Origin of the sequence: Nocardioides szechwanensis (assembly GCF_900103935.1) — a bacterium.
GTDB classification, from domain to species: domain Bacteria; phylum Actinomycetota; class Actinomycetes; order Propionibacteriales; family Nocardioidaceae; genus Nocardioides; species Nocardioides szechwanensis.
In genome coordinates this window covers 561,575-616,781 of sequence record NZ_FNIC01000002.1, presented here as the reverse complement: position 1 = coordinate 616,781, position 55,207 = coordinate 561,575, and the positions used below count along the sequence as shown (strand labels likewise).

Annotated in this window: 57 protein-coding genes (2 of these 57 cut by a window edge); 24 read left to right on the top strand and 33 right to left on the bottom strand. The window is 71.5% G+C overall.

Translation table 11 applies throughout. From position 1 onward, the window contains the following. A protein-coding gene (locus BLR90_RS08195) for a hypothetical protein (RefSeq protein ID WP_245715210.1) crosses the window boundary here: on the top strand, nt 1-1,096 show its 3' portion. Its footprint begins 242 nt before the window's first position; only the last 1,096 of its 1,338 coding nucleotides appear in the window; its start codon lies beyond the left edge, outside the window; the stop codon is at nt 1,094-1,096. On the opposite strand, the gene BLR90_RS08190 is transcribed toward BLR90_RS08195, so the two are convergent. After that, the gene (locus tag BLR90_RS08190; protein WP_091024332.1) at nt 1,059-2,309 is read right to left on the bottom strand and encodes a CpaE/TadZ family protein; all 1,251 of its coding nucleotides are present in this window, start codon (nt 2,307-2,309) and stop codon (nt 1,059-1,061) included. The genes BLR90_RS08195 and BLR90_RS08190 overlap by 38 nt on opposite strands. Beyond that, entirely contained in the window at nt 2,309-2,986 is a 678-nt protein-coding gene (locus BLR90_RS08185; protein WP_143016153.1) for a hypothetical protein, read from the bottom strand. Before BLR90_RS08185 ends, BLR90_RS08190 begins: the two co-directional genes overlap by 1 nt. Nucleotides 2,987-3,086: 100 nt before the next feature. On the opposite strand from BLR90_RS08185, the gene BLR90_RS08180 reads away from it, so the two are divergent. Beyond that, a complete protein-coding gene (locus BLR90_RS08180) occupies nt 3,087-3,323 on the top strand; it encodes a helix-turn-helix domain-containing protein (RefSeq protein ID WP_091024328.1) in 237 nt (78 codons plus the stop codon). A 3-nt stretch (nt 3,324-3,326) separates the two neighbouring features. Here BLR90_RS08180 and BLR90_RS08175 read toward each other — a convergent pair whose 3' ends face one another. From BLR90_RS08175 to sigE, 3 genes are all read right to left on the bottom strand, one after another. After that, nucleotides 3,327-4,481, bottom strand: coding sequence for a S1C family serine protease (locus BLR90_RS08175; protein ID WP_170254336.1), 1,155 nt, complete (start codon nt 4,479-4,481; stop codon nt 3,327-3,329). Between the two features lie 165 nt (nt 4,482-4,646). Then, complete coding sequence (locus BLR90_RS08170) at nt 4,647-5,093, bottom strand: anti-sigma factor (RefSeq protein ID WP_091024324.1); 447 nt, start codon at nt 5,091-5,093, stop codon at nt 4,647-4,649. Further along, nucleotides 5,090-5,707 carry an RNA polymerase sigma factor SigE gene (gene sigE / locus BLR90_RS08165; RefSeq protein ID WP_091024322.1) on the bottom strand — a complete coding sequence of 206 codons (618 nt, stop codon included), beginning with the start codon at nt 5,705-5,707 and terminating at the stop codon, nt 5,090-5,092. Before sigE ends, BLR90_RS08170 begins: the two co-directional genes overlap by 4 nt. 184 nt (nt 5,708-5,891) lie before the next feature. On the opposite strand from sigE, the gene BLR90_RS08160 reads away from it, so the two are divergent. Beyond that, entirely contained in the window at nt 5,892-6,569 is a 678-nt protein-coding gene (locus BLR90_RS08160) for an O-methyltransferase (protein ID WP_091024320.1), read from the top strand. An 83-nt stretch (nt 6,570-6,652) separates the two neighbouring features. Here BLR90_RS08160 and BLR90_RS08155 read toward each other — a convergent pair whose 3' ends face one another. From BLR90_RS08155 to BLR90_RS08145, 3 genes are read right to left on the bottom strand one after another with little or no spacing between them, the layout of a single operon-like run. Continuing rightward, complete coding sequence (locus BLR90_RS08155) at nt 6,653-6,991, bottom strand: hypothetical protein (protein WP_091024318.1); 339 nt, start codon at nt 6,989-6,991, stop codon at nt 6,653-6,655. After that, the gene (locus BLR90_RS08150) at nt 6,988-8,568 is read right to left on the bottom strand and encodes a leucyl aminopeptidase family protein (RefSeq protein WP_091024316.1); all 1,581 of its coding nucleotides are present in this window, start codon (nt 8,566-8,568) and stop codon (nt 6,988-6,990) included. The genes BLR90_RS08155 and BLR90_RS08150 overlap by 4 nt, the downstream gene beginning before the upstream one ends. After that, nucleotides 8,565-8,732, bottom strand: a complete 168-nt coding sequence (locus BLR90_RS08145; protein ID WP_091024313.1) for a DUF3117 domain-containing protein — start codon at nt 8,730-8,732, stop codon at nt 8,565-8,567. The genes BLR90_RS08150 and BLR90_RS08145 overlap by 4 nt, the downstream gene beginning before the upstream one ends. A gap of 144 nt (nt 8,733-8,876) precedes the next feature. Between BLR90_RS08145 and BLR90_RS08140 the strand changes: the two genes are divergently transcribed. Continuing rightward, entirely contained in the window at nt 8,877-9,653 is a 777-nt protein-coding gene (locus tag BLR90_RS08140; RefSeq protein ID WP_091024311.1) for a PaaX family transcriptional regulator, read from the top strand. A gap of 13 nt (nt 9,654-9,666) precedes the next feature. Then, entirely contained in the window at nt 9,667-10,473 is an 807-nt protein-coding gene (locus BLR90_RS08135; protein ID WP_091024309.1) for an enoyl-CoA hydratase/isomerase family protein, read from the top strand. 6 nt (nt 10,474-10,479) lie between these two features. On the opposite strand, the gene BLR90_RS08130 is transcribed toward BLR90_RS08135, so the two are convergent. From BLR90_RS08130 to dapE, 5 genes are read right to left on the bottom strand one after another with little or no spacing between them, the layout of a single operon-like run. After that, on the bottom strand, nt 10,480-11,283 hold the full coding sequence (locus tag BLR90_RS08130; protein ID WP_091024308.1) for a M14 family zinc carboxypeptidase: 804 nt from the start codon (nt 11,281-11,283) through the stop codon (nt 10,480-10,482). A gap of 1 nt (nt 11,284) precedes the next feature. Beyond that, on the bottom strand, nt 11,285-11,707 hold the full coding sequence (locus BLR90_RS08125; RefSeq protein ID WP_091024307.1) for a hypothetical protein: 423 nt from the start codon (nt 11,705-11,707) through the stop codon (nt 11,285-11,287). 15 nt (nt 11,708-11,722) lie between these two features. Continuing rightward, complete coding sequence (locus BLR90_RS08120; RefSeq protein ID WP_245715209.1) at nt 11,723-12,031, bottom strand: DivIVA domain-containing protein; 309 nt, start codon at nt 12,029-12,031, stop codon at nt 11,723-11,725. Then, nucleotides 12,028-12,753 carry an LOG family protein gene (locus BLR90_RS08115; RefSeq protein WP_091024305.1) on the bottom strand — a complete coding sequence of 242 codons (726 nt, stop codon included), beginning with the start codon at nt 12,751-12,753 and terminating at the stop codon, nt 12,028-12,030. The genes BLR90_RS08120 and BLR90_RS08115 overlap by 4 nt, the downstream gene beginning before the upstream one ends. Then, on the bottom strand, nt 12,750-13,829 hold the full coding sequence (gene dapE / locus BLR90_RS08110; RefSeq protein WP_091024303.1) for a succinyl-diaminopimelate desuccinylase: 1,080 nt from the start codon (nt 13,827-13,829) through the stop codon (nt 12,750-12,752). The genes BLR90_RS08115 and dapE overlap by 4 nt, the downstream gene beginning before the upstream one ends. 153 nt (nt 13,830-13,982) lie before the next feature. On the opposite strand from dapE, the gene BLR90_RS08105 reads away from it, so the two are divergent. Beyond that, nucleotides 13,983-14,828, top strand: coding sequence for an LLM class F420-dependent oxidoreductase (locus tag BLR90_RS08105; RefSeq protein WP_091024301.1), 846 nt, complete (start codon nt 13,983-13,985; stop codon nt 14,826-14,828). A 126-nt stretch (nt 14,829-14,954) separates the two neighbouring features. After that, nucleotides 14,955-15,530 (top strand): hypothetical protein, encoded by a 576-nt coding sequence (locus BLR90_RS08100; protein WP_091024299.1) that lies wholly within the window; start codon nt 14,955-14,957, stop codon nt 15,528-15,530. 61 nt (nt 15,531-15,591) lie between these two features. Here the strand turns inward: BLR90_RS08100 and ileS are convergent, their stop codons facing one another. Continuing rightward, nucleotides 15,592-18,813, bottom strand: coding sequence for an isoleucine--tRNA ligase (gene ileS / locus BLR90_RS08095; protein WP_091024297.1), 3,222 nt, complete (start codon nt 18,811-18,813; stop codon nt 15,592-15,594). A gap of 234 nt (nt 18,814-19,047) precedes the next feature. After that, a complete protein-coding gene (locus BLR90_RS08090; RefSeq protein WP_218029422.1) occupies nt 19,048-19,392 on the bottom strand; it encodes a DNA polymerase ligase N-terminal domain-containing protein in 345 nt (114 codons plus the stop codon). A gap of 39 nt (nt 19,393-19,431) precedes the next feature. Between BLR90_RS08090 and dapD the strand changes: the two genes are divergently transcribed. The 3 genes from dapD to BLR90_RS08075 all read left to right on the top strand — a co-directional run bounded on the left by dapD (nt 19,432) and on the right by BLR90_RS08075 (nt 23,600). After that, complete coding sequence (gene dapD / locus BLR90_RS08085) at nt 19,432-20,379, top strand: 2,3,4,5-tetrahydropyridine-2,6-dicarboxylate N-succinyltransferase (RefSeq protein WP_091024293.1); 948 nt, start codon at nt 19,432-19,434, stop codon at nt 20,377-20,379. A gap of 26 nt (nt 20,380-20,405) precedes the next feature. Then, entirely contained in the window at nt 20,406-21,365 is a 960-nt protein-coding gene (locus tag BLR90_RS08080) for a VldE C-terminal domain-containing protein (protein ID WP_091024291.1), read from the top strand. 126 nt (nt 21,366-21,491) lie between these two features. Then, complete coding sequence (locus BLR90_RS08075) at nt 21,492-23,600, top strand: GAF domain-containing SpoIIE family protein phosphatase (protein WP_091024290.1); 2,109 nt, start codon at nt 21,492-21,494, stop codon at nt 23,598-23,600. 168 nt (nt 23,601-23,768) lie between these two features. On the opposite strand, the gene BLR90_RS08070 is transcribed toward BLR90_RS08075, so the two are convergent. Further along, nucleotides 23,769-25,838, bottom strand: a complete 2,070-nt coding sequence (locus BLR90_RS08070) for a hypothetical protein (protein ID WP_091024288.1) — start codon at nt 25,836-25,838, stop codon at nt 23,769-23,771. A gap of 76 nt (nt 25,839-25,914) precedes the next feature. On the opposite strand from BLR90_RS08070, the gene BLR90_RS08065 reads away from it, so the two are divergent. Beyond that, the gene (locus BLR90_RS08065) at nt 25,915-26,310 is read left to right on the top strand and encodes a cupin domain-containing protein (protein ID WP_091024286.1); all 396 of its coding nucleotides are present in this window, start codon (nt 25,915-25,917) and stop codon (nt 26,308-26,310) included. A gap of 47 nt (nt 26,311-26,357) precedes the next feature. Here BLR90_RS08065 and dapC read toward each other — a convergent pair whose 3' ends face one another. Next, the gene (gene dapC / locus BLR90_RS08060; protein ID WP_091024284.1) at nt 26,358-27,467 is read right to left on the bottom strand and encodes a succinyldiaminopimelate transaminase; all 1,110 of its coding nucleotides are present in this window, start codon (nt 27,465-27,467) and stop codon (nt 26,358-26,360) included. Then, a complete protein-coding gene (gene fdxA / locus BLR90_RS08055) occupies nt 27,464-27,790 on the bottom strand; it encodes a ferredoxin (RefSeq protein WP_091024281.1) in 327 nt (108 codons plus the stop codon). The genes dapC and fdxA overlap by 4 nt, the downstream gene beginning before the upstream one ends. 63 nt (nt 27,791-27,853) lie before the next feature. Here fdxA and BLR90_RS21240 point away from each other — a divergent pair, with 63 nt between their 5' ends. Further along, nucleotides 27,854-28,801 carry a GNAT family N-acetyltransferase gene (locus BLR90_RS21240; protein WP_218029423.1) on the top strand — a complete coding sequence of 316 codons (948 nt, stop codon included), beginning with the start codon at nt 27,854-27,856 and terminating at the stop codon, nt 28,799-28,801. A 12-nt stretch (nt 28,802-28,813) separates the two neighbouring features. On the opposite strand, the gene BLR90_RS08045 is transcribed toward BLR90_RS21240, so the two are convergent. Next, on the bottom strand, nt 28,814-29,497 hold the full coding sequence (locus tag BLR90_RS08045) for a hypothetical protein (protein WP_091024279.1): 684 nt from the start codon (nt 29,495-29,497) through the stop codon (nt 28,814-28,816). A gap of 162 nt (nt 29,498-29,659) precedes the next feature. On the opposite strand from BLR90_RS08045, the gene BLR90_RS08040 reads away from it, so the two are divergent. Together BLR90_RS08040 and BLR90_RS08035 are read left to right on the top strand one after the other, a co-directional pair. Beyond that, entirely contained in the window at nt 29,660-30,790 is a 1,131-nt protein-coding gene (locus tag BLR90_RS08040; protein WP_091024278.1) for a sensor histidine kinase, read from the top strand. Then, entirely contained in the window at nt 30,787-31,443 is a 657-nt protein-coding gene (locus tag BLR90_RS08035) for a response regulator (protein ID WP_091024276.1), read from the top strand. The genes BLR90_RS08040 and BLR90_RS08035 overlap by 4 nt, the downstream gene beginning before the upstream one ends. A gap of 24 nt (nt 31,444-31,467) precedes the next feature. Here BLR90_RS08035 and BLR90_RS08030 read toward each other — a convergent pair whose 3' ends face one another. The 4 genes from BLR90_RS08030 to BLR90_RS08015 are packed head-to-tail and all read right to left on the bottom strand — an operon-like array spanning nt 31,468 to nt 35,193. Then, nucleotides 31,468-33,222 (bottom strand): VanW family protein, encoded by a 1,755-nt coding sequence (locus BLR90_RS08030; protein WP_091024274.1) that lies wholly within the window; start codon nt 33,220-33,222, stop codon nt 31,468-31,470. A 9-nt stretch (nt 33,223-33,231) separates the two neighbouring features. Further along, a complete protein-coding gene (locus tag BLR90_RS08025) occupies nt 33,232-33,585 on the bottom strand; it encodes a DUF6113 family protein (RefSeq protein WP_091024272.1) in 354 nt (117 codons plus the stop codon). A 4-nt stretch (nt 33,586-33,589) separates the two neighbouring features. Continuing rightward, a complete protein-coding gene (gene mshB / locus BLR90_RS08020) occupies nt 33,590-34,504 on the bottom strand; it encodes an N-acetyl-1-D-myo-inositol-2-amino-2-deoxy-alpha-D-glucopyranoside deacetylase (RefSeq protein ID WP_091024270.1) in 915 nt (304 codons plus the stop codon). Next, nucleotides 34,501-35,193 (bottom strand): (deoxy)nucleoside triphosphate pyrophosphohydrolase, encoded by a 693-nt coding sequence (locus BLR90_RS08015; protein ID WP_091024268.1) that lies wholly within the window; start codon nt 35,191-35,193, stop codon nt 34,501-34,503. Before BLR90_RS08015 ends, mshB begins: the two co-directional genes overlap by 4 nt. A 366-nt stretch (nt 35,194-35,559) precedes the next feature. Between BLR90_RS08015 and BLR90_RS08010 the strand changes: the two genes are divergently transcribed. Both BLR90_RS08010 and BLR90_RS08005 read left to right on the top strand, forming a co-directional pair. Next, nucleotides 35,560-36,825 (top strand): ATP-binding protein, encoded by a 1,266-nt coding sequence (locus BLR90_RS08010; protein ID WP_245715208.1) that lies wholly within the window; start codon nt 35,560-35,562, stop codon nt 36,823-36,825. A gap of 151 nt (nt 36,826-36,976) precedes the next feature. Beyond that, complete coding sequence (locus tag BLR90_RS08005; protein WP_091024266.1) at nt 36,977-38,056, top strand: hypothetical protein; 1,080 nt, start codon at nt 36,977-36,979, stop codon at nt 38,054-38,056. Between the two features lie 207 nt (nt 38,057-38,263). On the opposite strand, the gene BLR90_RS08000 is transcribed toward BLR90_RS08005, so the two are convergent. Next, the gene (locus BLR90_RS08000) at nt 38,264-41,440 is read right to left on the bottom strand and encodes a beta strand repeat-containing protein (protein WP_143016152.1); all 3,177 of its coding nucleotides are present in this window, start codon (nt 41,438-41,440) and stop codon (nt 38,264-38,266) included. 224 nt (nt 41,441-41,664) lie between these two features. Here BLR90_RS08000 and BLR90_RS07995 point away from each other — a divergent pair, with 224 nt between their 5' ends. Then, complete coding sequence (locus tag BLR90_RS07995; RefSeq protein ID WP_091024264.1) at nt 41,665-43,275, top strand: hypothetical protein; 1,611 nt, start codon at nt 41,665-41,667, stop codon at nt 43,273-43,275. Here BLR90_RS07995 and BLR90_RS07990 read toward each other — a convergent pair. After that, entirely contained in the window at nt 43,272-44,090 is an 819-nt protein-coding gene (locus BLR90_RS07990) for a thioesterase family protein (RefSeq protein WP_091024261.1), read from the bottom strand. The two genes, BLR90_RS07995 and BLR90_RS07990, sit on opposite strands and share 4 nt — an antisense overlap. Nucleotides 44,091-44,133: 43 nt before the next feature. Here BLR90_RS07990 and BLR90_RS07985 point away from each other — a divergent pair, with 43 nt between their 5' ends. Further along, nucleotides 44,134-44,472, top strand: a complete 339-nt coding sequence (locus BLR90_RS07985; RefSeq protein WP_091024259.1) for a YidH family protein — start codon at nt 44,134-44,136, stop codon at nt 44,470-44,472. Nucleotides 44,473-44,600: 128 nt separating this feature from the next. On the opposite strand, the gene BLR90_RS07980 is transcribed toward BLR90_RS07985, so the two are convergent. After that, entirely contained in the window at nt 44,601-45,467 is an 867-nt protein-coding gene (locus BLR90_RS07980; protein ID WP_091024258.1) for a PASTA domain-containing protein, read from the bottom strand. Then, nucleotides 45,449-45,967 carry a SigE family RNA polymerase sigma factor gene (locus tag BLR90_RS07975; protein WP_245715207.1) on the bottom strand — a complete coding sequence of 173 codons (519 nt, stop codon included), beginning with the start codon at nt 45,965-45,967 and terminating at the stop codon, nt 45,449-45,451. Before BLR90_RS07975 ends, BLR90_RS07980 begins: the two co-directional genes overlap by 19 nt. A gap of 79 nt (nt 45,968-46,046) precedes the next feature. Here BLR90_RS07975 and BLR90_RS07970 point away from each other — a divergent pair, with 79 nt between their 5' ends. Continuing rightward, nucleotides 46,047-46,985 (top strand): sterol desaturase family protein, encoded by a 939-nt coding sequence (locus BLR90_RS07970; RefSeq protein ID WP_091024254.1) that lies wholly within the window; start codon nt 46,047-46,049, stop codon nt 46,983-46,985. Between the two features lie 9 nt (nt 46,986-46,994). Here the strand turns inward: BLR90_RS07970 and BLR90_RS07965 are convergent, their stop codons facing one another. Then, the gene (locus BLR90_RS07965; RefSeq protein WP_091024252.1) at nt 46,995-47,198 is read right to left on the bottom strand and encodes a hypothetical protein; all 204 of its coding nucleotides are present in this window, start codon (nt 47,196-47,198) and stop codon (nt 46,995-46,997) included. A 144-nt stretch (nt 47,199-47,342) separates the two neighbouring features. Between BLR90_RS07965 and BLR90_RS07960 the strand changes: the two genes are divergently transcribed. Both BLR90_RS07960 and BLR90_RS07955 read left to right on the top strand, forming a co-directional pair. Then, nucleotides 47,343-48,377, top strand: coding sequence for a tocopherol cyclase family protein (locus tag BLR90_RS07960; protein ID WP_218029424.1), 1,035 nt, complete (start codon nt 47,343-47,345; stop codon nt 48,375-48,377). 74 nt (nt 48,378-48,451) lie between these two features. Beyond that, complete coding sequence (locus BLR90_RS07955; RefSeq protein ID WP_091024250.1) at nt 48,452-49,189, top strand: sulfite exporter TauE/SafE family protein; 738 nt, start codon at nt 48,452-48,454, stop codon at nt 49,187-49,189. A 25-nt stretch (nt 49,190-49,214) separates the two neighbouring features. Here BLR90_RS07955 and BLR90_RS07950 read toward each other — a convergent pair whose 3' ends face one another. From BLR90_RS07950 to BLR90_RS07930, 5 genes are all read right to left on the bottom strand, one after another. Then, nucleotides 49,215-49,658, bottom strand: a complete 444-nt coding sequence (locus BLR90_RS07950; RefSeq protein WP_091024247.1) for a GreA/GreB family elongation factor — start codon at nt 49,656-49,658, stop codon at nt 49,215-49,217. Between the two features lie 288 nt (nt 49,659-49,946). Next, the gene (locus BLR90_RS07945; RefSeq protein WP_091024245.1) at nt 49,947-50,378 is read right to left on the bottom strand and encodes a type II toxin-antitoxin system VapC family toxin; all 432 of its coding nucleotides are present in this window, start codon (nt 50,376-50,378) and stop codon (nt 49,947-49,949) included. Further along, a complete protein-coding gene (locus BLR90_RS07940; RefSeq protein WP_091024242.1) occupies nt 50,375-50,596 on the bottom strand; it encodes a hypothetical protein in 222 nt (73 codons plus the stop codon). Before BLR90_RS07940 ends, BLR90_RS07945 begins: the two co-directional genes overlap by 4 nt. Nucleotides 50,597-50,704: 108 nt before the next feature. Continuing rightward, nucleotides 50,705-51,781, bottom strand: coding sequence for a redox-regulated ATPase YchF (ychF, locus tag BLR90_RS07935; protein WP_091024240.1), 1,077 nt, complete (start codon nt 51,779-51,781; stop codon nt 50,705-50,707). Between the two features lie 41 nt (nt 51,782-51,822). Further along, on the bottom strand, nt 51,823-52,662 hold the full coding sequence (locus BLR90_RS07930) for an oxygenase MpaB family protein (RefSeq protein WP_218029425.1): 840 nt from the start codon (nt 52,660-52,662) through the stop codon (nt 51,823-51,825). Between the two features lie 56 nt (nt 52,663-52,718). On the opposite strand from BLR90_RS07930, the gene BLR90_RS07925 reads away from it, so the two are divergent. The 3 genes in view from BLR90_RS07925 to BLR90_RS07915 are tightly spaced (at most 43 nt apart) and all read left to right on the top strand, a layout consistent with a single transcriptional unit that may run on beyond the window. Beyond that, a complete protein-coding gene (locus BLR90_RS07925) occupies nt 52,719-53,315 on the top strand; it encodes a TetR/AcrR family transcriptional regulator (protein ID WP_091024238.1) in 597 nt (198 codons plus the stop codon). Between the two features lie 4 nt (nt 53,316-53,319). Further along, nucleotides 53,320-54,096: an exodeoxyribonuclease III gene (locus BLR90_RS07920; protein ID WP_091024236.1), complete on the top strand. Its 777-nt coding sequence runs from the start codon at nt 53,320-53,322 to the stop codon at nt 54,094-54,096. Nucleotides 54,097-54,139: 43 nt separating this feature from the next. Next, nucleotides 54,140-55,207, top strand: the 5' portion of a protein-coding gene (locus BLR90_RS07915) for a DNA recombination protein RmuC (RefSeq protein WP_091024234.1). Its footprint extends 18 nt past the window's final position; 1,068 of the gene's 1,086 nt are visible here — the first part of the coding sequence; the start codon lies at nt 54,140-54,142; its stop codon lies off the right edge, out of view.

The window sequence follows — 55,207 nt, the reverse complement described above, 5'->3', positions numbered from 1 at the left end:
GGGCTTCGTGGTGTTCGCCTACACCGTCATGGTCGCCGTGCTCGGCGAGGACCTGCGCACCAACCCGTTCTTCGGCATCGTCTTCGTCTGGTGGTGGGTGGGGCTGGTCCCGCTCTCGCTGCTGTTCGGCCCGGTCTGGAAGATGATCAGCCCGGTCCGCACGATCAACCTGGCCTTCGCCAAGCTGTCGGGCAGCGACCCCGAGGTCGGCGTCTTCACCTACCCGCAGCGCTTGGGCCACTGGCCGGCCGCGATCGGGCTGTTCGCGTTCGTGTGGCTCGAGCTGGTCTACCCGTTCATGACCGAGCTCGGGCCGGTCCGGCTGTGGTGCGCGGTCTACGTCGCCGCGATGCTGATCGGCGGCGCGCTCTTCGGCAACACCTTCTACGAGCACGCCGACCCGTTCGAGGTCTACTCCACCCTCGTCGGCAAGCTGTCGGTGTGGGGCACCCGCGAGGGGCGCCTGCTGGTCCGCAGCCCCCTGGCCAACCTCGACTCCGTCGTGGTGCGGCCCGGGCTGGTGGCGGTCCTGGCCGTGCTGTTCGGCAGCACCGCCTTCGACTCGTTCCGCGACTCCTCGGAGTGGGTCTCGTTCATCCAGTCGACGACCGTGTCGTCCTACCTGCTCAACAACCTGGCCCTGTTGTCGTTCTGCATCGGGGTGGGACTGGTCTTCGCGCTGGGCTGCATGCTCACGGGGGTCGGCCCGGAGACCAGCCGTCGCTCGCTGCCCGACCGGTACGCGCACTCGATCGTCCCGATCGTCGTGGGCTACGTCGTGGCCCACTACCTGACCTACCTCGTGGAGTTCGGGCAGCGGACCCTGATCCTGGCCAGCGACCCCTTCGGCGACGGCTCCAACATCCTCGGCACCGGTGACTGGACGATCAACTACTGGCTGTCCTACCACCCCACGCTGCTGGCCAACACGAAAGTGATCGCGGTCGTCGTCGGCCACGTGCTCGGCGTCATCGCCGCGCACGACCGGGCAGTCCGGCTCCTCCCCGCGCGCCACCAGCTCACGGGACAGCTGCCGCTGTTGTTCGCGATGGTGGCCTTCACCGCGGGCGGGTTGTACCTGCTGTTCGCGGCCTGACCGCAGTCGGCGCCACACTCGGCGGCGGGCCGGGCGCCAGCGCGTCCACCAGCGACGAGAGCGCCCGGGTGAGCGGGGAGTCACCGGACTCGACGAGCGTGCGGCCGGTGACCAGCGCGCGGTCGACGGCGGCCCGGTCGTCGGGCAGGAAGTGCAGCCCCGAGAGCCTCGTGAAGCCGCCGACCATGCCCGCGATGTCCTTCTCGGTCCAGCCCAGGGTGGGTCGCATCCGGTTGACCACCACCCGCACCGGCGCCCCGGCGGTCACCTCGCGCAGCTCGACCAGCCCCCGCGCGAGCCGGGACAGACCGACCGGGTCGGCCGCACCCACCACGAGGACCTCGTCGGCCGCCTCCAACGCACCGAGGGTCAGCTGGTTGCGGGCCGGGCGGGCGCCATAGTCACGCCCCGGGTCGTCCTCGAGGCTGAAGCCGGTGTCGACGACGACCTGGCCGTGCTCACGCGCCACCTCCAGGAGGTGCTCCACAGAGCCCGGTCGCAGCTCGACCCAGCGGTCGGCGCGGGGCAGGCCGGTGACCACCGACAGGTGCGCGTCGACAGCCCGTTGGACGGTGGCGAAGCGCTCGGCCAGCAGCCCGCCGGAGGCCAGCCGGGCGGCGGCCAGGAGGCCCGAGACCTCGTCGAGGATCCCGAGCTGCTGGGCGAGCGTGCCGCCGTAGGGGTCCGCGTCGACCAGGATCGTCCGGCAGCGACGCCGGGCCAGCTCGGCGGCGACGCCCGCGGCGACCGTGCTGCGGCCGGGGGCACCCCCGGGCCCCCAGACCACCACCACCCGGCCGGCCACGGGCGGCGATCCAGTCACCAGCGGGTCCGCGAGCAGCGCCTCTGGTGCCACCGGCGTCGCCTCGGACGCCAGGACCGCGGCCAGGAGCCCGTCCAGGTCGTCGTCGGCGACCAGCGAGGCGATGCCGATGCGGGAGGCACGCAGCCGCCCGGAGTCCAGGGCGTCGGCCCCGACCACGGCGACCGGGCGGACGGCGTAGCGCCGCAGGTGGTCGACGGCCGCGGCGTCGAGACCGGGCGCGTCGAGGCCGAGGACCGCGACGTCGGCCTGGCCGGCGGTCGCCGAGGCGAGCAGGTCGTCGACGTCGACGCAGCGCTTGAGCACGACGATGTCGCGGTGGCTGCCGAGGAGGGTCAGCGCCGGGGACTCCCACGTCGCCCCCGAGGCCACCACCAGGACGACGATCATCAGCCCCGCCGGAGCACCGTGAGCACGGGGTTGTCGTAGGAGTTGAGCAGCTCGAAGAACGCCTGCGCGGCAGCCTCGGGCACGGCGAGGTCGAGCTGTCGCTGGCCCGACGTACCAAAGGTGTCGTCGATGCTCGGCGCGGCCACCACGGTGACCGCCTGGAGCGCGGGCTCGCCCAGCCCGCCGGGGACGCCCTGCTCTGGGTCGGTCGGTCGGGCGACGATGTAGACGTCGACGACCGAGCCGGCGTCGACGCCGACCGGCACCCGCCCGGACTCGACCGAGATCGGGACCTCGAGCGTGTCGGTGTCGGCGGCCGAGCCCACGGCGGCGCGCGGGAGCAGCTCGCCCGCGCCCACCCCGCGGAGCAGCTCGAGGTCACCGGGAAGCCCCTCGTCGACGGTGAAGTAGCGGTCGCTGCCGGACTCGTCGGCGAACCGGACCCGCTGGACCACCAGGTCGTCCTCGCTGACCAGGTCGCCGGCGCCCATGTCGGAGGCGACGCCCCACACGGCGATGGTGTCGTCGGCGGACGCGAGCAGACGGGCCCCGCCGACCACGGACACGGCGACGATCGCGACGCCGACCCACAGCCGCGGGTCGCGCCAACCGGGCGTGGACGCACGGACCGCCGGTGGGGGCACCACCGTGTCCGGCCTCCCGAGATTCCTGGCCACGAGGACATCATGCATTCTGCGGCGCCTCCGGTCACCCGGTCCTCCACAGGGGACCCGGGAGGGTGTCACGGATGTGGCGGGAGGTGCGACGATGGGGCCCATGGCCGCAACGCCCCGCTTCCTAACGCTCGCCGACGTGGCCGAGGTGCTCAACACCTCCAGCGCCCAGGTCTACGCGCTCGTACGCCGCGGCGACCTGCCGGCGATCAAGATCGGCGGGCGCGGCCAGTGGCGCGTCGAGGCGAGCATGCTCGAGGACTACATCGCCCGGATGTACAAGCAGGCCGAGGACTTCGTGGCCCAACACCCGTTCGTCGACGCCGAGGCGCCGGAGTAGCGATCAGCCGGTCTCGGCGTCGAGGGTGATCTCGGTGGTCCGCTCGGCGTCGCCGCGCCGGTAGGTGAACTCGATCGTCTCGCCCGGCTGGTGGGTCCGGATCGACACGATGAGCGCGATGCCGTCGGTGATCCGCTCCCCCTCGACCGCGATCACGACGTCGCCCTTCTCGAGCCCCGCGTCCTCGGCCGGGCTGTCGTCGAGCACCTCGTCGATCTCGGCGCCGGTGCCGTCGCGCACCCCGGTCTGCACCTTGGCGCCGATGACGGGATAGCTGGACTTGCCGGTCTTGAGGATCTGGTCGGCGGTGATGATGACCTGCTCGACCGGGATCGCGAAGCCGACCCCGATGTTGCCGGCCTCACCGCTGAACGTGCCCCCGCCGGTGGTGGCGATGGCGGAGTTGACGCCCACCACCTGACCGCGGAGGTTGACCAGCGGACCGCCGGAGTTGCCGGGGTTGATCGCGGCATCGGTCTGCACCGCGTTGATGTACGACGAGTCGTCGGCCGACTCCCCCGTCGTCACCGGCCGGTTGAGCGAGCTGACGATGCCGGCGGTGACCGTGGAGCTCAGGCCGAGCGGGGAGCCGATCGCCACGACACCCTCACCCACGCGGAGCCCCTGCGAGCGGCCGAGCGCGGCGGGCTCGAGGCCGGTGGCGTCCTCGGCGTAGAGGATGGCGAGGTCGTAGACCGGGCTGCGCCCGACGACGGTGGCGTCGTAGCGGTTGCCGTCCTGGTCGACGATCTCGATCGGACCGTCGTCCTCGGCTGCGGACTCCACGACGTGGTTGTTGGTGACGATGTGGCCCTGCCGGTCGAGGACGAACCCGGAGCCGGTGGCACCGCCGTCCTCGCCGTCGTACTGGGCCGAGATCTGCACGGTGCTGGGCAGCAGCTTCTCTGCGACCGCGGCGACCGAGCCCTCCTCGTCGGCGGACAGCGGGGGCAGGGAGACCGTCTCGACGTCGGCCAGACCACCCGAGACCGTGCCCGGGGTGTCGGAGGCGTCGTCACGCAGCTCGTCGTAGGCGATGCTGCCGGCGACGCCGCCGAGCAGGCCGACGACCAGGGCCACCGACGCGAACACCGGCCACACCCAGCCGCTGACGCGGGCGCGCCCGGAGTGGCTCGGGGGCCGGGCGGGCGGCAGCACGGGCAGGGGCTGCGTGGACGAAGAGGGGAAACCGCCCCAAGAGGCGTGCTCGGGGGCACCGGGCGGCGGGGACGGGGGGAGCCAGGACGGAGAGGTCTCGTCCGAGTTCGAGGGCTGGTCCGGCTCATTCACCGTCACATCATCCCCCGGAGGGTGAAACGACCGTCACGGAGTACGTCGTACCGGCCCGCCCAGCGGGCTCGGCGAGGGCGTGTTGATCTGGGTGACCGGGGCGCGGCGCTCGATGGTGGGGGCGTCGGCCGGGGCCGCGCCGAGTGCGAGCACGCCCATCACGGCGGCGCCGACGGCGCCGCCGCCGATCGCGGCCATGCTGAGCGCGCGGCGCGTGCGGTGGGGGTCGTCCTGGGCGATCGACAGGTAGAGCTCGCCGGGAGTGACGCCGAGCAGCGAGCCCTTGAGGTGCTCGGGCGCGGTGCCGACGCCGCCGAAGGAGAGGCCGGCGAGGCGGGTCTTGACCCAGCCCTCGCGCTCGACGTGGTCGCGACAGGTGTGGCAGGTGTGCACGTGGGCCCAGGCCCGCTCGGTCTCGTCGTGCGAGAGCTGCCCGTCGAGCAGCGCGCTCACGCGGGCGCCGAGGTGCCCGCCGATCATGAGGCGCTCCACGCGGCGGCGGGGTCGCCGGCCGGGCCGGAGTAGCGGGCGCGGCCGGCGCTCGGGGCGCGGTGCGCGAGGGCGGTGCGCAGCATGGCCCGGCCGCGGTGGATGCGGGAGCGGACGGTGCCGAGCTTGGCGTCGAGGATCTCGGCGATCTCCTCATAGGTGAGGCCCTCCACGTCGCAGAGGACCACGGCGGCACGGAAGTCGGGCGGCAGCGTGGCGAGCGCGCGCTCGACGTCGTCGTCGAACGTCTGGTCGGCGTAGGCCGCCTCCGGGGCGGGCGAGGCGCTCGTCAGCCGGTCGGCGCGCTCGTCGGACAGGGCGTCGAAGCGGATCCGCTGCTTGCGGCGGGCCTGGTCGAGGAAGAGGTTGGTCGTGATCCGGTGCAGCCAGCCCTCGAAGGTGCCGGGGGTGTAGGTCGACAGGGAGCGGAACACGCGCACGAACACCTCCTGCGTGAGGTCCTCCGCGTCCTGACGGTTGCCGGTGAGCCGGTAGGCGAGGCGGTAGACGCGGTCGGAGTGCTGCTCGACGATCTCGTCCCAGGTGGGGACGCCCTCGGTGGGCTGGTCCGGACCCTGGCCCGCCGCACTACCCGGCGTTGACATCGTCGCTCCTCGCGTTGGCACTCGTGTTCTGAACTGCACGGTAGAGGTCCTGTCTGAACGTTCCCTGTGAAGAGCCTTCGACCGTGCCAACGGTTCGCGCGGGTCCGGTGTTCCCGGCCGATCGGATCGGCCCGCGTGTGTCCCGGTCGCACGGGCGCCGGTGGCGATACGGTGGTGGGGCTCCATGAGCCCTACCCAGGAGGCCGTCATCACAACCCCGATCAAGCCCGCGAGTTGGTCCTACGCCGAGGCGTTCGTCCCCGAGGACGACGTGCTCGCAGCCGCGCGGTCGCGGGCGGACGAGGTCGGCGTGACGCCCATCAGCCCAGGCGGCGGAGCCGCGCTGCGGTTCCTGGCCTCGGCGATCGATGCCCGCGCCGTCGTCGAGATCGGCACCGGCACCGGCGTCTCCGGGGTGTGGTTGATGCGCGGCATGCGCTCCGACGGCATCCTCACCAGCGTCGACATCGAGGCCGAGCACCAGCGGCTGGCCCGCGAGACCTTCGCCGAGGCCGGGCTCCCCAGCCAGCGGGTCCGCACCATCGCGGGTGCCGCGCTCGACGTACTCCCCCGGCTGACCGACGGCCACTACGACCTGGTCTTCGCCGACGGCGACAAGGCCGAGTACGCCGCCTACCTCACCGAGGCGCTGCGGCTGCTGCGCCCGGGCGGCATCGTGGCCTTCGACAACGCGCTGTGGCACGACCGCGTCGCCGACCCCGCCCAGCGCGACGAGGAGACCGTCACCATCCGTGACCTCGGCAAGGCCATCGCCGAGCACGAAGGCCTGGTCTCCGCCCTGCTCCCCGTCGGCGACGGTCTGCTGGTCGCCAAGAAGGAATGGATCGCCGAAGCCGACTGACGCGTCACGAACTGCACAAATCACGTTGACCCGCCCGAAACTTTCGGGCGGGTCAACGTGATTTTGTGTCAGTTTCGGGCGGATCAACCGCGGGGAGTGGCCTGGAAGCCGTCCCAGCCCTCGGCGACGGCCACGATGTGGCACTCCTCGATGAGGACCGGGGAGCTGCCGATGATCTTGGAGCCGGGCGCCTCCGCGGCTCCGGCGGTGAAGGTCTCCTGGAAGGCGCGGCGCGCCTCGTCGCTCACGAAGACGTAGCAGCCCTCGAACCACTCACCCTCGACCATCCGCCAGGTCTTGAAGCGGAGTCCGGACATCCCGGTGAACTTGGCGTGCGACGTCTCCGCGACGTAGGTGCGCAGCTCGTCGGCCACGCCCGCAGCGGCGTCGGCGAGGGACCAGCGGACGGTGAGGCCGTTCATCGGACACCTTCCAGAGGGTTGGGGCGGGCCAGCCAGGCCAGCAGGGCGCGGGCGCCGAAGCCGGTCGGGCCCTTGGACCACTCGTAGTTGTCCTCGGGTGCGTCACCGGTCGAGGCGATGTCGAGGTGGGCCCACGGGGTGCTGCCCACGAAGTGCTGGAGGAACAGGGCTGCGGTGATCGCGCCGGCCCCACCCGCGGCGTTGTCGGCGTCGGCCACCTTGGAGGCGAGGCGGTCCTCATAGCCGGCGTAGAGCGGGAAGCGCCACAGCGGCTCCCCGGCCTCCTCGGCCGAGTCGAACAGGGTGGCGGCGAGGGCGTCGTCGTTGGCGAAGAAGCCACCCACCTGCTGGCCGAGCGCGACCTTCATCGCACCGGTCAGGGTCGCGACGTCGACGACCACGTCGGGCTCGATCTCGGCGATGGCATAGGCCAGCGCGTCGGCGAGGACCAGACGGCCCTCCGCGTCGGTGTTGGTGACCTCGCTGGTGCGGCCGCCGTAGTGGCGTACGACGTCGCCGGGACGCATGGAGTTGCCGGAGATGGCGTTCTCCGCGGCGGGGACCAGTCCGACCACGCGGACCGGGCAGCCCACCTCGGCGAGGGCGGCCATGGTCGCGAGCACGACGGCGCCGCCGGTCATGTCGCGCTTCATGTTGACCATGGTCTCGCCGGACTTGATCGAGAGACCGCCGGTGTCGAAGGTGATGCCCTTGCCGACCAGCACCACCGTCGGCGTCTTGCGGGCCGACGTGCCGGCCGCGGCGCGGGCGGACTTGGAGGGCGTGTAGTCGAGGCGGATCAGCCGCGGCGGCGTCGCCGAGGCCTTGCCGACGGCCACGATGCCACCGAAGCCACCGGCCTCGAGCTCGCCTTCGTCCCAGATCCGCAGGTCGAGGCCGGCCTCGCCGGCCAGTTCGCGGGCCTGGTCGGCCAGCCAGGCGGGGTTCTTGAGGTTGGAAGGCACCGAGGCGAGCATCCGGGAGCGCCAGCCGGCGCCACCGACCGCGATCGCGCGGCGCAGCTCGAGGGCCTGCTCGGCGGTGCCGGCCAGGTCGGCGAGGACCACGCGCGGCACGGGCACCGACTCGGGGGCGGTCGAGCGCCAGTGGAAGCCGAAGGACCCCAGCATCACGCCCACGACGAACGCAGACAGTGCGGTGGGGTCGAGGGCCGGGATGGTGGTCGCGACGGCCTGGCGGTCGTGGACCGCCCGGGCCAGGGCCGCACCCGCACGCCGGAAGTCGACGGGACGCTGGGCCCCGACGCCGACCAGCAGCACCAGCCGCAGGCCGGCGTTGTCGGGGGCGCCGAGGGGTACGGCGACCGAGACGACCTCGCCGACCGCGCCGGTGGCCCGGCTGACCTCGAGGGCGCCGAGCAGGTCGACGTCGAGCGCGTCACCGAGCTCGGCGGCACCCGGGCCGAGGAGGACGGAGCCGTCCTCGGCCTCGGCCGGAAGCACCGGCAGGGCGACCACGTCGACCCCGAGGATCACGTGAGGCCGGAGCCCGCTGATCGCGAACTCCGGGGGTGAGACCTGACTGGGGAAGGAGAGAAGCGTGGACGTGCGCGTCACCCGACGACGTTCTTGAGGGCATCACCCAGTGCGCCGGCCTCTTCGGCGTTGAGCTCGACGACGAGCCGGCCTCCACCTTCGAGGGGGACGCGCATGACGATGCCGCGTCCTTCCTTGGTGACCTCTAGCGGACCGTCGCCCGTCCGCGGCTTCATTGCCGCCATGCGGCACCTCTTCCTGTTCCCGATTCGAATAGCAGCCGGGGGGACCTGCCGCTCACGCCTGGAGCTGACTCCTGTTGATGGCGTGAGCACCATTATCCCCCATGGCAGGAGTGATCGGGACCACAGCCCTGGCAGACTCACCGCATGCATGCCCGGTCGGCCCTCTTCGACCTGTACGGCGACCACCTGCGCGGCCGTGACGGACAGGCCAAAGTAGCCGCGCTCGTGCGCCTCCTGGCCCCGGTCGGCATCGCCGCTCCGGCCGTCCGCACCGCCATCTCGCGAATGATGACGCAGGGCTGGCTGGAGCAGGTCACCATCGACGGCGCCCGCGGCTACCGGGCGACCGCGCAGGCGACCCGGCGGCTCGACGAGGCGGCGGGGCGCATCTACCCGAGCACCAAGCACGCCTGGGACGGCACCTGGCACCTCGCCCTGGTCGCGCCGCCGACACACCGCGCGGGACGCACCCGGCTGCGCGCCGACCTGGGCTACCTCGGCTACGCCGAGCTCGGCGACAACGTGTGGGTCAGCCCCTTCGAGCGGCGCGAACTGGCCTCCGTGCTCACCCGCGACGCCGCCACCGCGCACACGGCGCGCGCCGTCGAGGTCGACCCGTTGCCCACCTCGGCCTGGGACCTGGACGCCCTCCGCACGGCGTACGACGCGTGGCAGCGCAGCGCGCCCGACCTGCTGCGTCACCACCTGGGAGCCCACGCCGACCCGGACGAGGCGGCGTTCGCGGCCCGCTTCCACCTGGTCCACGAGTGGCGCAAGTTCCTGTTCGCCGACCCGGGGCTGCCCGACGAGTTGCTGCCCCCGGACTGGCCGGGACGGCGGGCGGCGGAGGTGTTCGCGGCCGAGGCCGAGCGGCTGCGACAGGAGGCCGACCGCTTCGTGCAGCGCTGTCTGACGTCCTGACAGACTGGCCCGCATGACCTCTTCCACGTCAGCCGCGCCCGTGCAGCTGGAGACGACCGACGGCGTCGCCACCATCACCCTCAACCGCCCCGACGCGATGAACAGCCTCGACGTGGCGACCAAGGTGCTGCTTCTCGAGATCGTGCGGACCGTCGCCGACGACCCCGCCGTGCGCTGCGTGGTGCTCACCGGCACCGGCCGCGCGTTCTGCACTGGCCAGGACCTCAAGGAGCACATCCAGCTGCTCCACAACGGCGGCAGCGACCAGCTCTTCGCCACGGTTGACGACCACTACAACCCGATCGTCACCGCCCTGGCCGGCATGGCCAAGCCGGTCATCGCCGCGGTCAACGGCGTGGCGGCGGGCGCCGGGGCCAGCCTGGCGTTCGCGTGCGACCTGCGGATCGTGGCCGACACGGCCGGCTTCAACCTGGCCTTCGCCAACGTGGCGCTCTCCTGCGACACGGGAGCCAGCTACCACCTGCCGATGCTTGTCGGCCGGGCCAAGGCCATGGAGCTGCTCTACTTCCCGCGCACGGTGAAGGCCGACGAGGCGCTCGAGCTGGGACTGGCCACCCAGGTGGTGCCGGCCGACGAGCTGACCACCGTCGCCTCCGACCTGGCCTCGCGCCTCGCCGCCGGCCCGACCGTGGCGTTCGGCGCGATCCGCCAGTCGGTGGCCTACGCCGCCGGCCACTCCTTCGAAGAGGCGGTCGAGCTCGAGAGCGCGATGATGCAGAAGACCGGCGCCACCGCCGACCACGCCGCCGCGGTCGCGGCGTTCGTGGCCAAGGAGAAGCCGGTCTTCGAGGGACGCTAGAGCGGCCTAGAGCGGTTCGAGGCTGCGCGGGCCGCGGTAGGCGTCGAAGACCGACAGCACCTGGCCCGGCGCCACGCGGGTCATCCGCCGGCGCGAGGGGTGGTAGCCGTACTCGACGGTGAGCGCCGCGCCCTTGAAGTTGTGGTTGAACCAGCCGGTCATGGTGCCGTGGCAGACCCCGCCGCAGGTGAGTGAGCGGCGCGGCAGGTCGAGCTTGCGGGCCACGCGGCGAGCGAAGGCCGGGCGCTTGGTGTCGGTGTCGACGCCGAGCAGCGGCTGGTGGAAGCTCAGGATCCGGTCCGGGCGCACCTCGCCCAGGAAGCGCATCATCGCGCGGGTCTCCGGCTCCGACGCCGGCTTCGGGCCGGACTCGTAGCTGCCGTCGAGGTCGGCCCAGGCGTAGGGGTAGTTGCGGTTGAGGTCGATGCCTCGCGCGTTCTTGCGGGTGCCGCGGGCCAGCCCGTCGGGGTTGTACGTCGGCACGACCCACAGGTCGATCTCGTGCACCGGTGCGCCGTCGCGCAGCGTCTCGAGGATCCGGCGGGTGGCCGGCTCGTCGCCGTGCATGGTGGAGATCAGTACGACGGTCGCGACGTCGGGGGCGGCCGGCTCACCGAGGTGCCAGGCCACGATCGGGCGGCCGCGCACCGACTTGCCGATGACCCGCTTCTCGATGACCGCGGGCCGGTCGGGGGCGGCGGCCTTTGCCGTCTGCTGGGCCGGGGCCGCGCCCGACACGGGCGGGGTGAGCAGGGTGGCGATGAGGCCGGCGGTGAGGACGCTGGCGAGGAGGGTTCCGAGACTGCGCATGTCAGATGGTCAGGTAGGCCCACGTGAAGACGCAAACCCCGACCAGCATGCCGACGTGGGCGAGCACCGACAGGCCTGGCCCCTCGGACCAGGTGTCCTCGCGGCCGTCGGCGGCATGGCGGCCGCGGCTCGGCAGCCAGCGCACCAGGATCAGCAGCCCGGCGACGACCACGACCCACCACAGGGCCAGGGCGAGGATGCCGACGATCGCCTCGGTGTTCTCGCTGAACGAGCCGCCGGCCAGCAGGAAGACCAGCCAGGTCACGAGCGCGAGGACCCCGGAGACGGTGTGGACGTTGAGCAGGACCAGCGGGACGTGGACCCGTCCGGCGCCGCCGTCGTCGTTGCCCAGGCGCAGCCTGGTCAGGACGATGACCAGTGCTGCGAGCCCGGTCAGGACGTAGACGATGACCTCGGTCGACACGGGGGGCAGTGTGCCCTACGCGGCGGGGTCGCCGCCACGAGCCTCGCGGCCGAAGGGCTGGCCGGGCCCCTGAGGGTCGGGTCGCGCGTCGAGTTCACGGGCCAGCCGGTCGAGCAGCGCGTCGACCTCCGACATCCGGTAGCCGCGGAAACCCAGCGAGAAGCGCACCCGGCGCAGGTCGCGTCCGGTGAGCGGCCCGTCGGTGGGCACCAGGGCGTCGGGCCGGTCGTCGTACGCCTCCGCGAGGGGGGCTCCCTTGCCGGCCGCGACCATCGCGACCCCGCCCATGGCGAGCACGATCAGGATCGCGAAGAACCACATCATCGGGTGCTCCTGGAGGCCGTCATGACCGCGACCGCCTCGTCGACGTCGTCGGTGAGGATCAGCCGGTCGAGGTCGCTCTCGGCGATCTTGCCGTCGGCCAGCGCGGTGTCGCGCAACCACGCGAGCAGCCCGCTCCAGTAGGCGGTGCCAATGAGGACCACCGGGAACGCCGTCACCTTCTGGGTCTGGGCGAGCGTGAGCGCCTCGAACATCTCGTCGAGGGTGCCGAGTCCGCCGGGCAGGACGATGAAGCCCTGGGAGTACTTGACGAACATCGTCTTGCGGACGAAGAAGTAGCGGAAGTTGATGCCGACGTCGACCCACTCGTTGAGGCCCGACTCGAAGGGCAGCTCGATGCCGAGGCCCACGCTCAGGCCGCCGGCCTGGCTGGCCCCGCGGTTGGCCGCCTCCATCACGCCCGGGCCGCCGCCGGTCATCACGGCGAAGCCCTCCTCCACCAGCCGTCGGCCGACCTGCTCCGCCACGGCGTACGACGGGTGGTCGGCGGGGGTGCGCGCGGAGCCGAAGACCGCGATCGTCGGGCCGAGCTCGGCCAGGGCGCCGAAGCCCTCGACGAACTCCGCCTGGATCCGCAGCACCCGCCATGGGTCGGAGTGGACCCAGTCGGTCGGGCCGCGCGAGTCGAGCAGCCGCTGGTCGGTGGTGGTGGCGTCGACCTGGTCGCGGCGCTGCAGGATCGGGCCCTTGGCCTTGGACTTCATCGGGTCTCCCCCAGCCAGTCGGTGAGGGCGCGCTCGCAGCTGCGGATCTGGTCGACGGGCACGAACTCCTCCTGCTTGTGAGCCAGCATCGGGTCGCCGGGGCCGAAGTTGACCGCCGGCACGCCGAGGACGGTGAAGCGGGCGACGTCGGTCCAGCCGAACTTCGGGTTGACCACCGCGTCGGGGCCGCCGACCGCCTCGATGAACGCCTTGGCGGCGGGGCGGTCGAGCCCCGGCAGCGCGCCCGGCGCTGTGTCGGTCAGCGTGACCTCGAAGCCGTCGAAGAAGTCGCGGACGAACTGCTCGGCCGCGGCCTCGGAGCGGTCGGGGGCGAAGCGGTAGTTGACCTCGACCACGCACTCGTCGGGTACGACGTTGCCGGCGACGCCGCCGCGGACGAAGACCGCGTTGAGCCCCTCGTGGTACTCCAGCCCGTCGATCACGGGCTTGCGCGCCTCGTAGGAGTTGAGCCGGGCCAGGACGTCGGCCGCCTTGTGGATGGCGTTGACCCCCTTCCAGCTGCGCGCGGAGTGGGCCCGCTCGCCCGTCGTACGGACGTCCACGCGGAGCGTGCCCTGGCAGCCGGCCTCGACGACACCGTTGGAGGGCTCCATCAGGATCGCGAAGTCGGCGGTGAGCAGCTCGGGGTGGCTCTGGCTGAGCAGGTTGAGGCCGTTGAACTCGGAGTCGATCTCCTCGCACTCGTAGAGGACAAAGGTCAGGTCGCGGTTGGGCTCGGGCAGCGTGGCGGCCAGGCGCAGGATGACGGCGTCGCCGCCCTTCATGTCGCAGGTGCCCAGGCCGTGCAGGAGGCCGGTCTCCTCGTCGAGGCGGCTCGGCAGGTTGTCGTTGAGCGGCACGGTGTCGAGGTGGCCGGCGATCACCACCCGCTCGGAGCGGCCGAGGTCGGTGCGGGCGACGACGGTGTTGCCGTGGCGGGTGACGGTGAGGTGCGCGAGCGGTGTCAGTGCCGCCTCCACCACGTCGGCGATCGCCTGCTCGCCCTTGCTCACCGACTCGATGTCGACGAGCTGCTGGGTGAGGGTCACGACGTCGGCGGTCAGGTCGAGCTGCATGGCGCCAGTCAACCAGCCCGGCCGTGGCGGATTCCCCGGCCGGCCGGGGATCCCATCACTTGTCGGGCGTTGCAACCCCCACTAAGTGACCGAAACGCGCGCGAAGCACTAGCCCCGCTTCCCGAAAACTGAAACACGTTCTAGTGTTCGGGCATGCGCAACGGACTCGTCCTCTTCACCTCCGACCGCGGCATCCGGCCGGCCACCCTCGGCGCGGCCGCGGAGGAGCGGGGCTTCGACACGTTCTACGTGCCCGAGCACACCCACATCCCGGTCAAGCGCCAGGCGGCCCACCCCGGCACCGGCGACGAGACGCTGCCCGACGACCGCTACCTGCGCACCCTCGACCCCTGGGTCTCCCTGGCGACCGTCGCCCAGGCGACGTCGCGGATCAAGCTGTCGACCGCGGTCGCGCTGCCGGTCGAGTCCGACCCGATCACGCTGGCCAAGCAGATCGCCACGCTCGACCACCTCTCGGGTGGCCGCGTCGAGATAGGCGCCGGCTTCGGCTGGAACACCGACGAGCTGGCCGACCACCACGTCCCCGCCGGCAAGCGGCGCACCGTGCTGCGTGAGTACGTCGAGGCGATGCGCGCCCTGTGGACGCAGGAGGAGGCGTCGTACGACGGCGAGTTCGTGTCGTTCGGGCCGTCGTGGGCCTTCCCCAAGCCGGCCGCGCACATCCCGCTGATCATCGGTGCCGGCGGCGGCCCGAAGACGTTCGCCTGGATCGCCGCCAACGCCGACGGCTGGATGACCACCCCGACCCAGCAGGACATCTCCGGGCAGATCACCGCCCTGAAGCAGGCGTGGGCCGACGCCGGTCGCGACGGCGCCCCTGAGATCCGGATCCTGATCGCCTTCAGGCCCAACCCCGAGGACCTGATGGCGTGGGCCGAGCAGGGTGCCACCGAGCTGATCTGGGGTGTCCCGGACAAGGCTCCCGACGAGGTGCTCGGCTCGCTCGACCGGCTCGCCGGACGCCTCGGGCTGGTCTGACCCGCACCCTGGGTAGCCCCCAGGACCCCCAGTTGAGGGATCTTCCCTCATGCCCGGGGGGTGCCCCGGCGACGAGTCTTCCTTCACCGGCCGCAACGAGGCGGCCACCGAACCGAAGGAAAGACCATGTTCCGCAGCACCCGCGCCCTCCCCGCCGCCATCCTCGCCGCCGTCGTACTGCTCGTCGCCATGGCCGGTGGCGCGACTGCCGCCAAGCTGATCACCGGCAAGCAGATCAAGAACGGCACCATCACGACGCTCGACGTCAAGAACGGCAGCGTCCGCTTCGGCGACCTGCACGCGTCGGCCCGGACCACGCTGAAGTCCGACGCCGACACCAACCTGTTCCTCGAGGTGCCGACGTGTGCCGACACCACGCTGGACGACTGCACCAACCTGCTGACCGTCGGCATCGTGCCCGGTTCGCAGCTGGTGACGGCCAGCGGCACCATCGACAACTTCGCCGCCGGCGTGCCCGCGATCTCCAACCGCTGCGCGCTGGTGCAGGGCGGCGTGGTCCTCAACGAGGCGCGCTTCGCCCTGGCCGCCAACGGCGCCCCGGGTGAGGTCGCCAGCTTCACGCTCCAGCAGGTCATCACGGTCCCGGACGCGTCGCTGCCCGTGCACCTGCGCTGCACCGAGATGGGCGGCGAGAACCTCCGCCTCGCCGAGCCCCGCCTGACCTCGATCAAGGTCGGTTGACCCGCCCGAAACTCACCGAACACCACGTTGACCCGCCCGAAAGTTTCGGGCGGGTCAACGTTCAGGCCTTGGTGACGGTGACGACCGGGTCGCCGTCGGGGCCGTCGACCACGTCGTACGACGTCGCGAGGGTCTCGGTGGTGACCATCTGCTCGTGGGTGCGGGCCGCCGCCTGCACCTCGGCCGAGCCGGCCACGGTGAGGGCGATCCGGTCGGAGACGTCGAGACCGGCGTCGCGGCGGGCCTGCTGGACCGCGCGGACCAGGTCGCGGGCGAGGCCCTCGGCCGCCAGCTCGGGGGTGACCGCGGTGTCGAGCACCACGAAGCCGCCACCGGGCAGCACGCCGGTGGCGGTGTCGGCGTCAGCGGACCCGGCCACCGTGTCGAGGGTGTACTCGCCCTCGGCCAGCGCCAGCCCGCCCGACGTGACGGTGCCGTCGTCGGCCACCGACCAGTCCCCCGACTTGGAGCCCTTGATCGCGAGCTGGACGTCCTTGCCGAGGCGCGGACCGGCGGCACGGGCGTTGACGGTGAGCCGACGCTCGACGCCGTACGACGCCGCCTCGGCCGAGTCGGCCGCGAGCAGCCGCACCTGCTTGACGTTGACCTCGTCGGCGACGATGCCCTCGAAACCGGCCAGCGCGGCCGGGTCGTCTACGACCACGGTCAGCGTCGCCAGCGGCAGCCGGTTGCGCAGGCTGCCGGCCTTGCGCAGCGCCGACGTGGCCGAGCACACCTCACGCACCTGGTCCATGGCGGCGACGAGCGCGTCGTCCGCGGGGAGCTCGGAGGCGTCGGGCCAGTCGGCGAGGTGCACCGAGCGCTCGCCGGTGAGCCCGCGCCACACCTCCTCGGCCGTCAGCGGCAGCAGCGGCGCGGTGACCCGGCAGACGACCTCGAGCACGGTGTAGAGCGTGTCGAAGGCCTCGGTGCTGTCGCCCCAGAAGCGGTCGCGCGAGCGTCGGATGTACCAGTTGGTGAGCACGTCGAGGAACGTCCGCGTCGAGTCGCACGCGTCGGCGACGGCGTAGGCGTCCATCTGCTGCGTCATGGTCTCGACGTACTGCCGGCACTTGGCCAGCAGGTAGCGGTCGAGCGGGTCCATGGACGCCGTCGACCACTGCGCGTCGTGGCCCTGCCCGCCGCCTGCGGCGTTGGCGTACATCTGGAAGAAGTACCAGCTGTTCCAGAGCGGGATCATCACCTGGCGCACCGAGTCGCGGATGCCCTGCTCGGTGACGACCAGGTTGCCGCCGCGCAGGATCGGGCTCGACATCAGGAACCAGCGCATCGCGTCGGCGCCGTCGCGGTCGAAGACCTCACTGACGTCGGGGTAGTTGCGCAGCGACTTGGACATCTTGTTGCCGTCGGAGCCGAGCACGATGCCGTGGCTGATGCACGAGCTGAACGCCGGCCGGTCGAAGATCGCGGTCGCCAGCACGTGCATCGTGTAGAACCAGCCCCGCGTCTGGCCGATGTACTCGACGATGAAGTCGCCCGGGAAGTGGTGGTCGAACCACTCGGCGTTGTCGAACGGGTAGTGCACCTGTGCGAAGCTCATCGACCCCGAGTCGAACCACACGTCGAGGACGTCGGGGACCCGGCGCATCATCGACTGGCCGGTCGGGTCGTCGGGGTTGGGGCGCACCAGGTCGTCGACGTACGGCCGGTGCAGGTCGGGTACGCCGTCGCCCTTGCCGGGCAGCCGGCCGAAGTCCCGCTCGATCTCCTCGAAGCTGCCGTAGACGTCGATGCGGGGGTACGTCGGGTCGTCGCTCTTCCAGACCGGGACCGGCGAGCCCCAGAAGCGGTTGCGGGTGATCGACCAGTCGCGGGCGTTCTCCAGCCACTTGCCGAACTGGCCGTCCTTGATGTGCTCAGGGACCCAGCGGATCTGCTGGTTGAGCTCGAGCATCCGCTGCTTGACCGCGGTCACCTCGACGAACCACGACGAGACGCCCTTGTAGATCAGGGGCTCGCGGCAGCGCCAGCAGTGCGGGTAGGAGTGGTCGTAGGTCTCGCGGCGCAGCAGCACGGTGCCCGGCGACACGGAGCCGGTCTCCCCCGAGCCCGACGTCGCGGCCTTGAGGTGGTCGATGATCTGGAGGTTGGCGTCGAAGACCAGCAGGCCCTCGTAGTCGACGACGGGGAAGGTGAACTTCCCGTCCTTGCCGACCGGCATGACCGCCTCGATGCCCTCGCGGTCGGTGACGACCTTGTCGTCCTCACCGAAGGCGCCGGCGGTGTGCACGAGCCCGGAGCCGTCGGTGGTCGTGACGAACTCGGCCGGCACCAGCCGGAACGCGTTGGCGTGGCCGGCGTAGTAGCTGAACGGTGGGGTGTAAGTGAGCCCGACCAGCTCGGAGCCCTTGCCGCGCCAGGTGACCTGCGGCTCGCTCTGCCCATCCTTCGGGGCGAGCTCTCGGGCGTACGACGCCACGCGGGCCTCGGCGAGCAGGTAGCGCGTCCCATCGACGTCGACGACGACGTAGTCGATGTCCTCGCCGACCATGACCGCGAGGTTGGACGGCAGCGTCCACGGTGTCGTCGTCCAGACGAGCACCTTGACTCCCTGGAACTCCCCAGGAGTGGTGACGTCGACGCCGACCGTGACCGCCGGGTCCTGACGCATCTGGTAGACGTCGTCGTCCATCCGCAGCTCGTGGTTGGACAGCGGTGTCTCGTCGTTCCAGCAGTAGGGCAGCACCCGGAAGCCCTCGTATACGAGGCCCTTCTCGTGCAGCTGCTTGAACGCCCACATGACCGACTCCATGTAGTCGGGGTTCATGGTGCGGTAGTCGTTGTCGAAGTCGACCCAGCGGGCCTGGCGGGTGACGTACTCGCGCCACTCGCCGGTGTACTTCATCACCGACTCGCGGCAGGCCTCGTTGAACTTGTCGATGCCCATCTCGACGATCTCGTCGGTGGTCTTGATGCCGTTGAGGCGCATCGCCTCGAGCTCGGCGGGCAGGCCGTGGGTGTCCCAGCCGAAGCGCCGCTCGACCTTGCGTCCGCGCATGGTCTGGTAGCGCGGGATCAGGTCCTTGACGTAGCCGGTGAGCAGGTGGCCGTAGTGCGGCAGCCCGTTGGCGAACGGCGGTCCGTCGTAGAAGACGAACTCGTTGGCGCCGTCCTCGCCCGCGTCGCGCTGGTCGATGCTGGCCTGGAACGTGCCGTCGGCGTCCCAGTAGGCGAGCACCCGCTCCTCGATCTCGGGGAACTTCGGGCTCGACGGCACACTGCCGGCGCCGGCGGTCGAGGTGGAGACCTTCGGGTACGTCATCGGTGAGCTCCTGCGGTACGTCGTCAACTCCGGACGAGGACGACGTCTGCCGCGGTACCACCTCGATTGCCCCTGACGGGACCACTCTTGTCGAAGGCTCTGACGGGCCCACCCGTCCGGTTCTACTGACGAAGTAGTTCGGCACTTCGTGTTCTTCCGGAGGCTCGCCGCTGATGACGGCTCGAACGCCTGTGGGTCAAGTCTACGGCGCTCCGGTAGCCCTCGACCAATCGGTCACGGCTGGTCCTTCACCAGGTGCAGCAGCCAGTCGCTGCCGGTGTCGATCAGTGCGAAACGCCGTACGCCGGTGGTGCCGTGCAGGTCGAACACGAACCGGCGCTCGTTGCGGTCGACCAGCTCCCACCAGCCGTGGTCGGCGATCGACTTGTGCTCGTCGGCGTAGGTCGCGTGGTCCAGGTCGTGGTCGCCCACCGCGACGGCGAGCCGGTCGTGGCGGCTGTCGGTCGGCAGCCCCTTGGGCACCGCCCACGACCGGAGCGTCCCGCCCTCCTCCAGGCGCAGGTCGAAGTGGTGACGCGGCTGCTCGTGCTCGTGGAGCACCCACACCGGCCTGGACACACTGACATTGTGCCCGGCGCCGGACCCTAGGGTGGAGCCGTGACTGACGCACCCACGACAGCCCACGGCCACGGCCTCGCCACCCTCGACGCGGAGGGCACCGTCCTCGACGTGTGGTTCCCCTCCCCGGCGCTCGGCGCCGCCGACGGCGGCGACGCCCCGGCGTCCCTGACCGCGCTCGAGGGCGACGACGAGACCCGCGGCGTACGGCGTGAGGTGCGGTTGGTCGAGATCGCCGACCTGTCCGCTCCCCCGGCCTCGACCGAGGACGTGTGGCTGCGCCTGCATCTGCTCTCGACCCGGCTGGTCGTGCCCCACTCCATCTCGATGGAGGGAGTGTTCGGGCTGCTCACCAACGTGGTGTGGACCTCCGCCGGTCCGTGCCCCGTCGCCGGCTTCGAGACCACCCGCGCCCGGCTGCGGGCCACCGGCCAGCACGTGACCGTCTTCGGGGTCGACAAGTTCCCGCGGCTGGTCGACTACGTCATCCCGTCCGGCGTCCGTATCGCCGACGCCGACCGCGTCCGGCTCGGTGCGCACCTCGCCGAAGGCACCACGGTCATGCACGAGGGCTTCGTGAACTTCAACGCCGGCACGCTCGGCGCCTCGATGGTCGAGGGACGGATCTCCGCCGGGGTGCTCGTCGGTGACGGCTCCGACGTGGGCGGTGGCGCGTCGATCATGGGCACCCTGTCGGGCGGCGGCAAGACGGTGATCTCGATCGGCGAGCGGTGCCTGTTGGGCGCCAACGCCGGCATCGGCATCTCCCTCGGCGACGACTGCGTGGTCGAGGCCGGCTGCTACGTCACCGCCGGCACCAAGGTCACCATCCGCGACATCGACGGCAAGCCGCAGGTGGTCAAGGCACTCGAGCTCTCCGGCGCCAGCAACGTGCTCTTCCGCCGCAACTCGGTCACCGGCGCCATCGAGGCGGTCCCGTGGCAGGGCGACGGAATCACCCTCAACGCGGCGCTGCACAGCAACTAGTTGGCCCCACCCGGGACACTCGACGCATGGGACGAGGTGTGAGCACGGCGGTCATCGGCCTCGCGGCGGTGGGTGTCGTGGCCGCGGTGGGGTACGGCGTACTCACCGGCGACGGCCCGCTCGGGACCGTCGCCGACACCTGCACGGCCACCGTCGACGGCCACACGGTCGAGCTCGAGGTGGAGCAGGCCGAGAACGCCGCGCTGATCACGGCGATCTCCGTCCGGCGCGGGCTGCCCGCGCGCGCCGCGTCGATCGCGCTGGCCACGGCGTACCAGGAGTCGGACCTCTACAACCTCGACTACGGCGACCGCGACTCGGTCGGCCTCTTCCAGCAGCGGCCGTCGATGGGCTGGGGCTCGGTCGACGAGATCCTGGACCCCGCCTACGCCACCAACGCGTTCTACGACGGCCTGGTCGAGGTCGACGGCTACGAGGCGCTGGAGATCACCGAGGCCGCGCAGGAGGTGCAGCGCTCCGGCTTCCCCGGCGCCTACGCCGACCACGAGGCCGACGCCCGGGTCCTCGCGTCGGCCCTCACGGGCAACTCCCGCGGCGCCTTCGTCTGCGACATCGACGACGACAGCGTCCCGACCGACCCCGAGCTGGTCGCGAGCGGCCTGACCGCACGCGCCGAGACGGTCCGCCAGGAGGCCGAGGGCGTCTTCGGCGACCTGTCACTGGGCGGCTTCGCCCCCGGAGGCGTGAGCGACGGCCACATGGAGGGCTCGGCCCACTACGACGGCCGCGCGGTCGACATCTTCGTGCGCCCGGTCAGCCCGGCCAACAAGACCAGGGGCTGGGCGATCGCCCACTACCTGGTCGCCCAGGCCGAGCGGCTCGGCGTCCAGACCGTCATCTTCGACGACCGGATCTGGAAGGCTGGCGACGACGAGGGGTGGCGCGACTACGACCCGCCGTCACGCAACGGCGACCGCCAGATCCTCGAGCACCGCGACCACGTGCACGTCGACGTCTTCGACTGACCCGTACACCGGGTCCACGGTTCCGGCACGTGACGGGACTTCGGCGATTAGCCTGGCTCTGCCGCGACCAACCCGCCGCGCGGCTCGGGGACGCGGGCGGAACCAGCGCGGACGAGGAGAACGAGCGTGACGTCAGGACGGTGGACCGCACGCACGGACGTCGCCCTGATGGTCGGCGTCGCCACGCTTGCCGTCCTCGTCGGTGTGGACCTCGCCACCGGGGTCGCCCTCGGTGGCACGTACGCAGGCGCCACGGTCCTGGCGTCCGCGACCGGGCCTACCCGCTCCGCCGCGGCCGTGGCCGTCCTCGGGACCGCGCTGGCTGCGGTGTCCGGCACCTGGCACGACGGGTTCGGCACGGACTGGGCCGTCCGACTCGCCGCCTGCGCGGCGATCTCTACCGGGGCCGTGGCGGCCCTCGTGATCAGCGACCGGCGCCGTCGCCAGGTCCAGCAGACGAGCGGGCTCGCCCAGGCGATGCTCGACGCGCTCGCGTCGGAGCTCACCGGTGCCCGCACCGTCAAGGACGTCGCCGAGGGTTTCGTCGGCAAGGCAGCGGTGGCGGTGGGGGCGACCTCGGCCCTCGTCTACGTCCTTGACGCCGACGACGTACTGCGCTCCATCGCGTGGATGGGCCGCGGGGGCGCGCAAGCCGACCAGTATCACGAGCTGCCGCTGACCGCCGACGTCCCCGGCGCCGTCGCGGCCCGCGACGGCAAGGTCCGCCACTACCGGTCGCTGGCCGAGATCGAGGCAGACTTCCCGGCCCTGCGCGGCTACTACGGCGAGGAGCGCAGCCTCCACCTGCTGCCACTGCATCACGAGGGGACGATCCTGGGGTTGCTTGCCCTCACCTTCCCCCGGGGCGTGGTTCCGACCGCGGGACACGAGTCCCTCCTGGTGTCCATGTCCGGCGCCCTCACCCAGGCCGTGGTGCGGGCGCGCGAACTGGAGGAGAGCGACTCGGCGACGCAGCGGACCGCCCTGCTGGCCGAGGCATCCCTCACGCTGGGGCGGAGCCTCGACCTGCAGACCACCCTGGCCGAGACCTGCCGGCTCCTGGTTCCGCGTTTCGCGGACTGGTGCTCGGTGCAGCTCCTGCGCGACGGGCAGCTCGAGACGGCGGCCGTCCAGCACCGCGATCCGGAGACCACCGCGTGGGCGCTGAGCATGCAAGGCGCTTTTCCCACCGACATGGACGCCCCGACGGGTGCGGCCAACGTCATCCGCACCGGGCTCAGCGAGCACTTCCCGTTCATCCCCCAGGAGCTGGTGGAGGCCGGCGCCCAGAGTGAGGAGCACCTCCAGATCCTGCGTCGCCTCGGCCTGACCAGCGCGATCGTCGCGCCGCTCACCGGGCGCCAAGGGGTCTTCGGCGTCGTCACCCTGATCCACGCCGAGTCGGGTCGCCGGTACGGCGCGCAGGACCTGGGCTTCCTCGAGGCGGTCGCCGACCGCGTGGCGATGGCTCTCGACACGGCCGCCTCGTTCGCGAGGCAGGGCGAGCGGCTTGCCGGCGTCACCCTGGTCGCCGAGGCCGCCCAGCGCGCGATCCTGGCGCCGCCCCCGGAGAGGGTCGGGCCGGTCGCGCTCTCTGCCCGCTACGTCAGCGCAGCCGTGGAGGCCCAGGTCGGGGGTGACCTCTACGAGGTCGTGGCGGCCCCGGGGTCGGTGCGGCTGCTCGTCGGGGACGTCCGCGGCAAGGGTCTCGCGGCAGTGCGCACCGCCACCGTGGTGCTCGGCGAGTTCCGTGCCGCCGCGGCCGGGACCAGCGACCTCGCCCACGTCGCGCGCGAGATCGACGAGCGGATGCGCGCGCACCTCCTCACCGACGAGGACTTCGTCACGGGCGTCCTGGTCGAGATCACCGACGACGGTCGCTTCACCGTCGTCTCCTGCGGGCATCCGGCACCAGTCGTGCTGCGCGCGAGCGGTGCGGTCGACATGGTCGAGCTCGACCACGCGCCGCCACTGGGGCTCGGCGTCGACCCGGTGCCGGCGTCGGGTCGGCTGGAGCCCGGGGACCGAGCGCTGCTCTTCACCGACGGTCTGGTCGAGGCGCGCACGCGAGACGGCGCGTTCGTGGACCCGGCCCCGCTGTTCCGCACGGCCGGCACCGCGCCGTTCGACCTGGCCCTGTCCCAGGTCCTGGAGGAGCTTCTCCAGACGACCGGACACAGCCTCGACGACGACCTGGCCCTGCTCCTCGCGCGCTACGAGCCCGACGCGGACTGAGACCCTCGCCGGACGACCGGACGTACCCCGCCGGCGATGAAGACCTCGGGAGTCATCGCAGTCCTGCTCGCGTGCCGATCCTGGCCGTCCCTGCTGCCGCGGATAGGCCCGGGGCCCTGCGTGGGGCCGGGGCGGGCGCGCCCGCTTCGCCTCGATCGAGCGGCGGCGCTAACCGCCTAGCTCCCACACCACGGGCGTGAGCGGGTCCGGCTCGTAGCTGCAGTAGGTGCCGGTGCGCACCGTCCGGTCGAGGTGGGCACCGAGGTCGGCGTGCTCCTCGCCGAGCCGGCGCAGGGCGTAGCGCAGCGACCGCGCGACGCTCGTGCGCGCCCGCTCCGAGGTGCCGCCGACGGTGCGTGCCCGGCCTCCCAGACCCACGGCCCGCGTCAGCTCCGCCACCAGGTAGTCCCGGTCGCGCTGGGCCAGGGTCAGTCGAGCCAGGTCGTCGTGCTCCTCCGCCTCCGCGATGTCCTCCTCCACCTCGCCGAGCCGCCTGCGGTACGCCGCCCGCGCCTCGTCGTCGAGCACCGGCAGCCCGACAGCGGGGACGCCGACCCCGTCGAGACCGGCGTCCGCGCGAGCTGAGCGCAGCGTGCCCTGCTCCACCGCAACCAGATCGAGGACGTGGAACTCCCGGCCCGGCGCCGCCAGCAACCGCTCGAGGTAGCGGAAGCCCTTGAGGTCGGGGACCAGCACCTCGTGACCTCGGAAGCACACCGATCGGCCCCGGCCGGCCCGCCGGAACGTCGCCGAGATCGAGCCGCCGGACGTGGGGACCGGTGGCGGCCCCACCGCGCGTCCGTCGAGCAGTTCGCGCACCTGGTCTGCCCGGCCCGGGGCGCCGAACCCCGCGAAACCCGCGAGCGCCGCCTCCCACTCCATGCGCGCCCTCCCGGCACTCCCGGCGACCTCGTGGGCATGACCCAGCACCACCCGGGCGCCGGCCGTCTCGTAGGGCGCCCCCAGGTCGGCCCAGGCCGCGACCGCGCCCGACGAGGCATCGATGGCGGCGTCGGTGTCGCCGGCGAGCAGCGCCTCACGTGCGGTCGCCAGGGCCGCCGAGGCAGCCAGGCCGGGGCTCGGGTGGCGCTCGGCGACGTCCCGCAGGGCAGAAGCCGCCGTTGAGAGCGTCCCCGCGTCGCCGGCCACCGCGGCGATCTCAGCCTGGGCGTCGTACAACGGTGCCAGTCGTAGGTCACCGAAGGGCGGGCGCTCCTTCCAGGGCACCTCGATCGGGTGTTCGATGGCGTCGGCCACCAGGGCGGCGGCCGTGGTCACGTCGCCCTGCGCGAGCCGCAGCAGGGCCAGACCGGGGTGGGGTGACCAGGCGTGCTCGTGCGCCGCCAGGAAGGCCTCCTCGGCGCCCTCAAGGTCGCCCTTGCGGAGACGGATGTTGCCCAGCTCGACGAGCGGCCAGCCGAACTCACGGCGCATCCAGGGTCGCAGCTCCTCGCACGCACCCAGGGCTTCGGCCTCCGCGAGATCGCACGGCCCGGTCACCCGCAGGATCTCGGCCCGGTGCACCCGGCAGCGGCCGTGGACGCCGCCGTAGGCGGAGCCATGACGCCATCGCTCCATGACCTCGGTCCACTCCCGGGCCCGGTCGTGCAGCGCCAGGCCCTGGGCGGCACAGATGAGCTCGCAGTACATCATCCCGGTCGTCAGCGGGTCGACCTCGCCGGACATCAGCTGCACGGCCACCTCGTCGAGGAGGTCGAGCCCGTCGGCGACGCGGCCCTCGGCGATGAGTACCCGTCCCGTCGCCGTCCGGCCGATGGTGACCGCGGCCGGCACTTCGAGCCGCTCGCCCAGCTCGATGGCCAGCGCCGCGGCGGCCAGGGCACCCACGGGGTCGCCGCACATGACCCGCTCGTAGGCCCGGGTCATGGCCACGACGGCGTGCGCCGGCGCGTCGGCATCCTCGCCGACCAGCCGCTCCGCGCGACGCAGCCAGCCCCGCACCGGCGCCATGAGGCCGGTATCGATCATCAGGAACATCGCGACCATGCCGGCTGCCCAGGCGGCCTCACGCTCGGCGCCGTCGCCGAGGTGACGTGAGTAGAGGTCCTCCCACGACGCGATGGAGAGCTCGAGCTCCCCGACGCCGTACGCCGCCTGGGCGCGCACCTTCAGCAGCTCCGGGTGGTCGTCGGTCGAGCGCTCGCGGCCGACTGCGTCGAGGGCAGTCGGCCAGTCCCCGACCGCCAGCGCCGCTCGGGCGCGGTCCAGGCCGGTCACTGTCGCATTGTGACATCGATTGTCACGCCTTGGTGATGACGGACACGGCGTCCGTCATCGACGAGAGGAAACGACCATGCACCTCCCCAAGGAGCAGATCCCGACCCGCATCGACGTACCAGGAGCCGTCGCCCGCCAGCTGAAGGGCTTCGGGGCGACCACGGCCGACGAGACCATGGGGGCGGAGTACTTCTCGCTCGCGGCGGGCACCGACATCGCCCCGTTGCTCGCGGGGCTCGAGGGCGACCAATGCCAGGCGCCGCACTGGGGCTACCTCATCACCGGCGAGGTCGCGGTCAGCTACGGCGACGGCAGTGCCGAGCAGGTCAGCGGCGGCGATGTCTTCTTCTGGCCCGGTGGCCACAGCGTCGCGGTGCACGAGGACGCCGAGGTCGTCCTCTTCTCCCCGCAGGTCGCCCACGGACGCGTCATCGACCACCTGCACGCCCAACTGGTGCCCGCCGGCTCCTGACCCGACCCGCCTGTGCCATCGAACAGGAGACCCGCCGCCGCGGTGAGTCAGGCGAGGCGAGCCGCGGCGGCGGCGACCCGCTCGTCGGTCGCGGTGAAGGCGACCCGCACATGGCGGTTGCCCTTGCGGCCGTAGAAGGAGCCGGGCGCGACCAGGATGCCGCGCTCGGCGAGCCAGGAGACGGTGTCCCAGCAGTCCTCGTCACGCGTCGCCCAGAGGTAGAGCGAGGCCTCGGAGTGGTCGATGCGGAAACCGGCGCCCTCGAGGGCGGTGCGCAGCACGACGCGGCGGGCGGCGTACGTCGCGTGCTGGACGGCGACGTGCTCGTCGTCGTCGAGCGCGGCGACCATGGCCCGCTGCTGGGGGCCGGGCATCTGGAGCCCGAGGTTCTTGCGTACGGCGAGCAACTCGCCGACCAGCGCAGCGTCACCGGCGACGAAGGCGCACCGGTAGCCGGCCAGGTTGGAGCGCTTGGACAGCGAGTGGACGCTGAGGATGCCGTCGGCCGAGCCGCCACAGACGTCGGGGTGCAGCACGGAGACCGGCTCGGCCTCCCACGCGCACTCGAGGTAGCACTCGTCGGAGACCAGGATCACGCCGCGCTCGCGGCACCAGTCGACGACCTTCTTGAGGTGGTCGACCGGCAGCACCCGCCCCGTGGGGTTGGACGGCGAGTTGAGCCATAGCAGTGCCGGCGTCTCAGGGCCGAGCGACGTGAGCGAGTCGGTCGCGACCGCGCGGGCGCCGGCGAGCGCCGCGCCGACCTCGTAGGTCGGGTAGGCCAGCTCGGGGTAGACGATCAGGTCACCGGCGCCGAGGCCGAGGTGTACGGGCAGCGACCCGATCAGCTCCTTGGAGCCGATGACGGGCAGTACCTGGTCGAGACCCAGGCCGGTCACCCCGTGCCGGCGCGAGAGCCAGTCGAGGCAGGCCTGCCGGGTCTCGGGCAGGCCGACCGTGAGCGGGTAGCCGGGCGAGTCGGCCGCGTCGCGCAGCGCCTGCTGGACGACCTCGGGCGTGTGGTCGACCGGGGTGCCGACCGACAGGTCGACGATGCCGTCAGCGTGCGAGCGCGCCCGGGCGGCGTACTCGGTGAGGTGGTCCCAGGGAAAGTCCGGGAGCCGGGCGGAGACCTTGGGCCGGAGGCCGAAGGTCACTCGTCGTGCTCTTGCGGCGGCAGCGCGGAGACGATGGGGTGGTCCTTGTCGATCTCACCCATCTTGGCGGCGCCACCGGGCGAGCCGAGGTCGTCGAAGAAGCCGACGTTGGCGGTGTAGTAGTCCTTCCACTGCTCCGGCACGTCGTCCTCGTAGAAGATCGCCTCGACCGGGCAGACCGGCTCACACGCGCCGCAGTCGACGCACTCGTCCGGGTGGATGTAGAGCATCCGCTTGCCCTCGTAGATGCAGTCGACCGGGCACTCGTCGACACAGGCACGGTCCTTGAGGTCGACACATGGCTGGGAGATGACGTAGGTCACCGGTTCCTCCTGAGGACGGTCGATCCGGGGCGTTCGAGAGCAGGGCCAGCCTAGTATCCCGACGTGGCCGACACGCAGGAACCCCAGCATGTGGGCCAGCACGTGGGCCAACATGTGGGCGCGCACGGGCTCGGCCCACACATCGTCGGCCAACGGATCGTCGTACGCCGTGTGCTGCCTGGCGAGACCGGCCCGTCCGGCGGCCCGCGCCAGACCGACCTGCTCGGGGTCTGTACGGCGTGGGGTGACGGCGTGTGCGTCGTCCAGCCCGCGGCCGGTCCCCCGGTGACCATCGCGCTCGCAGAGATCGTGTCCGGCAAGCCGGTGCCGCCACGGCCCTCGGTACGGCAGCGGGTGCCGGCCCGCGAGGCGCAGGAGCGCGGCTTCGCGCTGTTCGCCGACCTCGAGACCCACCCGGTCGGCGACTGGGTGCTGCGCCGTTCCCCCGCCGCGACCGCCCGCCGGGCCAACTCGGTGCTCGCCTTCGGCCCGTCCGGCGTGCCCGACGACTACGCCCAGGTCGTGGAGTTCTACGCCGCCTCGACCGGCCGCCCGATCGCGGCCGTGCTCCCGGACTCCGCCGAGGACGACCTCTTCCGCGGCCACGGCTGGGCGCTGGAGAGCCACGACGCCGACACCGTCTTCCAGCTCGCCGCGGTCAGCCAGGCGATGCGGTCGCTGCGTCATGCCGACGTGGCGGGCGTCCAGGTGGACGTAGACGGACACCAGGCCACGGCCCGCCTGCTGCTCGACACCGGCGAGCAGGTCGGCGGCGGGGTGGCGGCGTACGACCGCGACTGGGTGGGCTTCCGCAGCCTCGAGGTCGCGCCTGAGCACCGTCGGCGCGGGCTGGCGCTCGCGGTCATGGCCGCACTGCTCGACTGGGGCGCCGAGCAGGGCGCCACCACGGCCTACCTTCAGGTGCTGGGCGACAACGAGCCCGCCCTGGCGCTCTACGAGCGGCTCGGCTTCCGCGAGCACCACCGCTACCGCTACCTCGCCCCGACCTGAGCGCCCGCTCCGTCATCCGACCGGGTGCCCGGCCACGGCCTCGTAGACCGCGGTCGCGGCCGCCAGCACGTCCTCGACCGAGAGCAGCGGGTCCTGCGCGAAGGCGAAGACCTCGTGCATCACGGCACCGTCGACGAAGACCACCTCGGTGCCCGTGAACGCCAGACCGCCCTCCTTGCCGGTCATCTGGATCGCCTGGCCGCCCGGGATACCGGCCAGCTCCAGCGGAGTGACCACCGTGCCGGGGTCGGGCTCGGAGTTGGCGGCGAACAGTCGCGCGGCCTCGGCCTCCGCCTGCTCCGGGGAGGCGTAGGAGGCTGCGATGGACATGGCGAAGCCCTCACCGCCGCTGGGCTGGAAGGAGAGCGAGGCGGCCTCGAGCATGCCGCTGTCCTTCAGCTCCTGCACCGTCTTCTCGTGCTCACGGGCGAACGCCTTGAGGTCGGTCAGGGTGGCCACACCGTCTGCCGTGAAACCCGGGAGCGCGTCCACGACGTGGTCGGTGAGCGGGACCGGCTCGGGCGCGGCCGGCGTGCTCTCGGACGGCGTGGTCTCCGAGGGCGTGGCCTCCGAGGGTGCGGGCGTTGCGTCGACCGCGTTGGACGCAGGGGTGTCGTCGCCGCAGCCGGCGACCAGCAGCGTGGTCGTCGTGATGACGGCGGCGAAAGCGAGCCGGGTGCGCGGGATGCTCTTCATGGTCTGGGCCTCTCGGAGGGGTCGGATGAACGACTTCGACGTTAGGTACGGCGAACGGTCCGTCGGCACCGCCGTACGTCCCCGCCGGCCCGTCCGCGAGGACTGCGCGATCCCCTTCCGCAGGAGGGGGTGCTGAGGCGCCCGAGTGGCTAGCGTGAGCCCATGCGAGACGGCGAGCGGGCGGACCCGCGCTGGACCGGTTGGTGGGACCTGGCTCTGGCCGCGGCCCTCCTGGCGGCGACCGTGGTCGAGACGGCCCTCGCGACCGACGACGACGTCCTGCTCCGGATCCTGCTGGCCTCCCTGGCCCCGCTCGGGCTGTTCTGGCGCCGCACCCAGCCCGCCCTCTCGGTGGCCCTGGTCAGCCTCGCGCTCGCGTCGGAGTCGGTGGTCACCGAGTCACCCGACCAGGTCGCGCTGCTGCTCGGGATCCTGGTGAGTGCCTTCTCCGTGGCCGCCTACGCCGAGCGCCGCGAGGCCCTGCTGGGGCTGGGGCTGCTCGCTGCGGCGATCTCCCTCTCGATCAGCGTCGACCCGTCCGACTCCGTCTCCAACATCCCGCCCACCCTCGCGCTCTTCCTCGCGCTGCCCGCAGGGCTCGGCTTCGCGTTCCGCCGCCGCGGCCGCGATCTCGCGACGCTCGCCGGGAGCAACGAGGCACTGCGCCGCGAGGCGGAGACCGCGGTCGAGGACGAGCGACGACGCATCGCCCGCGAGCTGCACGACGTGGTCTCCCACGCGGTGACCCTGATCGCCGTACAGGCCGAAGCCGGTCAGGCCCTGCTGGACACGGAACCGGAGGGCGCCCGTCGGGCCCTGGCCGCGATCGGCGCCACCAGCCGCGACGCCCTCGCCGAGCTGCACGCGATGCTGTCCCTCCTGCGCGAGCCCGCCGGCTCCGACGCTCCCGCTGGGCTGTCCCGGCTCACGGCGCTCGTGGAAGGGGCCAGAGCGGCCGGGGTGGGCGTCTCGCTCACGGAGGAGGGCAGCCCGGGCGGGCTCACCCCGGCCGTGGACCAGGCGGCGTTCCGGTTCGTGCAGGAGGGCTTGACCAACGCCATGCGACACACGCTGTCCCCTCGCGTCGACATCGTCCTGCGCCACGACACCGAGGCGCTCCACCTGCGCGTCGACAGCACCGGCCCGACCCACCAGTCGTCGTACGGCGGGACCGGCTCGGGCCTGGCCGGACTCCGCGCACGGGTGCTCGCCCTCGGCGGCACCTTCGAGGCGGGCCCGGGCGCCACCTCCGGCTACTCCGTGGTCGCCACGCTCCCGCGGACCGCCTCGTGATCCGCGTCGTCGTCGTCGACGACGAGGAGCTGGTGCGTGAGGGTCTCGTCGTCATCGCCGGCGCCGGCCCCGGGATCGAGGTGGTCGGCCAAGCGGCCGACGGTGTGGACGCGGTCTCCGTAGTCGCCAGGACGGCCCCGGACGTCGTGCTGATGGACATCCGGATGCCCCGGCTCGACGGCATCGAGGCCACGTCGCGCATCGTCGAGAGCCATCCGGCGTGCCGCGTCCTCGTGCTCACCACGGTTGAGACCGACGAGGTGGTCCACGCGGCGCTGCGGGCAGGAGCGAGCGGCTTCCTGCTGAAGAGCTCGCCGCGCGACCAGCTGTGGCACGGCATCGCCGCCGTGGCGTCGGGGGACGCCTTGCTCGCGCCCAGCATCACCCGACGCCTGATCGAGGCCCACCTCACCTCACCCCGCATTGGCGCGGCACGGACGATGCAGCTCACCGAGCGTCAGACCGACGTCGTACGACTTGTCGCGCGCGGGCTGTCCAACCGCGAGATCGCGGCTGACCTGCACCTGGCGGAGACGACCGTCAAGGGCTACCTCAGCGAGGTGCTGACCCGGCACGCGCTGCGGGACCGGACCCAGCTCGTCGTCCTGGCCTACGAGTCAGGCCTCGTCCGGCCGGGAGAGTCCCCCACCTGACCTGCGCTGACCTCCCGCGCCAAGTCAGTCGATCGAGCCGGGCGGCTTGCAGATGACGGTGTCGGACGGCGTGTAGCTGGTGTGGAACTTCTCGGAGTGGTCGAGCTCGTCGGAGCCGGGCTTCTTGAAGTAGCGCCACACGTCGATCTGGAAGCCGGAGTAGCCGGTGTTGGGGTAGCAGTCGGGTGTGTCGAGGGTGCGGGTCGCGGGCGAGACGTAGGCGTAGCGGTCGCCGGTGCGGGTGGTGATGTCCCAGTACTTCGTGGAGTACATCGAGACCGTCAGCTCACCCTGCGAGGAGCCGGTGCTCGGGTTGAGGTTGGCCTCGATCAGCACGCCGTACGGCGTGTCGTTGCGGAACTGCAGGTCGACGGCGCCCCAGGCCACGGTGGCCTCGCGGCCGACCGGGTAGCGGTCGATGTAGAACGAGTGCGGCTTGTGCTCGATGTCCTCGAGCCCCGCGAAGAACATCGCGTTGAACGTCGTCGTCGCCATCTGCGAGACGCCGCCGCCGAGGTCCTCCTTGAAGATGCCGTTACTGATGATGAAGCCCTCGGTGAAGCCGTTCTCGCGCGTGCGCTCCCCGACGACGCCGTTGAGCGAGAACGTCTCGCCGGGCTCGAGCACGGTGCCGTTGACCAGCTCGGCGGCACGGCCGATGTTGATGTTGCGGTACTCCGCGTAGGGGAAGTAGGTCGTGAACGTCGAGACCTGCTCCTTGATCTTCAGCGCGCGGGCGTCCTTCGTGGTGAACTCGGGCTCGTCGACGGTCGCCTCGACCTTCATCTCACGCTCGCCCTCGGACTTGGCGACCAGCGTCAGGAACGCGTCGGTCACGTCGGCGGGGTCGTAGGTGACGCCGGGCTTCGCCGGGATGACCCGCGGCTTGCCGTCGACCACCTCGAACGACGCGTCGACGGGGGCACCGTCGTCGCTGATGCCGGAGGCGACCAGGGTGGTGAGCTTCTTGGTGTTGAGCGAGGGCACCAGGGCGCCGTCCTCCGCCTTCATCCCCAGCACGGGCGCGAACTCACGCGGCTGGAGCCGGATCCGCGAGTCGCCGAACACCAGCGTCACCGGCCCGGACAGCGCGGGGTTGGCGAAGTCGTCGAGCGCGGCCTGGACGTCGGCGTCGTCGATCTCCGGCTGCGACGGGGACAACGTGAGCTCGGCGTCGTCGTCGGAGAGGTACGCCGCGACCAGCGCGTCGCGTGCCTCGTCGGGGTCGATGGCGTCGCCCGCGACGGGGTCGGTGACGACGATCTCACCGTTCCTGAACGCCACGGCGCCGTCGGTGGGCTCCGTGCCGAGGTCACCGGCCAGGCGCTTGACGAGCGCCTCCATGGCGTCCTCGTCGACGTCGACCACTGCGTCGAGGTCGTCGCCGCCGGTGTAGTAGTCCCAGAGCCGGGTGGGCTCCCAGCTCTGCTCGCCACCGGCCTGCTCGACCGACGCGGCGTAGTCGACCGAGAGCCCGGCTTCCTCTGGGCTGACCGACTCCGTGCTGCCGTCGACCTTGACGTTGATCGGTGCGTCGGCCCGGTCGGCCAGACCGGCCTCGAGCGCCGACGCCGCGCCCTCCGGCGTACGGCCGCCGATCTCGACCCCGGCGACGGTCGCGCCGCGCGGCACCTTGTCGCCGGCGGAGAGGTAGGCCGCGGTGTAGCCGCCCGCCACCAGGAGCACGAGCCCCACCAGGACGAGCCAGACGACGCGGCCGCCCTCGCGCTCACGACGCGGGTCGGGCTCGGTCGGTGTCGTCTCGTCCCACAGGGTCACCGCTGCATCCTATGAAGCGGAGGGCCCGTTACCCGTATCCGCCCGCCTGCTGGTAGGTCTCGGCAGGGTCGCGAGGGACACGACGAGCACCGCGACGGCGAGCCCGAGGAGCAGGTAGCCGTTGGTGTCGGCCGAGATCACGTAGTCGCCCTCGGGACGCGGCACCGACAGGTAGCCGACCAAGGCGGCCCACCCCACCCCGAACGACGCCCGCAGCCACCAGCCGGCCGGCAGGGCGTAGACGGTGGCGGCGGTCGCCAGGGCGCCGAGCAGCAGCCCCCACCAGATCGTGTGCAGGGCGACCGCGGCCAGCCCCACGACGGCCCCGCCGAGCAGCAGGCCGACGGCGACGACGGGCTTCACGGACTCAGAGGCCGGCGAACAGGTCGGTCTCGAGACCGTCGTCGCCGACCTCGCCGCGCGTGCCCTTGGCGATCCGGTAGTACTCGATGCCCCACGCCGTCGAGCCGACGTTGTTGGACAGGGCGAAGAACGGCCCGTCGGTGGTGATCTGCGTCTTGTGCGCCGCCAGCGCGGACATCTTCTGCTCGTGGAAGTCCTGGGCGTCGACCATGGCCGCGAGGTTGTCGTCGGAGGTCACGAAGGGCGGCAGCGGACCGTCGGGGTCCATCCCCTCGAACGTGGTCGTGTCACCGGCGTCGCGCAGGGAGCGGAGCCCGGCGCGCATCCGGGTCTCGGACATCGCACCCCAGTAGACCTTCGGGATGTCCCACGCCTCGCCGAGGTCACGACGGTAGGACGGTACGGCGGCCAGCGCGGCGCCGTACGTCGCGACGCGGTGCGCCTGGATGTGGTCGGGGTGGCCGTAGCCGCCGAACTCGTCGTAGGTGACCAGCACCTGCGGGCGGACCTCGCGGATCACCGCGACCAGGTGGGTGGCCGCCTCGGTCAGGTCGGCGTGCCAGAACGCGTTGTCGTGCACCTCGTCGGCGGCGACCGCGTGGCCGTCCTCGTGCCACTTCATGCCCGAGTCGCGGTAGGTGCCGAAGCCACCCAGGAATCGGTGGTCGGTGACGCCGAGCGCGGCCATCGCGTCGTCCAGCTCGCCGCGCCGGTGCTCGCCCAGCGTGTCGTCCTGGTCGGCCGCGAGGTGCTCGAGACCGGGGACGAGGATCTCGCCCATCTCGCCCGCCGTGCAGGTGACCAGGGTGACCCCGCGTCCTTCCGCGACGTACTTCGCCATCGTGGCGCCCTGGCCGATGGACTCGTCGTCGGGGTGGGCGTGGACCAGCAGCAGCCGGTGACCCGGCGTTTCACTCATGTGGGAATCGTAGTGTCACCCACCCGACGCCTCGGTGCCGCCGGCAGGTCCAACGGGGTCGCGACCGGCGCCGCGTCGTCGTCGCGGTCCAGCCACCCGTCGTACTCGTCGACCAGCAGCTCCACCACGAGCTCAGGCGCATCGCTGAGCACCGCCCACGGGTGGTCCTCGTCGTCGTCCTCGCCGTGCAGGCGTTCCCGCACCACGCTGGCTTCGAAGCCGTCGCGGGTCAGGCGGTCGCGCACCGCGCGGGCGTCGTCGGCGTCGAAGAAGATCGCGCGCAGCAAGGCGTCGGGGGACCCGAGCCGGGCGGCGATCTCGGGCAGGAACGGCCGGTCGGGCTCGAGCCAGTCGACCTCGCCCAGCTCGTCGCGGGTCAGCCAGCGCACCTGGTCGTGCTCGGTCGGCTCCGGCTCCCCCGCCACCAGCCGTGCGAACGCGACGGTCAGCTCGTGGGTCTGGTTGCCTGGCTGGCCGATCGGCGCCCGCCCGGCCAGCCAGCCCGTGACCTCGACGGTGCAGCCGAGCTCCTCGGCCACCTCGCGCTCCAGGGCCGCTGCGGGGTCCTCTCCCGGCTCCACCTTGCCTCCGGGCAGCTCCCAGCGCCCCGCGGCCTCAGGGGGCGCCGTACGGCGGGCCGCGAGCACGCGTGAGTGGCGCACGATGGCGGCTCCGACGACCTGGGACATGCCGCCCAGGCTATCCACGGTGGTTGAGGCGCGAAGGCGCCCCGGCGCCTGAGCCTCGAAACCCCCCATCGGTACCAGCCTTCGGCGCTCGCCGACGGCGACGGACGTCGTCGTGGTCGTCATCGCCTTCCTCGTCGACTACTTCTTCCACTTCGTGATCACGTTCCTGCTGCTGCTCGCATGCGGTCGCCGACCTTGGGAAGGAAGTGCGCATTCACGCGATCGCGCGGCGAGCTCAACGCGGCCGCGAACCCGCGACTCAGACGCCGCGAATCCGCGACTCCAGTATCGCGAATCCGCGACAGAGATACCGCGAATCCGCGACGAAGTCATCGTCATCGCAGGTCAGCGCAGTAGGATGCAGGCATGGCCACCATGGGTCCACTGACGGGCATGCGCACCAGGTACGCGCAGGGACTGGTCGAGGAGACCCTCGAGGACACCCCCATCACGGTCATCCAGGGCGCCCGCCAGGTGGGCAAGAGCACGCTGGTCCGAGAGGTGGTCGCCGATCGGGACGCGACCGTGCTGAGCCTGGACGGGACCGCGACCTACAACGCCGCCCGGGCCGACCCCGACGCGTTCGTCCGCCAGTCCGACGGACTGCTGGTCATCGACGAGGTCCAGCGCGTGCCAGAGCTCGTGCGCGCGATGAAGGACGCCGTCGAAGAGGACCGGCGACCGGGACGGTTCCTGGTCACCGGGTCTGCTGACCTGCTCCAGATCCCCGGCACCGAGGAGAGCCTGGCCGGCCGGGCTGAGACCGTGGTCCTGTACGGGCTGAGCCAGGGGGAGCTGGCCGGTCGCCGGGAGGACTTCGTCGACCGCCTCCTGGCGGGCGACGAGAAGGCGATGCGCAGCCGGGCCGGCACGCTGACCCGCGACGACTACCTCCAGGTCATCTGCGCCGGCAGCTACCCCGAGCCGTTGAGCCGGGCCGAACGACGCCGCAACGCCTGGTTCGACAACTACGTGCAGCGCATCATGACCCGCGACGTCCAGGATGTGAGTCGTCTTGCCCACCTGGACCGCCTGCCCGACCTGCTCCGGTTGCTGGCAGCCAACACCTCCGGGGAGCTGGTCAAGGCGCGGGTCGGCAACGGCGCCGGCATCCCCGAAACCAGCCTGCCCGGCTACCTGGACCTGCTGGAGACCCTGTACCTCATCCACGTGCTGCCCGCCTGGGGTGACAACCTCACCAAGCGGGTCACGGGACGCCCCAAGGTCTCCTTGCTCGACACCGGCCTCGCGGCACGGCTCAACCACGTCACGCCCGCGGCGATGGCGCCGGGAGCCGTCAGCGACGCCGCGGGTGGCCTGTTCGAGTCCTTCGTCGCAGGCGAGCTCCGCCGCCAGCTGGTGTGGGCCGAGACGCCCGCACGGCTCTTCCACTTCCGTGACCGCGACGGCCTGGAGGTCGACATCGTTGTCGAGAGCGACGGACGACAGGTGGCCGGCGTGGAGATGAAGGCCGCCGGATCGGTCTCGCAGGGGGACTTCAAGGGACTGACTTTCCTGCGGGACAAGCTGGGCAGCCGGTTCGCGATGGGAGTCGTCCTCTACACCGGAACACAGGCGCTGCCGTTCGGAGACCGACTCTGGGCCCTGCCCTACTCGTCACTCTGGGCCTAGGCCGATCAGGCGGTGCCAGTGCTGCTGTTTCTAGGCTCGTCGCTCGCGCTCCTCGCACCTCAACCACCGCCAGGCCCCCCTCGGTGGTTGAGGCGCGAAGGCGCCCTGGCGCCTGAGCCTCGAAACCACCGTGGGGCACTAACGTCGCCCCATGCCCTCCTCCCCCGGCATCCACCTGGTGCGGACCGACGAGAACGCCGACGAGATCGACGCCCTCGCCGGGCTCGTGGGCGGGCGGGTCGGGGTCGAGGCCGTACTGGAGGACCTGGACCGAGCCGGACGCCGTTCCTGGCTGCCGCTCCCCGCGGTCCACCAGGCCTTCACCTTCGACGCCGCCGACCGCCGCGACCTCCGGTGGTGGCCGCAGGGCGTGACGACGTCGGCCGACGCGTCCGAGACCGGGACGGTCGGCGGACGCCGGCTGGTCGTCGTGGCGTGGTACGCCAAGCAGCTGCCCGGCGACCGCAGCGGCAACCACGGCGCCCGGATCACGATCTTCGACCTCGACACCCGCCGCTACCGCCACGTGCTGCTGGTGGTGCCGGAGCTGAAGGACGGCGTCCTGGGGCTCTCGCCCCTGCGGGTGCACGCCGGCGGCCTGGTGTGGTGCGGGCCCTACCTCCACGTCGCGGCCACCGCGAAGGGCCTCTTCACCTGCCGCCTGGACGACCTGGTGCGGGTCCCCGACGCCCTGGCCGGCCCCGCGAACCAGCTGGGCATCCTCAACGACCGCGTGGCGTCGTACGGCTATCGCTACGTGTTGCCCACGCGCTTCGCTTACCAGGCCCAGACCGACGAGGGCGAGGAGCGCCTGCGCTACTCGTTCCTGTCGCTCGACCGGTCATCCTCGCCGCCGGCACTCATCGCCGGTGAGTACGCCCGAGGCACAGCCACCAGGCGGCTCGTGAGCTTCCCGCTCGACGCGGACACGCTGCTGCCCGCCACCGACGACGACGGCGTCTCCCGCCCGCTCGGCCTGGGCGTGGGCGTGGGCCAGATGCAGGGTGCGGTGATGGCCGGGGGGCGCTACCACCTGACGGTGTCGCACGGGTCGTTCACGCCCGGCTCCCTGTACGTCGGTCAGCCCGGCGACCTGCGCCGGCACCGGTTCGCGACCCCGATGGGGCCCGAGGACATCGCCTACTGGCCGGACACCGACCTGCTGTGGTCGGTCACCGAGCACCCGTGGCGGCGCTGGATCTTCTCGATGCGGCGCTCCCGCTTCGCGTGAGCGGCCTCAACCAGCCGCGGGGCGAAGTGCCCGTAAATGCGACAGGCGGTCCGGGCCCTTCTCTCGCAGCGGCGTGAGAGGAAGGCCCGGACCGCGTCTGTGCGTCCCGTCTTGGGGCAGTGTTGCTAGGGGGATACGGAAGATACCCCTGAGAGTCCGCTCCGGGGCACTAGGTGCCCCGGAGCTTCCTCACGTGGTGGTGCTAGATCAGCGAACCCGCTTCGGGTTCGTGGTGTCGCCCAGCGTCTTCGCGGTCTTGACGACCACGGCGACGTACTTGGTGAGGCGGCCACCGTTGCGGTCACGCACGATGAACACGGCGTTGCCGAACTGGTTCAGGCCCTTCGTCTTGCCGACCTGGATCCGGCGACCGTCGATCACCTTGAACAGCCGAACCTCAGCACCCTGCGCGATCGACGGGGCGTTGACCTTCAGCTTGTCGTTGGCTGCACCGTTGTCGTTGCCGGAGAGCTTGGCGACGATGGCGACGGGCCCGACGGGCTCATCGGCGACGAAGACGACCGAGTCGTTCAGCGTCTCGATGCCGTCGTTGGACGTCACCGTGGCGGTGATGTTGGCGACGCCGGCCTGTGTACCGATGAAGGTGTAGAACGCCTTGCCCTGCGCGTTGGTCGTGCGCTCGACGTTGGCGTCGCCGTCGCCGGCTCCCGGGCCGTTGCGGATGAACTCCACAGCGACGTTCGGGATCGGGTTGCCCTCCTGGTCCAGGACGGTGACGGTCTCTGTGACGGCAGTGCCGACCGGGACCTCGCCCTCGGGGGTGGACTCGATCGTCGTGGTGGTCACGACCGACTCGTAGAACTCCACGTCGGCGGTGCCGGTGCGGGGCTCGTCGGTCGAGGGAAGAGCGGTGCCGGTGGTGGTTGTGTACTCGTACGAGTCCGAGCTCCAGGTGCCGGTGATCGTGGCGCTGGCGGCCTGGGAGGCGGTCACGTAGAAGTCACCGTTGTCGTCGAAGTCCGAAACCACGGGGCTCGTGACGACGGTGACGTCCTCCTCGTTGTCCGTGATGGCAACAGACTCGCCGCCGACGAGGTTCCCGAACTGGTCGGTCACGAACACGTCGTAGAAGACGCGGTCGCCGACCATGGCCGGGTCGGTGGGACCGTCCTGCTCGCTCGCAGGCGAGAGGGCGATCTCAACCGTGCCACCGTTGAGCGGCGTGGCGGACGTGTAGTCCACGTCCTCGGTGTCGGAAACGCCGGTGCCGGCAGTCGCCGTCACGATCGACGTGACGAGGCCGTCGTCGTCGAAGCCCGCGTCGCGCTCGATCGCGGTCTTGAAGGTGACCTCGCCAGCAGCGTTGGTCACCGCCGTGATCGACGTGCCGAGGTTGACCAGGTTGCCGGCGTCAGCACCGACGACGGAGGGGGTCTCCTCCGCACCGCTGGTGAAGAAGCCCTTGTCGACCGTCAGCGTGACGAGCTGGCCGGCGACGGGGTCGCGGTCAGTGCCGAGGTCGGCGCCATCGGGCTGGGTGACCGTAGCGGTGCCCGACTGGGCCTCGCCGGGGCTGACAACAGCGGTGATCGGCGTGATCACAACCGTGGAGCCGGCGGGAGCAGTGGCGCTGACGAAGTCGACGCCCTGGTCGTTGACGATGCCGCTGGCGCCGATGCCGGTGACGACCGCGTCGACGTTGCCGCCGAGCTCGGTGCCCTGCGGGGTATCGGCCGGGTCGTCGACGGTGACCTTGAAGGAACCGTCGGCGCCCGTCGTAACGGTGCGGGTGGACGTCAGCACGACACCGGTGGCGGGGACGAAGTTCGCGTCCTTGACCGGGTCGCTACCGGTGGTCCCCTGCTGGTAGGTCAGGACGACCGACCGGCCGGGAAGACCAGTGGTCTTGTCCTCGAGCACGACCTGACCGTCGACAACCTCGTCCGTGCCGGCAGGAGCCGACTCGGGGCTGGTCTCGTCGTAGGTCACGGTGGCTTCGCCAGCCTTGACCGTCAGGACCTTGCTGCTCGCGATCGCGCCGTTGCCGAGGGTGTCAGCGTCGAGTGCGGCGAAGAGCTCGTACGTGCCCGAGATGCGGGGCGCGGCCGGGAGATCGACGACGAACTTGCCGCCGGCGTCGGTGGTCTGGGTCGAGACAGCCGGGGCGGTGGGGTACCGCACCTGGGCAGAACCGTCGAAGGGCGTGACGACCCAGTAGTACTCGAGGTCCTGGCTGTCGTCGACGTCCAGGTTGCCACCGTTCTGGTTCTTGACCTGAACGAAGATGTCTCCAGAGACGTACTCGTCGAAGTCGAAGGCTGCGCCGTCCGTGGACGTACCCGCCAGCGTGGTGGGTACGGCGTTGAAGCCGGTGACCGTGATGGTCTGCGACTGCTTGTCGCCGAGGTTGGCCTCGTAAGGGTCGGAAGCCGTGGCGTTGGCGTAGTAGTACTCAGCACCCGGACCCTGGGTGGTCGTGACCTGGCCCAGGCTGTTGGTCTGACCGATCAGGTTGCCATCAGAGTCGCGAACCTCGGCGCCCACAACGGGGGTGCCGTTCTGGTCGCGCACAGTCACGACGACCGTGGCGGTCTCGCCGGCCGGCACGTTAGTGCGGTCCGCGACGGCCGTGACGGTGGTGATGACCTGCTTAACGAGGGCGAACGCCTCAGCGTCGTCCGTGGTCTGCGTGGCCTTGACGAGCAGCTCGTCATTGGTGCCGTAGTCGTAGCCGGTGATGTCGAGCACGCCCGACCAGGTACCGGTGGGAGGCGCGGGGGTGCCGGTCGTCGTGCTAGTGGCGGTGCCACCGGTCACGTAGGCGGCCGCACTCGGGTCCCAGAAGGCGAGCGAAGGCGCGCCGGTCGTCGAGGACGAGGTGCCCGACACGGCGACGTTCTGCGCGGCAACATCCGCACCGGCCCCGTCGTAGTCCGGCTTCTGGAAGACGGCGATGCTGGCCCCGTCGTTGACGTTCACGGTGTCGCTAGTCGAGTTGATCGCGACGACGTCCGGGGTGGTGGTCGTGCCATCCACACCACCGGCGGTGATGCCCACCGCGCGGATGTTCACGGTCGCGCCGTTGAGACCCGCCGCAGCCCACTCGGTCGAGAAGGCGCCGTTGTCGTTGCGAGAGACAGTGGCGATGGGGTTGTAGGTGCCCACACCGATGCTGTACTCAAAACGCACCTGCGCGACGGACGTGCCACCGAGCGCCTCGAGGCGGATCGTGGTGTTCTGGCCGTCGTTCTTGGTGGACGCGATGGCCGTGTCCGGCGCGACGACGATGACGCTGGTCGCCGTAGGCACGGAGCTGTCCAGGGGGACTGCGTTAGCTGAGGTGGCGAGGAACGGGATTCCCGTTACTGCCAGTGCGGTGATGGCCGTGGTGGCCAGTCCCCGCTTGATGCCGCTGCTGTTCATGCGTATTCCTTCCGAATGAATGATCACGAGGAACTGATGCCCTCGTCATCGAGCCGCGTCGAACTCCCGAGATGGTCGAACGACGGACCGATGCGATTGACAACTTAAAGAGCGTTACTCCCCAAGAGGTGGTTGTTGCCGTCCGAACTTTCTTCGGCAACAATTGCCGCGACGGCCCCATCCGTCGCGTCGCGAGTCTCGGTTGCCCCTCAGGAAGGAACCCCTTGTCGCAGTCGCGGAAGGCGGGCACGTCCGCCGGTCGACGTGGTCGGCCGCTCCACCTGCCCGAGGACTCCTCCAACCTCTCCGGGTCCTCCATCCGCCCCGAGTCCCGGATCGCGTGGCTGCTCGTCACCAGCCGGATCCTGGGTGCCGACCCCGACTCCGCCAGGCGCGAGTCCTTCATTTCGCGCCTTTCTGAGCGTGAAATCACCGTCGACGCCCCTCGGCTGTCGCGTTGGGAGTCCGGCGCGTTGCACGTCCCGCCGCGGGCGATCACTGCCTATGAAGAGGTGCTCGGGCGCACCCCCGGCTCCCTGACCGCGACCGTCAGCGGCCTGCGTCGGGCCTTCGGTACGCCGGCGGCGACCCGCGACCGAGGGGGCGTCGGAGCGGTGCCCGACGCCGAGCTCGACGAGCTCCTCGGGGTCGTCTCCGGGGGGTCCGCGACGGGTGCTGAGTGGCTCGCGGCGAGCACTGCCCTTCAGTACTACGACCACGTCTTTCTGCGCAACGACGACTGGAACCGCATCTGCACCGACCTGGTCCAGGAGCTCGCCACGGCGACCGGCGTCGGCTACGTCCGCCGCTTCGAGGCCGCCGTCGGCCTGCTCAACCACCCCAGCGCCAAGCGCCACGTCTCGATGGCGCTGGGCAACTTCGTCATGGACCCCGACACCCAGGTGGTCGCCCCCGTGCTCAACCTGCTCGCCGAGGTCTCCGACCAGGCCGCCAGCGACCTGGTGCTGCGGCTCCTCAACTCGCCGGCCAAGCACCTGCACCGGGCCGCCTCCTCCGTCGCGGCCGCGAAGATCGCGCGCGGACACTTCGAGGGGCGCGCGCTGCCGGCGCTCGAGGAGCACGTGGAGCGGCGGCTGGCCCGAGGAGTCAGCTTCGACGGCGACCTGGACCCGCTCGACCTGGCAGTCGAGCTGCCCGAGCCGTCCTGGACCAACGTGGAGAGTCGGCTCAGGGACCCCGGGGTCCAGGCGCTCGTGGCTCGCTCCCGCGGCACCCACGAGCTGATCGCCCCGCGCAAGGCAGCCCAGCTCGCATCACGGCTGGCGGTCGCCGTACAGGAGTCGACACCCTCCCACCACCCGGTCGAGTCGGACATGATGCTGCACCGCCTGGTGCGCGAGTCGCTGGTCCACACCCACAAGGCGCGCCGCCACCACGCCGCACTGATGCTCGCGGCCAGCCCCTACGCGCCGGCGGTGGCCAGCCACTGCCACGAGCTCACGTCCCACCCCGACGACTTCATCGCCGCGCGCGCGTGGACCGTCCTGATGCGGGTCCGCTCGACGAAGGCCCAGTCGCAGGCGCTGCGGTCGTCGGTCCTCGAGACCCGTGACGCCCACCGCCCCCGGGCGCTGATCAACGTCGGGCTCAACCACGTGCCGCCCACCCCGACCCAGGCGCGCACCATGTCCGAGGGGCTCACCCGGTCGCGGCCCTCGGAGCAGCACGCCACCCTGTTCGCGCTCGGCATGCACGGCTCACCCGAGCTCGCCACGCTGACCGACCATCCCGACGACGACGTACGCCGCCGGGCGGCCTGGTGGCTGCTCCAGGGCGGGGGCACGCGCGACCCCGACGTGGTCGAGGTCGACTAGGCCTCAGGAGCAGGGCGCGGCAGCAGCGCGAGCTGGCGGCTCTGGGCGACGAGACGTCCCGCGGAGTCCCACACCTCGCAGTCCTCCTCGAACATGCCGCCGGCCACGTTGTGGCTCTGGTGGCGCACGCGCAGCCAGCCGGGTGCGGGCTTGGCTCGCACGTGCGCGGTCAGCTCGAGGGTCGGCGCCCAGCCCGGCTTGGCCAGGTTGAAGGTGACCGGCGGCAGGGCGTCGACGACGAGGAGCAGCGAGATCGGGTCGGGCTCGCGGTCGTCCTCCAGCTTGAACCAGGCGCTCATCACGGCCTCCCCCGTCGGCTGCCCCACCGCCCAGCCCACGTGGTCGGGGTGGAAGCGCATGTCGAAGCGGTCCATGAGGGGCGCGATCCTGCGCACCTCGGGTGGCGCCATCGTGTTGGGGACACACTGCTCTATAGGGGGCAGCTCGAAAGGCTGCGCCGTCGTACGCACGTCGCCTGCGTTGCGGTCGAGGTCGCCGAAGGTCGCCAGCACCGTGATCCGGGTGTCGTCGCCCTGGCGCAGGTCGGCCGCGACGGTGGCGGTGCTGCCACCCGACCGTCGTACGTCGACCTCGACAGTCGCGGCTCCCGGGGCGGACGCGCCGAGGAAGTAGGCGCTGACCACCAGGGGGTCCGGCTTGCCGGGCAGGGCCGCGCGCATGGCGTTGCCCATGAGCGAGAGCAGGTAGCCGCCGTTGAGGCCGCCGCCGACCACCCAGCCCGCGTCGAGCTCGGCGGCGTAGCGGCCGTCCCCATCGGGGGTCACCGCTGTGGTCTTGTCGAACACCGAAGGCATGGTGCCGAGCCTAGGACGCGGTCCATCCGCCACGATTGGCCCCATGGGTGTCTACGACGACGGCGACGAGCCCGACCCGCGCTTCACGTTGGCCAACGAGCGCACGTTCCTCGCGTGGGTGCGCACGACCCTGGCGATGCTCGCCGGTGCCGTGGCGCTGCACTCGCTGGAGTTCCCCACCACCGACTGGCTGCGCAGCACCCTGGTCGTGGGGCTCGCGCTGTTCGGCGGGCTCATGAGCGCGCTGGCCTTCTGGCGCTGGGCGCGGATCGAGCGCGCGATGCGGCACCGCGAGCCGCTCCCCCACTTCGGGCTCGGTCTCGTGGTGACGGTCGTGCTGGTCGCGATCTCCGTGCTGCTCGCGGTCGCACTGGTCGCCTGACCCGTGAGCCGCCGAGTCGGCGCTTGTGCACGCTCCCAGATCGCCGAGTCGGCGCTTGTGCACTCACCTCACGCCGACTCGGCGTCGTACAGCCGTGTACAAGCGCCGACTCGCGGAAGGGGGCAGGGTCAGCGGGCGACGGTGACGGTCACGACTGTGCCGGGCTCGACGACGGTGCCCGGGGTGGGTGACACACCGAGCACGAAGCCCGCGCCACCGCGGTGGCGCTCGGTGACGACCTCAGCGGTCAGGCCGGCCTCCTCGAGCGTCCGGACGTAGTTCTCCCCGGCCTTGCGCTGCTCACCCCCGTAGTTGGCCTCCGAGATGCCCGGGACGGCCACCAGGGCGTCGAGGATCGCTACCCGGGTCAGCACCTCGTCGGCGGCCTCCTGGGACACCGAGGACGAGGCCGCGAACATCACGTCGCGCTCCGGTAGGTAGATGCTGGCGCGGTAGACCTTCGGCTCGGCGTCGACGGGCGCCTGGTCCGTTGACCGGAGCGCCGCCTCGCCGTCGACCTCGATCGGGGTCCAGCTAGAGACCTCCTCCATGTTGTTCTTCGCTCGGATCTCGACGCTGGTGACGCCTGCGGGGTAGAGCGCCATGCACAGCGGAACGACGCCCTGGTCGACGACCACCGTGTCGGTCGCCGGCGTCCCACAGTTGGTGGCGTTCAGCGGCCACGACTTCGGGACCGCGACGACGGCCTGGCCCATGCCGACCCACCGGAAGCCGGGGGGCGGCACGTCGCCGGCCGCCGGGTCCGTCGGCGAGTCGGAGGCGATCGGCGCGTCGTCCCGACCGGAGCCGGAGCCGTCCGGCCAGACGGCGACCGCGCCGACGGTGACGACGACCGCGGCGGCCGCGGCCAGCGCGACGCCGTACGAACGACGGCGCCGGGCGGCGACGCGGTGCATCTCGGCGAGAGGCGGCGGTCCGACGAGCACGTCGGCGGCGCGGGCCTCGAGGAGGTCGGTCAGGTTGTCGTCGAACATGCGTGTCCCTCGTGGTCGGCGAGGTCCGGATCGGCGGCCAGCGTCGACAAGGCGCGCGAGAGACGGCTCTTGACCGTCCCGGGCGCGACGTCGAGGGCGACAGCCATCTGGACCTCGGTGAGGTTGGCGTAGTAGCGCAGCACCACGGCGGTCCGCTGGTCGGCGGACAGCTTGGCGAGCGCCCGGTCGACAGCGTCGCGGGCGATGACGTCGCGAGTGCCGTCGGGGGTGACGACCTCGGGCAGGTGCTCGGTGGGCTGCTCTCCGCGCCACCGGCGGCGGCGGGTGTCGGTGAAGGTGTTGACGAGGACGCGGTAGACGTAGGCGTCGCGGTCGTCGGCGCGCTGGACGCGCGACCAGCTGACCAGGCAGCGGGTCAGGGCCGTCTGGGTGACGTCCTCGGCCTCGTGGCTGCCGCAGCCGAGGAGTACGGCGGCGCGCACCAGCCGCGGCCAGCGTGCGGCCACGAACTCGTCGAACTCCGGGTCCGCTCGGCTCACCTGGTCTCCTCGTCCTTGTCCCCTACTCCTGCGACGGGTCGGGTGCGGGGTGGGGTTCCCGCCACTATGGTCTGCGTCCATGCAGTCCCTCAGCGACCTCTGGCAGGCGATGCCCGAGGCCCTGCACGACCCGGTGGCCCTGGCGGTCCCGTTCTTCCTGCTGTTCGTCGGGCTCGAGGGCCTGGCGGCCTACCTCCTGGAGGACGAGCGGCCCCCGGAGCGGCGGCGGTCGAGCGATGGCCGGGCGCTGCCGGTGCCCGGAGGCTACGAGCGACGAGACGCCGTCACCAGCATGTCCATGGGCGTGGTGTCGGTGGTGACCATGACGCTGTGGAAGTCGGCGGCGCTCGTGCTCTACGCCGTCCTGTTCGCCTACGTCGCGCCCTGGCAGCTGCCGGTCGACGCGTGGTGGACCTGGGCGATCGCGATCGTCGGCGTGGACTTCTTCTTCTACTGGGCGCACCGCGTGGCCCACCGGGTGCGCCTCGTCTGGGCGACCCACCAGGCGCACCACTCGAGCGAGTACTTCAACTTCGCGACCGCGCTGCGGCAGAAGTGGAACAACTCCGCCGAGATCGTCGCGTGGCTGCCGCTGCCCCTGCTCGGGGTGCCGCCGGCCCTGGTGTTCTTCGGGTTCTCGGTCAGCCTGGTCTACCAGTTCTTCGTGCACACCGAGCGCGTCGACCGGCTGTGGCGGCCGGTGGAGCTCGTGCTCAACACCCCGTCACACCACCGCGTGCACCACGGCACCGACCCGGAGTACCTCGACCGCAACTACGGCGGGATCCTGATCATCTGGGACCGGATCTTCGGTTCGTTCCAGCCCGAGCTGCACCGACCGACGTACGGGCTCACGACGCCGGTGGGCACCTATCACCTGGTGCGGCTGCAGACCCATGAGTACGCCGCGATCGTGCGCGACGTGCGGCGGACGCCGCGGCTGCGGGACAAGCTGGGTTACGTCTTCGGCCCTCCGGGCTGGCGCCCGGAGGTGCGGGAGACGGTTGCTGCTCTGTAGGGGCTGTGGTCAGGCGGCGCGGCGCTTGAGCGGGAGCAGGTGCGTCTTGCCCTCGCGCTCGGCGACCATCCACGTGGCCTCGGTGTCGTAGCCGAACGCGAGCTCGTCGACCAGGTCCTGGTCGCCCGTGGCCACGGCGGCGTTGATGGCGGCGACGTACCTCGCGTGAAGCGCGTTGAGGTCGTCGATCAGTCGGGGTGCTGTGTTGTTCACACTTCTATTAACCACCCGCGGACCCTGTTTCCTTCCATCAACCGGGCACATGTGACCAACATCAAAGACAAACGGAGACGGCCGTCACTCCGGTCCGCACGGGACGGCCGCTCGGATCCGGCGCGCGGCGTGGGATCGTGCGCTGTGGGCATTCATGCGGCGTACCGGGCGACCGGCGCCACCCTTCCGTACGGCGACCTCCTGGCGGCGCACGGCGTCGCGATGGAGGGCTACTTCTGGCGGGTGACCGACCCGGCGACCGGCCGGGTGGTGATCGCGCTGATCGGCGTCAACCGAGACTCCGAGGGCGCCCACTGGTCGACGCTCGGTCTGGCCGGGCACCCGGGCGGCTTCCTCGCGGTCGACGCCCACCCCGAGGGCTTCGCGGACCCGGGCCGGCTGACGGTGAGCGCCGGCGGTGCCTTCGTCGCCGACGAGCGACGCGTCCGGGTCGACCTCGGGCCCCGCGCCAAGCTCGAGCTCACCATCGCGGACGCGCAGCCGTGGCCGCGGCGGCGCCTCGGCGGGTCGAGTGGCTTCCAGGCCGTGCCCGGACTCAACCAGTACTGGCACCCCTGGCTCCTCGGCGGCCGCGCGACCGGCCGCGCGACTCTCGGCGACGAGGTGTGGGACTTCGCGGACGCCGAGGTCTACGGCGAGAAGAACTGGGGCCGTGAGGGTTTCCCGGACTCGTGGTGGTGGGGCCAGGCCCAGGGCTTCGGCGACGGCGCCTGTGTCGCGTTCGCCGGCGGCGAGGTCACGGCCGGCCCGCTGCGCACCGAGGTGACCGCTCTCGTCGTGCGGCTGCCCGACGGAGAGCTCGTGCGGCTCGGCAACCCGGTCACGTCGCCCGTGCGGGCCCAGGTCACCGACCACGACTGGGTCATGCGCGGCCGCGGCGGGGGCTGGAAGGTCGAGGTCCACGGGCACGCTCCTCTCTCCGACGCCCATGTCCTGCCCGTGCCGCTGCCCAGCGAGCGGCGCAACATCCCGGGCGCGATCGAGCACCTGGGCGCCACCATGACGGTCACCGTCCGGCGCGGCAGCCGCGTGGTGTGGCGGGGCAGCTCCACCTCCGCGGCGCTCGAGCACGGCGGCCTCGAGCGGGCCGCCGCCGAGCTGCGGCGACGCGGCGTACCGCACGACGAGGCGAGCGGCCCGCACGACGTCACCGGCTGACCGGCCTCGTTCAGCTCACATCCCACTGAGCGGGAGAAGGCACGTGCGAGGACCGCCAGGGCTACGGTCCGGATGTGACGCTGGCGATCGGGGCACTTGGGGCGTTCCTCGCCAACGCCGTCGGCGGTCTCGTCGGCTTCGCCAGCTCGCTGCTGTTGCTGCCGGTCCTGCTCCTGCTCGACGTGCCGCTGTGGGACGCCGTCTCGCTCAACCTGGTGCTGGCGATCCTCACCCGGCTGCCGTCGGTGATCGTCCTGCGGTCGCATGTCGACGTCCGGCGGACGGGGACCCTCCTGGCCGGTTCCCTCCCCGGCATCGGGGTGGGCGTGCTGGTCGGTGGCCTGGTGCCCGAGAAGGCCCTGGAGGTGGCGGCCGGGACCCTCGTCCTGCTGAGCGGCCTCTACCTGCTGCGGGCCCGCCGATCGGGACTCGCTACCCCGGGCGTCAGCACCACCGCAACCCTGCTCGCCGGCGCGTCCAGCGGACTGCTCGGCGTCACCACCAGCCTCAACGGCGTCCCACCCGCCGTGCTGCTCTCCCGGTCCGGCGCATCAGTGCGGACGCGGCTGGCCGACCTCAGCGTCTTCTTCGCCGTCGGGAACTGCTTCACGCTCCTCGCCATCGCAGCCACCCACGGGCTCTCGACCAGGCAGGACTCGTCCGTGCTCGCGGCCTGGCTGCTGGCGGGCATGCTCGGCAACGCGTTCGGGCTGCGGCTCGCCCACTCGCTCGACGAACGGCGCTTCGAGCTCCTGACCATCGTCCTGGTGCTGCTCAGCGGCATCGGCGCGCTCGTGGGGACCGCGCGCTGACCGGAGTCTCCTCTGACGAGCAGGCTCAGACGGAGAGGACCGTCACCGAGAGCGTCACGCCGCGACGGGGCTTGTAGGTGACGGTGTCGCCGACCGACGTACCCACGATCGCGCGACCGAGCGGGCTCGACGGCGTGACCACGTCGACGCCGGCGGTGGCGGACTCGACCGAGCCGATCAGGTAGCGCTCCGGTCCGTCACCGAGGTCCAGGGTGACCACGTCGCCGACGGACAGGACGCCGTCGGTGTGCTGGCGGCGGCCGCTCTCCTCGATCTCCTTCTCGATCGCGGCGATCCGCTCGTCGAGGACCTGGAGGCGGATCGTGGCCTCCACGTTGGTCGCCCGGTCGGCGGCGTCACCGGTCGCCACGATCAGGCTGTCCTCGCGGGCCAGGTCGCGTTCGGCGCGGAGGGTGGCGAGGCGGCCGTTGAGGATCTCGGTGCTGGCAGGGGCGGTGGTGACGGTCATGGCTGGCTCTTTCGGCGAAGGTGGTCCCGAGGATCGCTCGGGTGCTGCGTCAACCACCGGGAGTCCCGGCCTATGCCCGCTCCGGCGAAGTTCACCGGCAGTTCGCCCTGGGGCGCCCTCACGCGTGGCTGTGACTCAGACGTTGAAGCGGAACGAATCCGGCCATGTTCAGTGCTGGCCGACATTCGGCGAATGTAGCGCTGACCTGCGCAAACGCTTCGCGGTGGTCATCAGCGGCGAGGTCGGTTTGCGTCCTGGTGAGGGCAGATTGAGGGCAGGCGGGCAACGTCAGGCGACGATGCTCGGGAGCAGGGTGAGCGCCTCGACGTGATTCGGGCGCACGATGCGGAAGTGACGGTGGTCGAGCGTCGCGATCTCGTCGATCCCGAGCCTCTCGGCAAGGGCGATCACCGAGGCGTCGGTCGTGCCCAGTGGCAGGTCGTCGTAGCGGCGCACCAGCTCAGCCATGCGGGCGAAGTCCGCAGTCGTCAGGTTGACGACCTCGAAGTCTCCGTCGACGAGCGCGTCGAGGAACTTCGCCTCGACCTCGGTGCTCACCCACTCGGCCAGCATGTAGCCGACCTCCGCGACGACGGTCTGCGGGACGAGCAAGCGACGCCCTGCCAACCGCAGTCCACTGAACAACTCCGTGCAGGCGTAGTGATCAGCGTCGTTGCTGGCCGCGGCCGCGATCAGTGGACCCGAGTCGCAGAGGATCACGAGCGTCGACGACCGAAGCCTTCGGCGAGGTACTCATCCACATTCCGCGCAATGTTGGTCCGGCCGTCCTTCGTAACACCGGCTCCGAAGAAAGTTGGTGGCCAGTCCCCCCGCGGCCTCTCCGAAGCCAAGCGACGCACGTCCGCGAGCACGACCTCGACCTGATCGTCGGGCAAGCCCTCGATCAGGTGGAGCAGCTCGTCGCGGTTCGCGGTCATGCCGAGAAGTCTAGGCGACTCGTCCGACGATCGGCGGGAGCCGAAGTGAGGGCACTGTGAGGGCACTGTGAGGGCAGATCGTGCCTAAACAGGCGCTGCCCTGCACGTTTACACGTTGAAGCGGAACTCCACGACGTCGCCGTCGGCCATGACGTAGTCCTTGCCCTCCATGCGGACCTTGCCGGCCTCCTTGGCCTTCTGCATGGAGCCGGCGGCCATCAGGTCGTCGAAGGACACGATCTCGGCCTTGATGAAGCCGCGCTGGAAGTCGGTGTGGATGACGCCGGCGGCCTCGGGCGCCGTAGCGCCCTTGGGGATGGTCCAGGCGCGCGTCTCCTTGGGCCCGGCCGTGAGGTAGGTCTGGAGGCCGAGGGTGTCGAAGCCGACGCGGGCGAGTACGTCGAGCCCGGGCTCGTCGACGCCCATCTCGGCCAGCATCGCGCGGGCCTCGTCGTCGTCGCCGAGCTCGACCAGCTCGGACTCGAACTTCGCGTCGAGGAAGATCGCCTCGGCGGGCGCGATCAGCGCGCGCATCTCGTCCTTGAGCGTCTCGTCGGAGAGCTCGTCGGCGTCGCAGTTGAAGACGTAGATGAAGGGCTTGGCGGTGAGCAGCGACAGCTCCCGCACCAGGCTGCGGTCGATCGAGGTGGCGATGATCGGCGTACCGCCCTCGAGAAGCGCGAGCGCCTCCTTGGCGGCGTCGAGGTTGGCGGCGACCGCCTTGTTGCCGCGGGCCTCCTTCTCCAGCCGCGGGATCGCCTTCTCCAGCGTCTGCAGGTCCGCCAGGATCAGCTCGGTCTGGATCGTGGAGATGTCGCTCGACGGGTTGACCTCACCGTCGACGTGGGTGACGTCGGCGTCGCGGAAGACGCGGGTCACCTGGCAGATCGCGGCCGCCTCACGGATGTGAGAGAGGAACTTGTTGCCCAGCCCCTCACCCTCGGACGCGCCCTTGACGATGCCGGCGATGTCGACGAACTCGACCGTCGCGGGCAGGAGCTTGGCGCTCCCGAACACCTCCGCGAGCTGCGGCAGCCGGTCGTCGGGCACCGCCACGACACCGACGTTGGGCTCGATGGTCGCGAACGGGTAGTTGGCCGCGAGGACGTCGTTCTTGGTCAGCGCGTTGAAGAGGGTCGACTTGCCCGCGTTGGGGAGTCCGACGATGCCGATGGTGAGTGCCACGGCGGGCGAGTCTACGGGCGGGGGGACCCCGCCACGAATCCTCAGATGACGCGCTTGCCCCGGCGCATCCGGCGGCGCATGTCGCGCAGGATCAGGTGGGCGTGCAGCTGCCGCAGCCGGCGCGGGACCAGGCGGTAGACGGGCGGGAAGACCTTCCAGAACAGGTCGTAGACGACCTGGTCGCGTCGCGACCACGGCAGCGCCAGGATCTCGCGCGTGTGGGGGTCGAGGTTGCCGCGGGTCATCAGGCTCTGGAGCGGTACGGCGGCGCGCATCAGCAGCGGAGCCCCGTCGGTCGACAGCAGCTGCTTGACGTAGCACTGGACCGCGGGGTCGGGCTCGAGGCGACCGAGCGACTCCTCCCAGTAGGTCTCGAACTCGGCGCGCGTCTGCGGCCACATCTCCGGCGTCACCTGGAGCGCGGTGCCGAAGATCCAGGCCTCGCGGTAGCAGCGCTCACGCGTCGCGGGGTCCATCGGCCCGAAGACCTTCTCGTAGAGGGTCTCGCCGTTGCGGGCCAGGGTGGCGGCCACCCACAGCTGGAGGTCGGGGTCGAAGGCCGTGTAGCGACCGGGAGAGCGGACCGTGGCGTGCATCCGGTTGACCAGGCGGGCGACGTCCTTCTTCTCCTGCTCGGAGCCGAGGACCATCACGAAGACGTACGTCAGGGTCGTGCGCAGCCGGTCGATCGGGCGGCGCAGCGTGGTGGAGTGCTCGGCGACACCGAGACCGACCCCCTTCATGGCGAGCTGGTACATCACCGTGGAGCCGGCGCCCAGCATCAGCATCTGCTCGGCGACGAACTCGTCGAGACCGAAGGCGCCCTCCGCCGCGGACGACGCGTCGGACGGGACCGGGTTCTCGTGACGAAGAGCTACCATGTGCAACAATGTGGCAGATAATGTTGCACTGATGCAAGTGCTGACCTGGAGGCGCGATGTCCGACGAGGCCCTGCTCGACGCGGCCGTGGAGCAGTTCGTGCTGACCGGCGTACGTCGCACCAGTGCCGACGACATCGCGCGGCGGGCCGGGGTCAACCGAGCCACGCTCTACCGACGCCTGGGCACCAAGGACCAGATCGTGGCGCGCGCCGTCCTCCAGGAGACCGCCCGGGTGCTGACCCGGATCGAGACCGCCATCGGCGAGGTCCCGCCGCCGGGCACGGACGGGTTCGACCCGGTCGACTACGTGCTGACCTTCTTCTCCGTCACCGTCGACGAGGTCCGGGGCAACGACCTGCTCCAGCAGCTGATGCTCAAGGACCGCGAGGACACCCTGGTCGGGCTGACCGCGCGCGCCGGCGACGCACTCACACTCTCCGCCGGCCTGGTCGCCGACCGGATCCGGTCGCTGCGCGCCCACGTGGGCAACGAGCGCAGCGGCGACGTCGACGCCATCGCGGTGACCCTGGGCCGGCTGACGCAGTCGCTGCTGCTCACGCCAGACGCCCCTCCCCGCCTCGACACCCGCGCCCGCCGTCGCGCCTACGTCGAGGCCGTCGTCGTACCGCTGGTGCTGGGCCGCCTACCCTGACCGCGTGCGCCTGGCCACCTGGAACGTCAACTCCCTCCGCTCCCGCATCGACCGCGTCGAGAAGCTCCTCGAGCGCCACGAGATCGACGTACTGGCGCTCCAGGAGACCAAGGCCCGCGTCGACCAGCTGCCGCTGATGGGTCTGGAGTCCATGGGCTACGAGGTCGCGTCGGCCGGCTTCAGCCAGTGGAACGGTGTCGCGATCATCAGCCGCGTCGGGATCGAGGACGTCGAGGTCGGCTTCGAGGGCATGCCCGAGTGGGGCGAGCCCCAGGCTGCCGAGGCCCGCGCGATCGGCGCGACGTGCGGCGGCGTACGCGTGTGGTCGCTCTACGTGCCCAACGGCCGCAAGGTCGACGACCCTCACTTCGTCTACAAGCTCGACTGGCTGACCCGGCTGCGGGCCGCCGCGCAGGGCTGGCGCGACCAGCCGACCGCCCTGGTCGGCGACTGGAACATCGCCCCCCAGGACGACGACGTCTTCGACATCTCGCAGTTCCGTACGTCGACGCACGTGACCCCTCCGGAGCGGGCGGCGTTCCAGGGCTTCCTCGACGACGGGTACGCCGACGTCGTGCGGCCGCACGCGCCGGGACCGGGCGTCTACACCTACTGGGACTACTACCGGCAGCGCTTCGAGCGCAACCGGGGCATGCGCATCGACTTCGTGCTGGGCTCGCCGTCGTTCGCGGAGCGGGTGACCGGCGCCTTCATCGACACCGAGGAGCGCGCCGGCCAGGGCGCCTCCGACCACGCGCCGGTGGTCGTCGACCTCAGCTGACTGCCGGGGAGTGACTGTCGGTGGTCGCGTCCATGCTGGCCACATGGAACCCACCACGCTGCTTGCGCTGCTGCTCTTCCTGGCCGTCGGCGCCGGGCTCGGCTACCTCGCCGGCCTGGTCCGCGGGCGGCACACCACGCCCCAGTCCGAGCGGGTCGGCGCGGCGCTCGACCAGCGCGCGGCCGACCAGGCCGTGGTCCGCGAGGGGCTCGAGCGGCTCCAGGACCAGATGCGCGACCTCGAGCACAACCGGGTGGCCTGGCAGAGCCAGCTGCACCAGCAGGTGGTCGACATGCGCCACTCGACCGACACCCTGCGCCGCGAGACCCAGTCGCTCTCGACCGCGCTGCGCAAGCCCCAGGTGCGTGGCCGTTGGGGCGAGCTCCACCTGCGGCGCGCGGTCGAGCTCGCCGGCCTGGTCGACCGCTGCGACTTCTCCGAGCAGGTGCGGCTCGACGACGGTGCCCGCCGCCCCGACCTGGTGGTCCACCTGGTCGGCGGCCGGCAGCTCGTCGTCGACGCCAAGGTGCCGCTCGACGCCTACCTCGACGCCACCTCCTGCGACGACGACGACGCGCGCGAGGCCCACCTCGCGCGGCACGCGCGCCAGCTCCGCACCCACGTCGACGGCCTGGCCGGCAAGGCCTACTGGCGGTCGCTCGAGGAGAGCCCGGAGTTCGTGGTGCTTTTCATGCCCGCCGAGTCGTTCCTCGCGGCCGCCCTCGAGGCCGACGGCGAGCTGATCGACTACGCCGCCTCGCGGCAGGTTGTCCTGGCCACGCCCACCACGCTGATCGCCCTGCTGCGCACGGTCGCCCACGGCTGGAGCCACGAGGCGCTGGCCGACCAGGCGCGCGAGATCCACCGGCTCGGGCGCGACCTCCACACCCGCCTCGGCACGCTCGTCACGCACGTCGACCAGCTCGGCCGCTCCCTCAACGCGGCCGTCGGTCACTACAACCAGGCCGTGGGGTCCCTCGAGTCGCGGGTGCTCGTCGCGGCCCGGCGGTTCACCGATCTGTCGGTCACCGACGACGAGCTGCCCACTCCTCGCGCCGTCGAGCTCCACGCGGTCGCGCGGCGCGCCGCCCCGGAGACACCGGAGCGGGAC

Excerpts from the sequence above, each read along its gene's own strand:
- BLR90_RS08190 (WP_091024332.1), bottom strand. The coding sequence starts at position 2,309 with ATGATCGTCGTCCTGGTGGTGGCCTCGGGGGCGACGTGGGAGTCCCCG.
- BLR90_RS08180 (WP_091024328.1), top strand. The coding sequence starts at position 3,087 with ATGGCCGCAACGCCCCGCTTCCTAACGCTCGCCGACGTGGCCGAGGTG.
- BLR90_RS08170 (WP_091024324.1), bottom strand. The coding sequence starts at position 5,093 with ATGATCGGCGGGCACCTCGGCGCCCGCGTGAGCGCGCTGCTCGACGGG.
- sigE (WP_091024322.1), bottom strand. The coding sequence starts at position 5,707 with ATGTCAACGCCGGGTAGTGCGGCGGGCCAGGGTCCGGACCAGCCCACC.
- BLR90_RS08160 (WP_091024320.1), top strand. The coding sequence starts at position 5,892 with ATGAGCCCTACCCAGGAGGCCGTCATCACAACCCCGATCAAGCCCGCG.
- BLR90_RS08155 (WP_091024318.1), bottom strand. The coding sequence starts at position 6,991 with ATGAACGGCCTCACCGTCCGCTGGTCCCTCGCCGACGCCGCTGCGGGC.
- BLR90_RS08145 (WP_091024313.1), bottom strand. The coding sequence starts at position 8,732 with ATGGCGGCAATGAAGCCGCGGACGGGCGACGGTCCGCTAGAGGTCACC.
- BLR90_RS08140 (WP_091024311.1), top strand. The coding sequence starts at position 8,877 with ATGCATGCCCGGTCGGCCCTCTTCGACCTGTACGGCGACCACCTGCGC.
- BLR90_RS08135 (WP_091024309.1), top strand. The coding sequence starts at position 9,667 with ATGACCTCTTCCACGTCAGCCGCGCCCGTGCAGCTGGAGACGACCGAC.
- BLR90_RS08130 (WP_091024308.1), bottom strand. The coding sequence starts at position 11,283 with ATGCGCAGTCTCGGAACCCTCCTCGCCAGCGTCCTCACCGCCGGCCTC.
- BLR90_RS08120 (WP_245715209.1), bottom strand. The coding sequence starts at position 12,031 with ATGATGTGGTTCTTCGCGATCCTGATCGTGCTCGCCATGGGCGGGGTC.
- BLR90_RS08115 (WP_091024305.1), bottom strand. The coding sequence starts at position 12,753 with ATGAAGTCCAAGGCCAAGGGCCCGATCCTGCAGCGCCGCGACCAGGTC.
- dapE (WP_091024303.1), bottom strand. The coding sequence starts at position 13,829 with ATGCAGCTCGACCTGACCGCCGACGTCGTGACCCTCACCCAGCAGCTC.
- BLR90_RS08105 (WP_091024301.1), top strand. The coding sequence starts at position 13,983 with ATGCGCAACGGACTCGTCCTCTTCACCTCCGACCGCGGCATCCGGCCG.
- BLR90_RS08100 (WP_091024299.1), top strand. The coding sequence starts at position 14,955 with ATGTTCCGCAGCACCCGCGCCCTCCCCGCCGCCATCCTCGCCGCCGTC.
- ileS (WP_091024297.1), bottom strand. The coding sequence starts at position 18,813 with ATGACGTACCCGAAGGTCTCCACCTCGACCGCCGGCGCCGGCAGTGTG.
- BLR90_RS08080 (WP_091024291.1), top strand. The coding sequence starts at position 20,406 with ATGGGACGAGGTGTGAGCACGGCGGTCATCGGCCTCGCGGCGGTGGGT.
- BLR90_RS08065 (WP_091024286.1), top strand. The coding sequence starts at position 25,915 with ATGCACCTCCCCAAGGAGCAGATCCCGACCCGCATCGACGTACCAGGA.
- BLR90_RS08045 (WP_091024279.1), bottom strand. The coding sequence starts at position 29,497 with ATGAAGAGCATCCCGCGCACCCGGCTCGCTTTCGCCGCCGTCATCACG.
- BLR90_RS08040 (WP_091024278.1), top strand. The coding sequence starts at position 29,660 with ATGCGAGACGGCGAGCGGGCGGACCCGCGCTGGACCGGTTGGTGGGAC.
- mshB (WP_091024270.1), bottom strand. The coding sequence starts at position 34,504 with ATGAGTGAAACGCCGGGTCACCGGCTGCTGCTGGTCCACGCCCACCCC.
- BLR90_RS08015 (WP_091024268.1), bottom strand. The coding sequence starts at position 35,193 with ATGTCCCAGGTCGTCGGAGCCGCCATCGTGCGCCACTCACGCGTGCTC.
- BLR90_RS08010 (WP_245715208.1), top strand. The coding sequence starts at position 35,560 with ATGGCCACCATGGGTCCACTGACGGGCATGCGCACCAGGTACGCGCAG.
- BLR90_RS08005 (WP_091024266.1), top strand. The coding sequence starts at position 36,977 with ATGCCCTCCTCCCCCGGCATCCACCTGGTGCGGACCGACGAGAACGCC.
- BLR90_RS08000 (WP_143016152.1), bottom strand. The coding sequence starts at position 41,440 with ATGAACAGCAGCGGCATCAAGCGGGGACTGGCCACCACGGCCATCACC.
- BLR90_RS07990 (WP_091024261.1), bottom strand. The coding sequence starts at position 44,090 with ATGCCTTCGGTGTTCGACAAGACCACAGCGGTGACCCCCGATGGGGAC.
- BLR90_RS07985 (WP_091024259.1), top strand. The coding sequence starts at position 44,134 with ATGGGTGTCTACGACGACGGCGACGAGCCCGACCCGCGCTTCACGTTG.
- BLR90_RS07980 (WP_091024258.1), bottom strand. The coding sequence starts at position 45,467 with ATGTTCGACGACAACCTGACCGACCTCCTCGAGGCCCGCGCCGCCGAC.
- BLR90_RS07970 (WP_091024254.1), top strand. The coding sequence starts at position 46,047 with ATGCAGTCCCTCAGCGACCTCTGGCAGGCGATGCCCGAGGCCCTGCAC.
- BLR90_RS07950 (WP_091024247.1), bottom strand. The coding sequence starts at position 49,658 with ATGACCGTCACCACCGCCCCTGCCAGCACCGAGATCCTCAACGGCCGC.
- BLR90_RS07940 (WP_091024242.1), bottom strand. The coding sequence starts at position 50,596 with ATGACCGCGAACCGCGACGAGCTGCTCCACCTGATCGAGGGCTTGCCC.
- BLR90_RS07930 (WP_218029425.1), bottom strand. The coding sequence starts at position 52,662 with ATGGTAGCTCTTCGTCACGAGAACCCGGTCCCGTCCGACGCGTCGTCC.
- BLR90_RS07925 (WP_091024238.1), top strand. The coding sequence starts at position 52,719 with ATGTCCGACGAGGCCCTGCTCGACGCGGCCGTGGAGCAGTTCGTGCTG.